Raw genomic sequence first — 48,360 nt, 5'->3', positions numbered from 1 at the left:
AAACTCTCCAATAAAGTTAGTTTGTCTAGCATCTAAAATAAAAATTGACGTTTCACGTTGTTTGTTTCGTTCAGTTTTCAAAGAACTACTTTGTCGCTCAGAAGCGACTTTATCAATATAACATTTCGTTATATTTTCGTCAACAACTTTTTTCAATAAGTTGTTTTTCGTTTGTTTTGTTTGTTACCTTTCGTGGCAACGAATATAAATATACCAGTTTGATTATTAAAATGCAATAGTTTTTCTAATAAAATTTTTAACTTAGTAAAAAAGTATAAAAACAGCACATTTCTTCTATATAAATATAATTTCTCGCACTATCAAGATTTACTATACCCACGCAACTCATGCTCAAATAAAAAAAGCTTTGGAGAAATCTCCAAAGCTTAGTCTTGTTTATGGCGCATAGCAGGGAATAATAATACATCACGAATAGATGGTGCATTTGTTAATAACATAACTAGACGATCAATACCGATTCCTAATCCACCCGTAGGAGGCATACCGTACTCAAGAGCTTCAATATAATCATCATCCATCATGTGAGCTTCGTCATTACCTTGTTCGCGCTCTTTTAATTGCGCTTCAAAACGTTCTTTTTGATCGATTGGATCATTTAACTCAGTGAATGCATTTGCATGTTCACGCGCAACGATAAATAATTCGAAACGATCTGTAAATCTTGGATCTTCATCATTCTTTTTCGCAAGCGGCGAGATTTCTACCGGATGACCGTAAATAAATGTTGGTTGGATTAATTTATCTTCTACTTTTTGTTCGAAGAATTCATTTATAATATGACCAACTTCCATTGTATCTTTAATTTCTACATTATGTTCTTTTGCAAGTTCACGCGCTTCTTCTACACTCATCGGATTCCAGAAATCAGCTCCAGAGTATTGCTTAATCGCATCTACCATATGAAGACGTGTCCATTCTGGTTCTAGATTAATTTCATAATCACCATACTGGATTGTTGTTGTACCCAGTACTTTTTTCGCGATATGAGCAACCATATCTTCTGTTAACTTCATAATATCTTTATAATCAGCGTATGCTTCATATAATTCAATCATCGTAAACTCAGGGTTATGACGAGTTGATACACCCTCATTACGGAATACACGGCCGATCTCATATACTTTTTCTAAACCACCCACAATAAGACGCTTTAAATGTAGCTCAATTGCGATACGCATATATAATTCCATATCTAACGCATTATGGTGTGTAGTGAAAGGACGCGCAGAAGCTCCACCTGCAATTGCATGCATCATAGGTGTTTCCACTTCAAGATAACCGTTGTCATCTAGGTATCTTCTCATCTCACGAATGATTTTACTACGAGTAACGAACGTTTCACGACTTTCCATACTTGTAATTAAGTCTAAGTAACGTTGACGGTAGCGTTGTTCAACATCTTTTAATCCATGGTATTTATCTGGTAATGGACGAAGAGATTTCGTTAATAGCGTAAAGCCTGTTGCTTTTACTGAAAGTTCTCCAACGTTTGTTTTGAACACTTTACCTTCAATACCTACTAAATCACCTAAATCTGCTGTTTTAAATAATTCGTACTCGTCATCTCCAACAGCATCTTTACGAACATAAATTTGAACTTGTCCATGTAAATCTTGAACATGTGCAAATCCAGCTTTCCCTTTTCCGCGTTTTGTCATAATACGACCAGCGATAGAAACAGCGATTTCCTTCTCCTCTAATTCCTCTTTAGAGAACTCTCCATATAGACTCACTAAGTCAGTTGTTGAATTTGTGCGTTCAAATCTTTTACCGAACGGGTCAATTCCTTGTTCACGTAAATTATGTAGCTTTTCACGACGAACAATCAATTGGTCGTTTAATTCTTCGTGGTTCATGTTATCCATGATATTGATATCACTCCAGCTCTATTTAATTTTACAATATATACAGTATAGCATTTTCTACTCAACTAGAAAAACTGCCAGCAACTAACTGGCAGCTCTTCTTTCTTTCACGTAATTATAGGAAGTGTATAGAAGAATGTCAATCTCCTATGTCCATTATTAACCAACGTAAATTGTTTGTTGTTTCGCTTCCACTTCTTCTACAAATGTACCTAACACATTCGCAAGGTCTTCCCGTGTGTTACAAGCATTAATACCATTACGTACACTCGCATTACCACGAACACCTTTTAAATACCAAGCTGCATGTTTTCTCATCTCTCTTACAGCGACACTTTCATTCTTTAAGTTGATAAGACGATCTAGATGCAACATACATACATCAATTTTCTCGCGCACTGTTGGTTCCGGCATTAATTCACCTGTCTCCAAATACTTTACCGTACGATAAATCATCCACGGATCTCCAAGAGCAGCACGACCAATCATAACACCATCTACACCAATTTCATCAAGCATACGCTTTGCATCTTGCGGCGTTGCGACATCACCATTTCCGATAACCGGGATATTTACAGCTTGTTTTACTTGTTTAATAATATCCCAATCCGCTTTTCCTTCATACATTTGCACTCGTGTACGTCCGTGAACCGCCACAGCTTGGCCACCAGCACGCTCAACAGCCCTAGCATTTTCTATTGCGAAAATATGTTCTTCATCCCAACCGATACGCATTTTAACTGTAACCGGCTTTTCAACAGCATCTACAACCGCTGCTACCATTTCATATATTTTATTCGGGTCTAAAAGCCACCTTGCCCCCGCATCACATTTAACGATTTTCGGCACTGGACAACCCATATTAATATCAATTATGTCTGCTGTCGTATATTTATCTACATATTTCGCAGCATCTACAAGAGTTTCTTTCTCTCCACCAAAAATTTGTAAACTTAATGGCTTTTCTCTCTCGTCGATATATAACATATCTAATGTTCTTTTATTATTAAGTAATATTGCCTTATCACTTACCATTTCAGCACAAACTAAGCCGGCACCAAATTCTTTTACTGTTAAACGGAATGCAGAGTTACACACTCCCGCCATCGGTGCTAGTACAACCGGATTTTTCATCTCGATATTTGCAATCTTTAACAATCAATCTACTCCTTCCTGTACAATCACTTTGGCATTAATTCCTCTATCGAAACATTTAATGCCTTAGCAACTTCTACTACAAAATCTTGAGAAGGCGATCTATTCCCTCTCTCAACCTCACCTAAAACAGATACAGATACCCCTAGTGCTTTAGCAAAACCTTCTTGTGTGTAACCTTTTAGCTTTCGAAAAGCACGAATGCGTCTTCCCCATTTTTCTGCTTCCATACCGTTACTCCCTCTCGCCTTTTCATTTCTTCTACTTGTGAACATGAAATGTTTTGTTTTATGTCTTGATTAATTTCTAACAACGGAACGATAACAAAAGCTCTTTCAAACATCCGCGGATGCGGAACAATAAGATTCTCTGCTTCAATATTCTCTTGATTATAAAGTAAAATGTCAAGGTCGATAGTCCTCGGCCCCCACCTAATTTCCCTTTTTCTTCCTAGGTCATTTTCTACTTTTTGTGTTACTTTCAATAATTCTTGTGGTGATAAATTGGTAGAAATTTTTATAACTAAATTTAAAAAGCAACTTTGGTCAGTATAGCCAACTGGCTCAGTTTCATATACAGATGAAATATCATCAACCTGAATATAAGGATTTTTATTTAAAAACTGAATCGCTTCGGTTAGATACGTATAACGCTCTCCAATATTTGACCCTAATGCAATGTAAGCTATATTGTTCATGGACGTTCTCTCGTAATTTCTACTGCTACAGCACGATAATGACCCGGTATCGGTGGATCCGGCTTAATTACCTTAATTGTACAGCGCGAAATACTTTCATATTGTTTTAATATATCTGCAGCAATATTTTCAGCGATACTCTCCACAAGCTTATACTTTCTATCCTCAACAACTTTTCTACATAATTCGAAAAGCTCTCCATAATTGACCGAATGCTCTAAGTCATCACTTTCCCCTGCACGCTTTAAATCCAACTCCACCGTTAAGTCAACTTTAAATCTCTGACCTAATTTATTCTCCTCTGGGAACACGCCATGATAACCATAAAACTCCATATCATGGATATAAATTTTATCCAATTACCTTACCTCCTTACCAATCATCGCATCCATCATTTTAACCATACGCGCCATTTCTTTCACATCATGGACACGAACAAACTCACAGCCCTTTTCAATACCAAGACAAACAGTAGCTCCCGTTCCCTCAAGGCGTTCCTCTACTGGCAAATCTAATACGTGCCCAATAAAGGACTTTCTCGAAGTACCTAAGAGAACCGGATAACCTAGCACATTTAACTGTTCTAAATTACGCATCGCCTCTAAGTTCTGCTCAGGTGTTTTAGCAAAACCGATACCTGGATCTAAAATAATATTCTCATCTCGCACACCAGCATTTTTAGCAATTTTAATACTGTCATACAAATCAGCAATCATATCCGCCATTAAATTACGATAATTCATGTTATCGCGGTTATGCATTAAAATGATAGGTACATCGTAATGAGCTGCGACTTCAGCAATTTTCGGCTCCGCCTTCGCTCCCCAAATATCATTAATAATATGAGCACCAGCCTCAATTGCTTGCTTTGCAACTTCAGCTTTATATGTATCGATAGATATAGGCAACTTTACTTCTTTTGAAACTGCTTGAATCATCGGGACAACTCGCTTTATTTCTTCTTCTACTGATACTTTAGCAAAACCTGGGCGAGTAGATTCGCCACCAATATCAATAATATGAGCACCTTCACCTTGCATTTTTTTTGCGTGACGTACCGCAGCATCTACCTCGTTGTAACTCCCACCATCAGAAAACGAATCTGGTGTTACATTTAAAATCCCCATAATTAATGTCTTTTCATTTAAATTCAATGTATATTCGCCGCAGCGTAAATCATAATCCCACTTCAAACTACACATCTCCTCTTCGTAATTCATTTCTGCTCCATAATTTCTCTCTTTGCATTCCATAAAGGTACATTAAACTTTTTGTAACCACTCCTACTTTACCCGGGAAATCCTGCGCTTCTATACGATAAAGCGGAACAATTTCTTGAATGGAGTTTGTTACGAAGACTTCATCCGCTGAAAGTAGCTCATCTTTTGTAAAGAAACCTTCCTTTACTTCTATATTTAATTCTTCAGCACTCTTTATAATAAACGCACGAGTGATACCATTTAAAATCCCTGTCTCTAACGAAGGTGTATATAAAACATCACCTTTCACAAAAAATAGATTGGAAACAATACCCTCTGCAACATAACCTGCTTCAGTAAGAAAAATACCTTCCTTACTCACAACATTTCCAATTTCACGCTTCCCTAAAATATTATTTAAATAATGATGAGACTTCAGGCGAAATGTTCCTTCCGGTGTATTTCGCACTTGTTTTAGAATAACACCTTCTTTTTCCACTACATCTCCTGGAGCTGTTAAAGGTTTTATAAAAACAATAACCGAAGGCTCTTCATACATTTCCGTTTGTAATCCTATTTCATCTATACCCGCTGATACATTAAAACGTACATATGCATGCTCCAATTCATTCTTAGCGAGTAAATTTTTTAAAATAAGCATCACGTCATTTTTTGTCATTGTCCATTTAATTTGCAATGTATCCAGCGCTTCTATTAAACGGTCATAATGATCATCCAATAAGAAAGGATGACCATTATAAATACGAAACGTTTCAAAAACTCCAAGACCATATAAATAACCATGATCATAAGGAGAAATTTTCGCTTCACTTGCTTCTACATACTGACCATTTACGTAAATTAACATAATGTTGCACTTGGACTGTATTTACGAATGAAATTCTGTAACAACTCTTTCCCATGAGAAGTCATAATAGATTCCGGATGGAATTGCACACCCTCTATCGGCAATGTCTTATGACGAAGTGCCATAATTTCTCCTTCCTCTGTCCAAGATGTTACCTCTAAGCAATCGGGTAACGTCTCTTTCTTAACAATAAGGGAATGATAGCGCGTCGCAGTAAACGGATTAGGAATATCCGAAAAAATCGTCTTTCCATCATGATGCATAAGCGACGTTTTCCCATGCATTAATCGTTCTGCACGGACAACCTCTCCACCAAACACTTGTGCAATGGATTGATGCCCAAGACAAACTCCAAAAATCGGAATCTTTCCAGCAAAGTATTTAATAACTTCCATACTAATCCCCGCTTCATTAGGACTACATGGACCTGGAGAAATCATTAGAAAATCTGGTTTCATATTCTCAATATCTGAAATGGTCACTTCATCGTTACGTTTAACAACGAGCTCTTGTCCAAGTTCTCCAAGAAACTGCACTAAATTAAATGTAAAAGAATCATAATTATCAATCATTAATATCATTTCTCTCACCTAACCGTTTCTTCGCTACGTTCTTTTGCACGCCATAAAGCAATCGCCTTTTTTAACGACTCTTTATATTCATTTTCTGGATTTGAATCAATTACAATTCCCGCCCCTGCTTGCACATGAGCTTTTCCATCTTTAGCAAGAAGTGTTCTAATTACAATATTCAATTCTGTATCTCCAGAATAACCAATCCAACCGATTGAACCTGTATAAATCCCTCTCCGAACAGGTTCTAATTCCTCAATAATTTCCATCGTACGTATTTTCGGGGCACCAGTAATTGTTCCCCCAGGGAATACAGCCTTCACTAAATCAAAAGCATCTTTATCTTCTTCCACCTCACCACGTACATTAGAAACAATATGCATAACATGTGAGTATTTCTCAATCACCATAAATTCATCTACTTCTACAGTGCCATATTTACAAACACGTCCTAAATCATTTCTTTCTAAATCCACAAGCATTACATGCTCTGCTCTTTCTTTTTCGTTCTCAATTAATTCTCTTGCTAATTCTTCATCCTCTTGCTCATCCGCGCCTCTAGATCTCGTTCCAGCAATTGGTCTTGTACTTACTTCAGTTCCTTGTTTCTTAATTAACAACTCTGGCGATCCACTAACAATTTGAAAATCCCCAAGCTCCAGGTAACCCATATATGGAGATGGATTAATTTCACGAAGACTTGTATAAATTTCTAGTGGGTGTGTCTGTAACGTTCTTTCTTGTCTCGTCGACAAGTTTACTTGGAACACATCACCCGCCCCAATATATTCTTGAATACATTCAACTGCCTTCATAAAGCTGGCTTCAGTAAAAGCAACTGCTTCACTTTTCTTTTCAGGACTTTCAAAGGGAACAGTCACTTCAGGCGCTTCTGTCATCCAAAGACTCTTCCACTCATTTAGCCGTTCTTTTGCCTCTTCATATTTATCTACATAATGCGTAATAACCCATAACACTTTTTCTTTTTGATCATAGACAAATACGTCATCAAATAATAAAAAGAAGATGTCAGGTATATTAATATCATCTTCCGCAAGAGAAGGTAGCTTTTCAATATAACGGATACAGTCATAACTGAAATAGCCAATTGCACCACCTTGAAAAGGCGGATACTCTGGGTTATAGTCCGTCTTCCATTGTTCCATATATTCTTGCATTAAATCTAACGGATTCCCTCGTTTTATTGTTTCCTTACCACTTTCACTTATATGTAACGTTTCATCCTTCCCTCGGATTACCGCTACTGGGTTCAGCCCTACAATGTTATAACGACCGCCACGGCCGCTTTCTAACAAAATATGTTGCGATTTACCCTGAGAAAGAAATTTATATTGCTTAAAGAAATCTAACTGATATGGAATAGAAAGCGCTAAAGATTTTCTTCGTTGCATATCAACACCCCGTCTTCTTTTATCCCACCCTCTTAGATTAACCAGCTCAAACTACATAAGTTATTTATATAGAGATTGATTATACTCGAAGGCTAGTGAAAATAATTTAATTATACTACCTCTTATTTTACATGAAGTTTTCTAGTCATTCACTCTTTTCCTATTTCCAATCCCAAAAGAAAAAGCACCCTTTTTCAAGGATGCTTTTTCAATCGCGTTTAATTATGATTCAAATTGATAAAGTGGTGTACTTAAATAACGTTCACCGTTACTCGGGATAATAACAAGTACCTTTTTCCCTTTACCTAACTTTTTCGCAACTTCTGTTGCCGCATAAATAACTGCACCTGAAGAGATACCAACTAAAATACCTTCCTCTTTAGCCACTCTTCTCGCATATTCAAATGCTTGCTCTGTTTTCACTTGAATAATTTCATCATATACTTCTACATCCAACGTCTCCGGAATAAATCCCGCCCCAATTCCTTGGATTTTATGTGGACCTGGTTTCCCACCAGATAATACTGGTGAATCTGCAGGTTCTACTGCATAAATTTTAATATCTTTATACGCTTCCTTCAGTACTTCACCCGCACCAGTAATCGTTCCACCTGTACCAATACCTGCAATAAACGCATCTAATTGGTCGCCCATTTGTTCAATAATTTCTGGACCTGTTGTTAAACGGTGAATTTCTGGATTCGATTGGTTTTTGAACTGTTGTGGTATAAAGTAGCCATGCTCTTTTGCTAATTCAGTCGCTTTACGAATTGCTCCACCCATTCCTTCAGGCCCTGGAGTCAATACTAATTCCGCACCGTAAGCACGTAATAAATTACGACGCTCAATACTCATTGTTTCTGGCATTACTAAGATTGCATTATATCCTTTAGCAGCCGCTACCATCGCTAAACCAATTCCTGTGTTACCACTTGTCGGCTCAATGATTGTATCGCCTTCTTTTAATAATCCATTTTTTTCAGCATCTTCAATCATAGCTAATGCGATACGATCTTTAACGCTACTCCCCGGATTCATAAATTCTAATTTTAAGTATATATCTGCGCTGTCTGATTCTACGATGCGGTTCAACTTGACGATCGGCGTTTTCCCGATTAATTCTGAAACTGATTGTGCCACTCGCATTCCTGTCACTCCTAACACCGAGTATTTTTATTGGTTTTATCTATATTTAGATTTTGTCAGAAAATTCCCTGTTTGTCAATTCATTTGGAGAATTGCTCCTCTTAATTCCCTTATTACAAATTCTCGATTAAATTTGTAATATCTTCTTTAGAGAACTTGTATCGTTCATTACAGAAATGACAGTGCACTTCTGTCTCTTCCTCTTCTTCACGAACTTGCTCTAACTCTGTTTTACCTAAACTAATTAATACACTCTCAATACGCTCGCGTGAGCATGTGCAATTAAATTGAACATCCATCGTTTCTAATACTTTTACTTTATCTTCTCCAAGAACTGCATATAGTAGCTCTTCCGGAGAAAGGCCTTGTTCAATCAACGTTGATACAGGGGGAATTTTTTGTAAACGGTCTTCAATAAATGAAATCGTTTCATCTTGCGCACCCGGCATAATTTGAAGGATAAATCCACCTGCCGCTAATATGCTATCATCTCCATTTACAAGAACACCAACACCTACAGAAGAAGGCGTTTGTTCAGAAACTGCAAAATAATACGTAAAGTCTTCTCCTAATTCTCCTGAAACGATTGGAGATTGACCAATAAACGGCTCACGCATTCCAATATCTTTAATTACAGTTACAAACCCCTCTGTACCTACCGCTTGATATACACGTAACTTCCCTTGTTCTGTTCCTTCAAAATCAACATGCGGATTCGTTACATAACCACGTACATCTCCATTTGCATGAGCATCTACTAAGATAGGACCAATCGGACCGTTACCTTCTACCTTAATCGTTAACTTTTGCTCACCTTTTAACATTGCGCCCATCATTGTACCCGCAGTTAAAGAACGCCCTAGTGCCGCTGAAGCTGTTCTCCATGTATCATGACGTCTTTGCGCCTCACTTACTGTATTTGTTGTACGTACACTATACGCACGCACTTCTCCATCAAACGCTAACGCTTTTACTAAATAATCTTTCATACGTATTTATTCACCTTTCTCATGCTGTAAATTTGCATTACGTTCATATAACATGTACAAACCTTTTAACGTTAAAAATGGATCTACAATATCAATTACATTCGATTCTTCGGAAATTAATTTTGCTAATCCACCTGTTGCAATAACTTTAGGTTCTTGTCTAGCTTCTTCTTTCATACGCTTAACAATACCTTCCACTTGTCCAACATAACCATAAAGAATACCCGATTGCATCGCACTTACTGTATTTTTCCCAACTACACTGCTTGGTTTTGTAATTTCGATACGAGGAAGTTTTGCTGCTCTGCTATATAAAGCCTCTGCTGAAATCATAATTCCTGGCGTAATAACTCCACCCATATAATGCTTTTCTTCGTTAATATAACAATATGTAGTAGCCGTACCAAAATCAACAATAATAAGCGGACTTCCATATAAGTGGATTCCTGCTACTGCATTTACAATTCGGTCTGCGCCTACTTCACGCGGATTTTCATATTTAATATTTAGCCCTGTTTTTATCCCAGGCCCTACTACAAGCGGTTTAATTTTAAAATATTTTTCACACATGCGCTCTAAAGCAAACATAATTGGTGGTACGACTGAAGACACAATAATACCTTTCACATCTTCAAACGAAAGACCTTCATGCTCAAGCAATTGCTTTACAAGCATTCCATATTCATCTTCTGTCTTATGACGATCTGTTTCCATGCGCCAATGCTGACGAAGTTCCCCCTCTTCAAACACACCTAGTACAGCATTTGTGTTCCCTACATCCAATACAAAAATCATATTCTCACCACTTATCTTATTTAATCTATATTTGTGCAGTATGTATAAAACTTATAAAAACATCATATCACACATACTTATATAATCAGCTTTCCTATCCTCATCATTTTACAAAAAGATCGCTCTCTATTTCAATTTTTAATACTAGTTTTACTTAAATTACTTTATCCACTAAGTTCTCAATAGTAATTAATAAAGGTTTTAACAAACAAAAAAGGAGTGACGATAGTCACTCCTTCGTTTCTTACTTATCTTCTTTATCTTCATCGTCTTTCTTCATGTTGATGTTTACTTTCACATCATCTGAAGATGTTGGACGTTCTGGCAATCTGCCGTAATCACATAAATGATTGATTTGCTCAGCATCTAACGTTTCTACTTCAAGTAACGTTTTTGCAATAAGATCTAGCTTATCACGATTTTCAGTAAGAATGTCTTTTGCACGAGCATAACATTCTTTCATAATCGTTTGCATTTCTACATCGATATCGTGTGCAATTGCATCACTGTAGTTTTGCTCTGAATGGAAGTCTCTTCCTAAGAACACTTGACCACCTTGCGAACTACCAAATTGCATTGGTCCAAGCTTATCACTCATACCGAATTCTGTAACCATACGTCTCGCAATGCCCGTCGCACGTTGGAAGTCGTTGTGAGCACCTGTACTCACTTCACCAAATACAATCTCCTCAGCTACTCGACCACCAAGTAAACCAGTGATTTTATCAAGTAACTCTGGCTTTGTCATGAAGTAACGATCTTCTTTCGGAAGCATTACTGCATATCCACCAGCTTGACCACGAGGGACAATTGTTACTTTATGAACGACATCAGCTTCATCAAGAACAACACCAATTACAGTATGACCCGCTTCATGGAAAGCAACGATATTACGTTCTTTTTCAGAGATAACACGACTTTTCTTAGCCGGACCTGCAATAACGCGATCCGTTGCTTCATCAATGTCACTCATATCAATTTTCTTCTTATCTTGACGCGCAGCTACTAAAGCAGCTTCGTTTAATAAGTTTTCAAGATCAGCACCAGAGAATCCTGACGTACGAGTTGCAATTGCTCTTAAGTTGATATTCTCATCAAGCGGTTTATTACGAGCATGCACCTTCAGTACAGCTTCACGGCCATTTACATCTGGACGATCTACTGTAATTTGACGGTCAAAACGACCTGGACGTAATAATGCTGGATCAAGAATATCAGGACGGTTTGTCGCAGCGATGATAATAATACCTTCGTTTGCACCGAATCCATCCATTTCAACAAGTAATTGGTTCAACGTTTGCTCACGCTCATCATGGCCACCACCAAGACCTGCGCCACGTTGACGCCCTACTGCATCAATTTCATCAATGAAAATGATACAAGGAGCATTTTTCTTTGCATTTTCAAATAAATCACGTACACGTGATGCACCGACACCGACAAACATCTCTACGAAGTCAGAACCACTGATAGAGAAGAATGGAACGCCAGCCTCACCTGCAACAGCACGTGCTAATAAAGTTTTACCTGTACCTGGAGGTCCAACTAATAGGACACCCTTTGGAATACGAGCACCAACTTCAGAGAACTTACGAGGGTCTTTCAAGAATTCAACTACCTCAACAAGTTCTTGTTTCTCTTCATCCGCACCAGCAACATCTCTGAAACGAACTTTTTTCTTTTCATCATTATATAACTTCGCCTTACTTTTCCCGAAGTTCATAACACGGCTACCGCCGCCTTGAGCTTGGTTTAATAAGAAGAAGAATAAAATGAAGATGATGACAAATGGAATGATTGAAGTAAAGAATGTTACCCAAGCACTTGTTTCTTCTGCTGGTTGATACTTAACTTCGGCACCTTTCGCTTTATCATTAATTTTCTTTTGTAATTCCTCAGTATTTGGTGCATAAGTAACAAATTGTTCTCCTTGGCTAGAGTTATTAAATTGTCCTTTTACCTCAAATACACCATTTTTCGGTTGAAGTTGCACATTACGCACTTCACCGCTTTCTAGTTTAGTAATGAATTTGTCGTAGCTAACTGATGTCGTTTTTTGTGTCGAACCATTAAAATAGCTCACGATTCCAATTACTACTAAGAATATCAGTAAATAAAAGATGGTATTACGGAAGATACGATTCATTCCTAACCTCCTCTCACGGCATAAACACTATAGTAAATCGTAACATAGAAAAACTTTCCTATACAATTGTGAAGCCTATATTTAATTAATTTGAGTAAACGCTTGGTTTTAATACGCCTACATAAGGAAGATTACGGTACTGCTCTTTATAATCTAATCCATATCCTACTACAAATTCATGTGGAACAGTAAATCCAACATAATCCGCTTTCAGATCAACCTTACGGCCTGTTGGCTTATCTAATAATGTAACAATTTTTACAGACTTCGCTTTACGATATTTGAATAAGTCTACTAAGTAGCTTAGTGTAAGACCACTATCAATAATATCTTCGACGATTAAAATATCGCGACCTTCTACAGAAGTATCAAGATCTTTTAAAATTTTCACTTCGCCTGTTGAAACTGTAGAGTGACCGTAACTAGATACAGCCATAAAATCCATTTCAAGATATGTATCTGTTCTCTTTAATAAATCTGCCATGAATGGCATTGCGCCTTTTAATACACCAATTGCAAGAGGTACTGTGTTTTTATAATCCTCTGCAACAATTGCACCTAGTTCGCGCACCTTTTCTTGTATTTGCTCTTCAGAAATTAATACTTTTTCGATATCTTGATTCATCATTTCATTATCCTCCCGGAAGACTCCTTGCTTTTGTAGTGAATAATCATATATTTATCCTTCTTTGCCATCTCTTTCGAAATTGCAAATGCAGATCGCTTCAACAAGGGTACCCAAATAATGGTCCCACTTGCATCACAAACGACCGGCCATTCTTCTCTTTTTTCTTTCGGTACTTTTGCTTCGATAAAAATAGCTTTTATCTTTTTCGTGCCATTCATACCTTGTATTGACATGCGATCTCCATTTTCCCTAGAACGAATACGAAGTGGATATGATATATCATTATACTTAGCAACAAATACTGTTTCATTCATGTTACTTGGTATATCTTCGCTCACCTCTGTTACAAATTCATCCCCGTTCAATAGCGTAATGGTCCCGGGTACTGATAAATCTTGTAAAAAAGGAGAAACAATTTCTTGTTTAAATCTAAAGCTACACTCCTCGTATGTACGAACAATTTTCAAATCACCTGGAAAATCAAGTGAACCTGAAGGTTGTGTCCGCTTAAAAAACTCAATCACCTTGTCAATATGTATGGAAGAAAGAGAAGATGGAATCTTATATTCATAAAGATAGTTTAATATTAGTTGAATCCCTCTTCTTTGTAAAGGCATAGACATGGATTCAAAGGCAGGAATTGATAAGCTAATTTGTTTATCACTTTTTTTTGTAATTACTTTATTCATTTTTTCAAAAGCTAATTCCTGCAAATAAGCCTCATCCTCTTGCATCTGCACGCTAAATTTTTGGAATTTCTCATGCACTTGTGGATTTTCTTCTTTCAAATGAGGAAGGACATATTTACGTAATCGATTCCTTGTATATACTTCCTTTTTATTACTCGGATCTATACGTGGCATTAAATTTAGCTTATTACAGTAATCAACAATTTCTTCCTTCGTTACCCCAAGTAACGGCCTAATTAAATACCCATTATGAAAAGGACGCTTCACTGCAATTCCTGCATATCCTTTCGGAGTACTCCCTCTTACAAGACGCATTAAAATTGTCTCGACTTGATCATCTCCATGATGTCCAAGAGCAACATATCTTGCATCATATTTCTTCATTATTCTTTCCAAAAATGCATATCTGCATTCTCTAGCAGCAACCTGTGCATTCATTCCGTATTGCTGTTGATATTGTGATACATTAATCCTTATCGTTTCACAAATAATTCCCAGTTCTTCACAAAGGCCCTGCACAAACCGTAAATCCTCATGAGATTCATCACCTCTAAACATATGATCCACATGAGCTACTACAATTTCCAACTGTTTTTCCGCTCTTTTTTCTAATAAATAATATAAAAGCGCTAACGAGTCAGGACCACCAGAAACTCCCACAACAATTGTTGAATCATTCTTTAATACATCATGCTGCTTTACAAAGTCATCTACTTTTTCAACAAATGTATCTTTCAACTTCGTAATCACCTTTCATTAAACAAGAACAGCAACGTTAGTTGCCTTGTCTACAATGGTACAACTTTTACAAACATTGTGCAAAAAAAAGATATACAAAAATTACATTTTTATCTTACATCCTCCGTGTATATTCACAAAATTAATAACATTACCTTTTTCCACAAAAAAACCTAGGTATTCACCTAGGTTTTTAAAATCAAATTATAGATAAACATTCCACTTACATTTTACTGCGCCTGCATTCCTACAATCGGAATCGTAGCCCACTTCGGCATATTTTTCTTCACTTTTGCCACTACAATAGTCATATCATCATTTATATAACCATCACAAGAGCGAATCACTTCTTCCATAATGATATCAGCAATTTCTTGCGGGTCTTCGGTTTGCAATTCTTTAATTTTTCGTTTCATCCACAATTCATGATTCTCCACATGCTGTGCTCCTTCAAAAATCCCATCGCTCATCATAATAAGAATATCGCCCGTTTTTAATTGTTCACCCACCACATCAACTTCAACATCTTCAATGATTCCCATCGGCAAATTACTTGCTTCAATTTTCAAAATATTATTTGCGCGTTTAACAAAACTCGGCGTCGATCCAATCTTTAAAAACCTTGCACTCGCATCCCGCAAATCTACCATAGCTAAATCTAACGTCGTAAACATCTCTTCTGTCGTTCTCAAAGAAAGAATTGAATTGATAGACTTAATTGCTATTTCTTCATCAATGCCCGATTGGAGTATTTTTTGTAATAATTTCACCGTTTCCTTACTTTCCATATGAGCCCTTTGCCCATTCCCCATACCATCACTAATTGCAAGTGCATATTTACCAACACTTAAATCCATCATCGCATAAGAGTCACCCGAAACAAATCCACCGCCTTTTGCAGCTGTAGCCAATCCTGTATCAAGAGAATACGTCTTCGCCGAACCAAATGATATTAAACTATGGCCATTTGGATAAGAAGACTTTTCTTCATGTTTAACGACAATATTTTCTTTAAGGATATCCGAAAGCATCGGTGCAACTAACTTTTCACATTCACCATGTTCATTAGATGCAACTGGAATTAACATTTCAATATCAATGCTTCCTCTATCTAAACAATAAATATCAACATGCTCTACTTCGACACCAAAATCACGGAATGCTTGCATAATCTGTTCTTCCTGCACTTGATGATTTTCACGCTCTCGTTGTATCTCCTTAGCAAAATCCTCCATAACCTTTGATACACCTAATAATTGCTCCGCTACTATTCTACGATTTTCCTTCATTTGTTTTCGTAATTTTTGTCCCTCATAGAAGTGATCTAATTCACCCGCTACTAAATCCGTCACTTTTTTCCCTCTCACACAATGCTTGTCCCACTCACGAACTAATTTACGATTATGTTGCAGGGTTCCTTCTTCCGTTTCATTCATTATTTGTTTCATATAATCGTACGTTTTATCAAAATTCACTACCCAGCATTGATCCTTTTTAAAGCATGTTTGACATGTTTTCGCAGTAATTGTACTCAAAAACAAATCTGCTTCTGTCTCTTTATCTTCTTCCTCTACATACCCATATACAGAAAAGCTATTAGATAAAGCCGCAAATACATTTGCAAATTGGTTGATTTTATTTGCTGTAACATCACGCATCCTTCTTAAATACTGTTGTTGATCTTGCGAATGCTCTTGTGTACCTGGCATAAATTTAGCAATACGATCCAAAACAAGCTTCGGTGTTAATAAGAAGATAACAATCGCTACACCTGACTCAATTAAAGTTGTTACAATATTTGTCTGTTTGTCCACATATAATGTAATTAAGCTTGTCCCAATTAATAAACCTAAACTAACACCTAAACGCTTCCCTTCTTTTAACAATCCACCAAGCAATCCAGAGAAAGCAAGAAGGCTAAGCTGAGACAAACTAGACACATTTGCTAAACTTAATATTAGTCCTGTTACAACCCCTACTGTGGATCCTGTGGCAGCACCCGCAATAAATGCAAATACTAGCACTAAATACCTTGTAAAAATATGTTGAATAGAAGCATCATATACAAACCAATCTGTTGTACCCGTTAAAACAGATGCTAGTAATATAATCAAACAAACAATTTCTTCCGTCTCTAATGCCTGTTGTTTTCCTTTCCTTTCCACTAAAAGCGGGACGCTTTGTAAAAATATCATAGTTAATACGAAACTAAGCCCAGCCTCAATGGTACTAACGAGTAAATCGTACATGGTGACAGTTTGTTGCGCAAAATATACAACAACTAAGTGTGCGGTTAATGCGGAGATAAATACTTGAAATGGAACAAGTCCAACAGTTTTACGTGTAAATCGACTAAAGAAGATATTATAAATGAAGAAGGTAAAGATAGATGCAAAGGTAAAAAACAAATTATCTATCGATACCGAAAGAGCTCCTCCCATTAGAGCTAAAAATGCTAGCGGCATCTTATCCCGCTTCATAACATAAACAGCAGCAAAAAATGGGAGTGCAAACGGTAAAATATTTGTTAATATATATGCTCGTCCCAAAAGAAAACCAATAACAACAATAATAAATCCCCATCTAAAGAAAACTTGCTCAAATTTCATTCGCAACTTACTCGTCCACTTTATTCCTCCAAGCTGACTCTCATTCATTGCCAATGCACTTGTATTCATAGTATTCCTTCCTGCTTTAGGCATATTTTTAACACCACCTGCATAGTTTAATTACTGTCATTATAAAAGATGATTGTTGGTTTTTTTGTCAAAACAACAGTTTTCACTTTTATAATCGTTCGACTTTTTATTCGAAATAACTCTACAGATATACACGGTATGTAAGTTATTTTTAAGATTTTAATTAAATATTCGGAAAATATAGGGTGATTTTGTAGAAGTGTTGTATATCTTAATTTATTTAACAAAAAAAGATCATGCAAATTTGCATGATCTTTTTAGATGACCCGTACGGGATTCGAACCCGTGTTACCGCCGTGAAAGGGCGGTGTCTTAACCACTTGACCAACGGGCCGTTAAATTAAATATAGCGGCGGAGGGGATCGAACCCCCGACCTCACGGGTATGAACCGTACGCTCTAGCCAGCTGAGCTACACCGCCATGTCGTCTTATTTAACGGACAATTAGTATCTTACATCAGATACTAATTAAAGTCAACACATCTCAAAAACTTTTTTAAAAATATTTTTAACATATAAAAAAGCACCCTGAGCCATCACTCTGGGTACCTCTCTATATGTTAAAAACTAAACGTCCTTATTATCCGCGACGCGCGCCACGGCCACCACGTTTAGACTCTGTGTTACGCTTTAAAGAAGTTAAACGATCTTCGCTATCTTTTAAGAAGCGTGCCATCTTTTGCTCAAATGTTTCTTTCGGAGCTCGGTCGTTACCGCCACCGCGATTATCTCTGTTGAAAGAGCGATTATTACGTTGTGGACGTCCAGAACGTTGTTGATCACCACCGCGTTGGTATTCACCGCGTGGACGATCTCCTTCTGTTTTTTCACGTTCTTTCGCTTTTTTGATAGATAAACCAATCTTTCCATCTTTTTCAACATTAATAACTTTTACTTCTACTTGGTCGCCCACTTTTAAGTGATCGTTAATATCTTTTACATAGTTATCAGCAACTTCACTAATATGAACAAGACCCGTTAAGCCCTCTGGCAGCTCCACAAAAGCCCCAAAATTTGTAATACCTGTTACTTTACCCTGTAACTTGCTGCCTACCTCGATTGACATAAAAAAAATGCTCCTCCTTAGTGGTTAAAAAGTCAAATTTTACTTTATTATATATAATCCTAAAATATAGTGTCAATAAGACATACTCTACTTAGAAACAGGAAAAATTATCTCCCCTTTACCAGAGAAGAAATAATCCCTTCTAGCAATCTTTAATACGTACTCTTCATCATTTAACTTTTGAACTTCGTCTTTTAGACTTTTTTCTTTATTCGTTAATGAATCCAGTTCTTTTTTCATGTCCTTAACTTTTGCTTCTTTTGCTTTAATGGAACTGTTTTGTTGATAAAACGTTACACTAATACTCGCAATAATTGTAAAAGTAAAGACAAGAAAAACCGCTAAACGGCGATAAAGTCGCTTCCTGTTCTCATCCGTTTGTATTATATGCTCTTTAACAGGATTTGGACTCTGTTTTTCGATTGTTCTTTGTCTCAGTCCCCTCATTTCCGAGGTCCCCCTAACTTCTTTTTTATATGCTCCCATAGTTGGAAGATATGTCCCTTCAATTTTGCTATATATTGCAGGAACCCTATATGTTTCACTATAAAAAGTTTAACACGATTAGGGAGAAGTTTCCATATGAGCGAAGCAATAAATCGAACAGGCCAGAAAAAAACTTTCCATATGAAAAGTAATATCCAAATCACCATTTTCCATAACACATGTCCAATTGAAAGCAGTATACGAAATAAGAATAATATAAATGCAATAAATAGCTGCGCTATAATAATAACAGGTTTTATCATGAGTAGCTGTATAATTCGAACAAAAAAATATGTTGTTTGTATAAAAATATAGATGAGAAAATTTAACAGCTTCATGTATAGTGCCTTCAGTAAGCTTTGATATGCCGCAAAACCACATAATAATGCCAAAAACACATATATACGTAGCTCAGCTTCATTTACGAGAAGCAATACATAAAAGACGGATAATGCTTGGACAATCCAAAATAATATATCATGTATAAATACAAGCCAACGTTTACGTTCTTGGCGCTTTAAAAAACGTTGATATGTATCTAAAGACGCTCCAATCCAAGCACCCATTCCAATCATTGAAAGCATTGTATACAACTGAATTGTTAAGCTCATTTAAACAACTTACTAAAGAAACCTTTAGTTTTTTCCCCTTGATTTTCATCAATATACAGCATCTCATTAACTTTCCCTTTAATCGACACAATACCTTTTTCCACATCTAAATTTTTCATTTGTAAATTTTGACCACGAATTGTTAAAAAACCCATTACGGTCTCTAGTAAAAACTCTTCGCTATCAAAACTCTCTACCTGCTTCACACCGGTAATATCAATTATACGCCTGCCACGCATAATAATGTCATGCTCTACAGAAACATTTTGTTGATTAGAAGACGTAGGTGAGTAACCATTATTCACGTAAATCCCCCCATAGGTTTTTACTAGCTAATAGTAATGTATGAGGGGATAAATGATTTTAGAACAAGCCTTCTTCCGCTTTTACTTTTTCTTCACGAACTAAGCTATACATATTTGCTGCATCTTCTTTTTTAGTTGTTTCTTTTAATTCATTTATTTTCACAGTCACTATTTTTTGACCAAAACGAATTGTTAATTCATCAGCTACTTTCACATCAGAACTCGCTTTTGCCACTTGACCATTAATAGATATTCTTCCTTGATCAGCTACTTCTTTCGCTAATGTTCTTCTTTTAATTAAACGTGATACTTTTAAAAACTTATCTAGACGCATATCAAATCCCCCTATTAACACTCTGTTTGTTTCGCTTCTTCCCATAAAACATCTAACTGTTCTAATGATAAATCTTTCATCTCTTTATTCATTTCAGCTACTTTTGCCTCCATGTATAAAAAACGACCAGTAAATTTCTCATTAGTTGAACGTAACGCCTCTTCTGGATCTATTTTGTAATGACGAGCTATATTAACAAATGCAAATAGTAAATCACCAAACTCACCTAGCATCTTTTTCTCATCCATATTTGTAACCTCTTGTTGGAACTCTTGCCATTCTTCCAAAGCTTTTTCTATCATCGGTTGCACATCAACCCAATCAAATCCAACCTTACCAGCTTTCTTCTGGATTTCATAGGCGCGTAGTAACTGCGGCAAACTTTTGGGAACGCCATTTAAAACAGATTCTTTCACGAATCCTTTTTCTTGTTTTTTAATTTCTTCCCAATTTGCAATCACTTCATCAGCGTTGTTTACATCCGTATTTCCAAACACATGCGGATGGCGACGAACCATTTTCTCAGATAGAGTTCGAATGATATCATCTATAGAGAACCAACCTTCATCTTCTCCGATTTGAGCATGAAGCATAACTTGTAATAATATATCACCTAATTCTTCTACTAAGTGATCATCATCCTCTTCATCGATTGCTTCCAACACTTCATAAGCTTCCTCAATTAAATATTTCTTTAATGATTGATGTGTTTGCTTTTTATCCCACGGACAACCATTTGGACCACGAAGTTCCGCAATAATTTCTCTAAGAACATCAAACTGTTGATACAAGGACGCACGCGCCTGAACTGGCGGCACGTACACACTCGTTAAATTATTCAATTCCGTTTCATGATCTAACATGTACAACGGTACCTTCTTTACTTGTTCAAATGAAGTTCCTGCAGCTGTTACGATATACACTTCATAATCATCTGGTAACATCTCCATTAATGTTAATTTCACATCAGATGCAACGAATGCATCATATACTTGGCAAAAGATTAAATGTTGACGCAGTTCTAATTGCCCTCTTTCAAATGATGTAGCATCAAGTAATTGGAATCCTTCAATCGGATCAATCTTTAGACTTGCAAACATAGGATCAAGGAAACTTTGTCCACCCTCAATTCGCACTTCAACATTTGAAACCTCTCCTTTTTCCAACAGTAGCTGAACTGTTCTTTCTGCTACAAGTGGATGCCCGGGAACAGCATAGATAATTTCTGTACCTTCAGCTTGTTCTAGCAATTTATTCGCAATTGTTTCATATACAATTTCAAACGTATCATGTGCTTCATATACAGCATCAAAAGACGTATATTGTACGCCTTCTTTCTCCAATTCTTCTATAACTGGATGTTCTTTCGTTCTAACAAACAGATGGTCTGCTTCTTTTATTTTTCGATATACACCCATCGTTAGCTGATCTAATTCACCAGCTCCTAAACCTAAAACAGTAATGATTCCACTCACAACCAGTCACCTCTATCCACTCTTCTTCAATGAACCTTCTTTTTTCTCTTGTTTCATAACGGTTCCTAATTCTTTTTTTGTAAATACACGTAATTTCAAAATAAAAAACATATATGTCAATCCGCCAATGGCTACACCTAACAACGCTTCAAGTGTCGCGCTTCCTCTATGTTCCGTATCAATTACTAATCCAGACATCTGTAACACACGTGTGAACATCATTAATACAAATCCCATACAGATACCACTAATTACTATCCCTAACATATTTCGCTTATTGATAAGTGACCCTGATACAGCTCTCGTAAGCAACAAAGTATTTAGTCCAGAGATTATAATTAACGCACATAAAGTCGCAAAGGCTGCACCTTTCACACCAAAATAAGGCATGAATATATAATTTAACGCTAACTTTAAGCAACCTCCAAATACAACAAATAATGCTGGCTTAAACGTTTGCCCCAATCCTTGTAAAATAGAAGCTGTCGTAATTGACAATGAACTAAATAAAATAGATAACGATAAAATAGATAAAACATCTGATCCATCACTGTTTTCAAACAACATAATATTCGTAGGTTGAATAATACAAGTTAGTCCAATAGCTGCTGCAAGTCCAATAACACATGTTATTTTCACTGCTAACTTTACCTTTTCTTGAATAAAGGAAAGATCTCCTCTTTCCTTCGCCGCTGTAATAATCGGAATAAGTGACAACGAGAAAGAAGTCGTCACAACAGTACCTAATTGCATTAGCGGAATACTTCTATCATAAACACCCTTTAATACCTTTGCATTTTCAGCCTGTTCTCCCGCACCAATAAGTAAGCTGTAAAAGGACACTGAATCAGCCATCTGTATAAAAATAAGCACTAAATTACTAACACAAATCGCTAACCCCTGCCAAAAAAGGATTTTAACTATCTTCCTTTTACCCTTAATTCTCGCTGCACTTTTGAAGAATATAGAACGAAAATCTTGACGCATATACAATATAAGTACAATAATCCCAATAAGTCCACCCGCAATTGAGCCTAACATAGCCCCTGCACCAACTGTATATAAATCAAATCCGTGAGCAATTAGGAATAGCGATAAAAATACAATAATAGAAACTCGAATTGTTTGTTCTATTACTTGCGAAACAGCCGTTGGCATCATATTGTTGAATCCTTGAAAATACCCTCTTGCTACAGACAAAAATGGCATCAATAAGAATAAAAATGAAATAACACGTAGTAATTTATCTAAGTGTATATCGCCCATAGCTACCGCAATTGTTTCGGCCCCAAAAAACAATGTAAAGAAGCCTATAAAACCAATTCCTAATAAGAACCAAAAAGATACACAAATAATTTCTTCTGCTTCTTTTTGTTTTCCCCGCTCTAGTCGTTCTGCAACCATTTTCGAAATGATAACAGGAAATCCATAAGTAGCTAAAATTAAACAAAATCCATAAAACGGGTAAATTTGTTGGTAAATATAAAACCCAATATCCCCCGCTATATTTTGATATGGAATACGGTAAAAAGCGCTTAATACTTTTGTAACGAAACTTGCAATCGTTAATATAATAGCCCCACGCCAAAAGGCTTGATACTTCTTCGCTTCCATACAAGAAAACTCCTTTTTCTATTCTCACCTCTCGTATTATATCATAAAGAAAAGAACAAACTCCCTTCCCAACACGGGTAATAATGAGTTCCTACACGTTAAAAATATTCAACGAAAAAAGGTAGCAAAGTGCTACCTTCATTCAATATACATATATCTCCAAATAATTGATTTCTCAAAAAGAAAGATCATAATTAGGAAAGATTGCTACTTCTAAAATCAATATACCCTTACTGTTCCATTTGTTTCGCTAAGAAACTGGCAGCAGTATTAACCGCTTTATGCTCGATCTCGCTTATAATAGCTTCTTTTGAAAAAATAATGACGGCTCCAATCGGATCTCCGTTTGCAACAATCGGTCCAACTGTATAAGAATGAACCTTTTCTGTTACACCATCAATAATGGAAATATCACTTTCATCCGTCATAATAACAGACTTTCGTTCTTCCATCGTTTTTTCAATTAAATCGCCAACACTTTTATTTAAGTATTCTTTTTTCGATACGCCTGATACTGCGATGATAGAATCTCGATCACACACAAGCACATTATGTCCTAAGCTGTCATATAAAGCATCAGCATATTCTTTTGCAAAATCACCTAGCTCACTAATTGGAGAATACTTCTTTAAAATTACCTCTCCATCGCGATCAACAAATATTTCTAGTGGGTCTCCTTCTCGAATACGTAAAGTTCTACGAATTTCCTTCGGGATTACGACCCTGCCTAAATCATCAATTCGACGTACGATTCCAGTTGCTTTCATTCTAATGCTGCCTCACTTTCTACTGATGATCAAAGTGGTGAATTTACCTGTTCATGTAAAAATCACCAACTGTTAGATATAGTATTTTACACATTAGTTCTTCTATGCACGTCGAATTGTATTTTTTTATCTTATTTTAGGCATTTATTACTTCTTTTTTTACATCTGGCAAGCCTTTTAATAAATTTTCAGCAATCGTTAACCACTTCGATGTCTCTAAGCCATTTGTTTTCATAACAATTTTCAATTGTGATCCTTCCATTCCTAAACCGATCATACGTCCAAAACTATTTCCGAGCATGAATAATTTTCCACCATCAATATTTTGACTTGCTTGTTCAGAAAACAGGAATGTTACTTCAAATTTATTCTGCTTAATTAATTCAATTTTTTCTTTCATTGCCAACACTTTAATATTTGCAATTTGTAATAAATAACCAACTTCTTGTGGATAATCGCCAAATCTATCGATCATTTCTTCCTGCAATTCTTCAATATCCTCAATTGCAGAAACACCTCTAAATTGTTTATACATCATAATTTTTTGCTTACTATCTGAAATATAAGCATCTGGTAAGTATGCATCTACCTCTAAGTCAATTTCAACATTAACTATATTTTCAGCCCCATCTGTTCCTCTACGCTGTTCAATTGCATCTTTTAACATTTGAGAATATAGATCAAATCCGACAGAATCAATAAATCCATGCTGTTCTGCCCCTAACAAATTACCTGCTCCACGAATAGATAAATCTCTCATCGCAATTTTGAAACCAGATCCAAGTTCCGTGAACTCTTTAATTGCTTGTAGACGCTTCTCTGCAACCTCTGACAGCACTTTGTCACGTTTATATGCAAAGTATGCATATGCAACACGATTAGAACGTCCAACACGCCCACGAAGCTGATACAACTGTGATAATCCCATACGATCTGCATCAAATACAATTAACGTATTTACATTCGGGATATCTACACCCGTCTCAATAATTGTTGTACTTACAAGAACATCATGCTGTCCTTCTAAAAATGATAGCATAACAGACTCTAATTCGCTTTCGTTCATTTTCCCATGTGCGTACGTTACGCGGGCATCTGGAACTAACATCGAAATTTCATCTGCTTTTCTTTCAATATCCTCTACACGATTATATAGGAAGTAAACTTGACCACCTCTTGCAAGCTCTCGCTCTATCGCCTCTCGCATTAACGCTGGATTATACTCGACTACATACGTTTGGACTGGGAAACGATTTTCTGGTGGTGTCTCAATAACAGATAAGTCGCGCACACCAAGCATAGACATATGAAGCGTCCGCGGAATCGGAGTTGCCGTTAATGTTAATACGTCAACATTCGCCTTCAATTGTTTAATTTTTTCTTTATGTGTCACACCAAATCTTTGTTCTTCATCAATAATAAGAAGCCCTAAATCTTTATACGTAACATCTTTAGATAAAATACGATGTGTTCCGATTACAATATCTACTGTTCCATCCTTTAAGCCCTTAATTGTTTCATTTTGTTGTTTTCTCGTACGGAATCTACTTAATAAGCCTATATTGATCGGATAATCTTGAAAACGCTCTCGAATTGTTTCATAGTGTTGCTGCGCAAGAATCGTTGTCGGTACTAAAATTGCAACTTGTTTTTCATCCATAATTGCTTTAAATGCCGCACGAATAGCCACTTCAGTCTTTCCATACCCTACGTCACCACAAAGGAGCCTATCCATCGGGCGTCCGCGTTCCATATCTTTTTTAATCTCGTCAATAGAACGTAACTGATCCTCTGTCTCTTGATACGGGAAAGATGATTCGAACTCTTGTTGTTCTGCCGTATCTGGCGTATATGCATAGCCTTTTGAAGCTTCGCGCTCAGCATATAGTTTAATTAGGTCATCCGCAATGTCTTGTACAGATTTTTCAACTTTCGTTTTAACCTTTTTCCAATCATTCCCACCTAATTTGTAAACTTTCGGATCCTTACCTTCAGATCCTACATATTTTTGAACTTGATCAATTTGTTCAATTGGAACGTATAGCTTATCATTACCTTGATATTTAATATTTAAATAATCTTTATGAACACCATTAATCTCTAATGTCTCAATACCTAAAAATTTACCTATACCATGATTTACATGAACTACATAATCTCCAACTTTTAATTCCGAATAACTTTTAATACGTTCAGCATTCGATAACTTTTGTTTACGTTGTGATTTTTTAACTTTCTTATGAAAAAGCTCCTTTTCAGTAATGACAACAAGCTTTTGCATCGGCATTTCAAATCCTGCATGTAAATCACCTACAGCAATTTGTAATCTTCCAGGCAATAAAATATCTGTACCTTCTACAATATCTGCCTCAATATCATAATCACTTAAAATATGTTGTAATTTTTTCACACGTTCATCATCTGTTCCGAGTACAACAGTCGTAAAATGCCCTTCATTCCATCTATCAATTTCTGTTTTTAACAAATTCATCTGTCCATGGAAATCTTGCATTGTTTTACATGTTACATTAACAATATTTTGCGGATGTGTGTGTGCGATATGACGCAAGAATAACGTTAAATATACAAAACTTCTTTTTTTATGATGAAGAAACCCCTCGAATGGGTGAGAGAAAGATAAATCTTGAATAATTGTTCCTTCACCAAGAAGTGATATATACCATTCCGCCTCTTCTGTTTCAAGATGTGATGCTGTTTCTTGAATACGGGAAATCTCATCTAAAATTACAACACCATCTTCTGGTAAATAATCTATCAGACTAGCAGGTTCTTTATAGAAAATAGATAAGTATTTAAACATCTGTTCTATACTTTGCCCGTTTTTCAACATCTCAATTTCATGACTTACCGTCTCAAGCACTTTAGTCTTTAGTTTATCATCAGAAAGTTTTTGCATCGTCTTAGTCAAGCCTTCTTCAAGATGCTGAATTCCTGATTTTAATTCTTCCTGTGAAAATAAAAACTCTGTTGCCGGACCAAACCTAACGCTTTCTTTTTTACCTTGAGAACGCTGTTCATCCACATCAAATAATCGAATAGAATCGACTTCTGTATCAAAGAATTCAATACGAAATGGTAGTTCTTCAGTTAAAGGATATATATCTAATATTCCCCCACGCAAACTGAACTCCCCTGGAGCTTCTACCATCGACTTACGTTCATAGCCAATATGATGTAAAGTATGCAAGAGCGCATCTAAATCAATCTCTTGCCCTAGATTGATTTCAACTTGCTTTTGCTTCCACAATTCTTTTATTGGTAAAAATCTACGCAATCCTGCCACTGGCGCTACAATGATTCCATTCTCTCCCGCAGCCAAGCGATTTAACACTTCTATACGTTGCGCCTTCAATTCTGGACTTGCAACTCCAATTTCCGATGCTATCAGTTCATTCACTGGATATAACCACACATCTTTTTCACCAAGTAACGCCACTAAATCTTCATGTACTTTTTGTGCTTGGTATAAGTTATGTGTCACGATTAATTGTGATTTTTTTGTTTTTTTATATAAAGCCGCCATTAATAATGAACGAGAAGACGTTGCCATCCCTGATATAAGTTGTTCTTTTAACCCATTAATAACCGATTGTATCTCTTCATTTTTATAAAATTGCTCTAATAAACCTATCATTTTTAAAACTCCTCTCAACATAAAGAGCAAGTCATTCTATTTTATGCAAATATTTTGGAAAAGGAAAACAGAAAAATGCTTTGGACATGCCAAAGCGACAACATTTTATTGCAGAAATTTTTCATACTCATAATACTCAGGATAAGATGCGAGCGTTTCTTGACACGATTCACAAATCGTTTTTATATATATATTTCCATTCTCATGAAAATGAATCATTTCTACTACTTCTTGCTCCGTTAGTTGAAATAAAACGTCGCTATATACTTTTTCTGCGTTAATGGAGCCTACATTACCTCCGCAGTGTCTGCAATAATAATACCCTTCCATACTAGCCTCCTAAAAATTCAATTACTACTAGTATGGGTAAAACAAAAGAGAAATATTCCCAATCTTATTTTTAACTATTGAAAGTATTCATGATTTGAAGAAAAGGCTTATTTAGCCACTCTTCACATGCATCCGCTGCTTTTTCAATAGAATGGTTAACATCCGGAATCTCTTCAGATGTAAAGCGTCCTAATACATAATCGACTACCTTCATTCCATTTTTCGGGCGATCAATTCCCATACGGATACGTTGAAATTCTTGTGTTCCTAGGTGCGAAATCGTTGACTTTACACCATTATGTCCACCAGCACTACCTTTCATGCGAAGACGCAATTTACCTACAGGAATGTCTAAATCGTCGTACATAACAACGAAGTCCTCAACATCAATTTTATAATAATCCATGAGTGGACGAATACTTTCCCCAGATAAATTCATGTATGTTAGCGGCTTTAATAAGATTACCTTTTCTCCATTAACAAACCCTGCACCAAATACACCTTTAAATTTTTGTTCATTCAAAGAAATGTTCCAACGCTTCGCAAGTTCATCAATGGCCATAAATCCAATATTATGCCTTGTTAATTCATATTCTCTACCTGGGTTCCCAAGTCCTACTATCAATTTCATTCTTGTACCACTACTTTCTTTTTTCGATACGAAAAGACGTAACCAATTTTGGTTACGTCTCATTCTATCCAATTAATTGAATAATACACTCACAGATTCTTCTTCGTATACACGAATGATTGCTTCTCCGATTAATGGAGCAACTGAAAGTTCATGTACTTTGTCGATTTTCTTCTCTTCCGGTAATACGATAGAGTTCGTTACAACTAACTCTTTAATATTTGAATTTTGAATACGCTCAATTGCTGGACCAGATAATACTGGGTGTGTACAGCAAGCATATACTTCAGAAGCACCGTTCTCAACAAGAGCGTTTGCTGCTAATGTAATTGTACCAGCTGTATCAATGATGTCATCAATTAAAATCGCTGTTTTGCCTTCAATATTACCGATAATGTTCATTACCTCTGAAACGTTCGGGCGAGGACGACGCTTATCAATAATAGCGATTGGCGCTTTTAGACGATCTGCCATTTTTCTCGCACGAGTTACACCACCATGATCAGGAGACACGATTACGATATCTTTAAGACCTTTTGTTTCAAAGTAATCAGAAAGAATCGGTACACCCATTAAGTGGTCGATTGGGATATCAAAGAACCCTTGAATTTGTGGAGCATGTAAATCTAGAGTGATTACACGAGTTGCACCTGCTGTTTCAAGCAAGTTTGCTACAAGTTTCGATGTAATTGGTTCACGAGAACGCGCTTTACGGTCTTGACGCGCATAACCATAGTAAGGAATAACAATATTAATTGTTTTCGCAGATGCACGTTTTAATGCATCGATCATAATAAGTAATTCCATGATATGTTCGTTTACTGGGAAGCTTGTAGATTGAATAATGAATACATCGCAACCACGGATACTTTCTTCAATGTTAATTTGAACTTCTCCATCACTAAAACGATCAACAGAACATTTTCCTAGTCCTACTCCAATATGCTTTGCAATCTGCTCAGCAAGTTCCTTATTAGAGTTTAAAGAGAATACTTTCAAATTAGAATTTAGATATTGAGTCGACATCTAGATTAACCCTCCACATTATTATGATTTTTTCTTATTCAGCAATTGATCAACATAGTCTTCTTTGTTAACTTGACGTGCACGTGCTACCGATAATGCTTTTGATGGAACATTCTCTGTAATTGTAGAGCCTGCCGCCACATAAGCACCATCTTCAACTGTTACTGGAGCAACAAGGTTTGAATTACATCCAATAAATACCCCATTACCAATCACAGTTTTGAATTTATTCTTACCGTCATAGTTCACCGTAATTGAACCACAACCAAGATTCACGTCTTCTCCAACTTGTGCATCCCCGATATAACTCAAGTGTGAAGCTTTACTTCTATTACCAAAGACAGTTTTTTTGATTTCCACGAAGTTTCCAACGCGTACTTCGTCTCCAATAACTGAATCTGGGCGAATATGTGCAAATGGACCAACCGATACTTCTGTACCAAGCTTACTATCATGTACAGTAGATTGTCGAATTGTCGTACGATCTCCAATTTCACTATCGCGAATTACTGTATGCGGTCCAATTTCACAATCAGAACCAATTACAGTGTTCCCCTCAATAATTGTTCCTGGATGAAGAACTGTATCGCTACCGATAATTGCATCAGCAGAAATATAAGTGTTACTTGGATCAATAATTGTAACACCATTTACCATGTTCTTTCGATTGATACGGTTTTTCATAATAATTTCCGCTTGCGATAGAGCGACTCTGTCGTTAACACCTAACGTTTCATCGAACTGCTCTGTTTGATAAGCTGATACGATATGACCTTCATTTTTTAAAATCTCAATAACATCTGGAAGGTAATATTCACCTTGCACGTTATCATTTGAAACTTTAGAAAGTGAAGCAAATAAAGCCTTATTATCAAAACAATACGTACCTGTATTGATTTCTTTAATAGCTAATTCTTTCTCATTTGCATCTTTATGCTCAACAATCTTTTCAACATGACCATTCTCATTACGAACAATACGGCCATATCCAGCAGGCTCTTCTATGTATGCTGTTAGCACCGTCGCCATTGCTCCTGCTTCTTTATGTTGCTGAAGTAATGCTTCCATTGTTTCAGCAGTTATTAGAGGCGTATCACCACAAATAACTAAAGTTGTTCCTTCTTCATTTGCAAGTACATTTGCAGCTTGATCTACAGCATGTGCTGTACCAAGTTGTTCTGCTTGTAATGCAAACTCACTTACGTTCCCTAGCTGTTCTTGTACCATTTCAGCACCATGTCCAACAACCGTTACAAGTTTCTGCAATCCTAATTGAGATACTTGATCGACTACGTGTTGTACCATAGGTTTTCCACATACAGGATGCAGCACTTTGTATAGCTTTGACTTCATACGTGTGCCTTTACCTGCAGCTAGAATCACTGCAAATCTGTTTGACATATAGACCCTCCATCGCAACCTATTTATCCATTAAAGATATTATCCTAAATCATCATATATTTCAAGAAACACATTTTAACTATTAAATTTTACCATAATTCTTATAAGATGTTTTACTCTTTAGTATCTTTTTTAAGAAATAAGCTATACTATTTAAAATGATTTTGAAAAAATTAGTAGTTTCTTCTTTTTATGTTAATAAATTATGAAGTTTCCAAATATAAAGCAAAAAAACAAACCCCTGTAAATGCTTACAGGAGTTTGCTACAAAATTATAAGGCTTTTTGTCAAAAGCCCTTTTCATTCGAATTTTACGAAGCACCTGCTTCTTCAAACTCAACCTCTTCTAACTCGCCTAAACGATGATACTCTGTTAAAACCGCATCTTGAATTTTAGAGCGTGTACCAGAATTAATTGGATGTGCAATGTCACGGAACTCTCCATCTGGAGTACGTTTACTTGGCATTGCTACAAATAATCCATTATTACCATCAATTACACGAATATCATGAACAACAAATTCATGGTCTAGAGTAATAGAGGCAATTGCTCTCATGCGGCCTTCTGTGTTTACGCGGCGTAATCTTACGTCAGTCACTTCCATCTTGTGTTCACCACCCTTTTCTAAATAAGCGATATATTTGTATAAATTCCACAAATTTTCTATTTTCCCTTTAATTTTTTAAAAATTTTTAAGATAAAAATTTTTAAAGTAGTTGAATATAGAGATTAGTGGAGGTTATCGCTTACAAAAGGTTACTTAACTAGGGCGATTACTTCAATTTCAACGGAAACATCTTTCGGTAATTTTGCTACTTGCACACAAGATCGAGCTGGTTTATGAGTAGTGAAATAAGAGCTATACACTTCATTCACAGCATTAAAATCATCCATGTCCTTTAAAAATACTGTTGTTTTTACGACTGTATCAAATGAAGCACCTGCTTCCTCTAATACCGCTTGTAAATTTTGAAATACTTGTTCTGTTTGTACTGTTACATCTCCTGTTACAAGCTCCCCATTTGCCATCAATGGAATTTGTCCTGAGCTATAGAACATGTTATTTACAATAATCCCCTGTGAATAAGGTCCAATTGCTTGTGGTGCCTTGCTTGTTTGAACAACTTTCATACTTTTCACCCTTTTATTATTTATTTTACTCTTTAAAAATAGTGTACGAAAGGCAGTTTGTCCATCTATTTTATAATCTATAAATAAAATAAAAAAAGATAGAGCTATCTGCTCTATCTTTTATTCCGCCTCTACAAGCCCTTCATCAAATGGCGCAAGAGAATAATTCCCTTTTTCCACTTGAATCGTTTTTTCTTTCACATCAACTTCCGATAGACGAATTAATGATACAAAATTATTAATTAGTCGTTCTTCAATATCTGTGGATTCTACTAATACACCAATACCAACAACATTAGCCTTGAACTCTTCTAACATACTCATCATACCTTGAATTGTTCCGCCAGCTTTCATGAAGTCATCAATGATTAAAACATTCGACCCTTCTGGAAGACTGCGTTTCGCTAACGTCATTGTTTGAATTCGTTTAGAAGAACCCGACACATAGTTAATACTAACAGTCGGACCTTCTGTTACCTTATTATCTTTCCTTGCAATTACAACTGGTACATCTAAGTAATTTGCCACTGCATAAGCAAGTGGAATCCCCTTCGTTGCCACCGTCATAACTGCATCAATTGGTTGCCTAGCAAAAACAGAAGCAAACAAACGACCTGCGCCATTAATATGGCGAGGATTACTCAATAAATCTGTCATGTATAAGTAACCGCCAGGCAAAATACGATCTCGGTTTTCAAATAAGCCACAAAGCTCATCAATAATTAGATCTGCCTCTTCTTCACTTATATACGGTATATATTTCACTCCTCCTGCTGCTCCTGGTATCGTTTGCAATGTGCCGACCCCTTGTTGTTCAAACGTTTGCTTAATAATAACTAAATCTTCACTAATGGAAGACTTAGCGGATTGATACCTTTCAGCAAAAAAAGTGAGAGATACTAGCTGACGAGGGTTTTGTAGCAAGTAATAAGTCATATCGACTAATCTTGTACTTCTTCTAATTTTCATACTCTCACCTCAAATCACGAATATTCTAAACAAATCATAACGTATTATACGTCTTTATTCAAGCGTTTCTCGCTCTCCTAATAAACGTACCGCATAGACTTGTTCACAAAATCCTTTTAATCCGTTATAAATGCGATGCATTCGTGAATCATGGTGTACAAGTCCAAATACAGTTGGACCACTTCCACTCATTAATACAGCATCCGCTCCAAATCGCTTCATCTGTGATTTAATACGGGCAACTTCAGGATGCATTCCAAATGTTACATCTTCTAAAACGTTACCAACAGTATCACAAATTCCTTTATAATCACCAGAATTTATGACATCAACCATTTTATCTACATTTGGATGTGTAACTCGATTTAACTTTAAATTTCCATACACATCAGCAGTAGATACACCTATATGTGGTTTCGCTAAAATAACCCAACAAGAAGGCGGAGTCTTTATATGCTCAATTTTCTCTCCTCTTCCAGTGGCAATTGCTGTGCCTCCGTATACACAGAACGATACATCCGATCCAATTTCTGCGCCAAGCTCTGCTAACTCATCAATTGTAAGCCCTAAATTCCATAATTTATTAAGACCACGTAATGTCGCTGCTGCATCACTACTTCCACCTGCTAATCCAGCTGCTACTGGAATCGTTTTTTCAATAGTAATAGATACACCTTTTTTTACATTAAACTTCTCTTTTAATAATTTCGCTGCCTGATAAGCTAAATTTCGTTGGTCGTCTGGGACATACCGATTATGGGATAAAATTTCAATACGGTCTTCTGCTAATTCCGTTAGTTCTAGACGATCTGCTAAATCAATGGTTGTCATAATCATTTTCACTTCATGATATCCGTCTTGTCTTTTTCCCAGTACATCTAACGACAGATTAATCTTTGCTGGTGCTTTCACTAGTAGCTTCAATCTATTCACCCACTCTATGTACTCAATCTTTTATCGTTTATTTTACCATAAATTTATAGTAAGACGATGACACTTCCCTAATTATAACGAAAAGCATTCAGAATGAAACTACTTATGTAAAATGATGGCACCTTTTAGAGTACAAAAAGCCGAGGAATGTCTCCTCGGCTACCGTAGCATAGAAAGTATCTTACAACTACTGGTTTCGTTTCATTAATTGCTGTTCTGCAATTTCTATAGCACGTTTCACCATGTTACCAGCATCTTTCGCACGAATTCCGCCCCATCCTTCTTTCTGAACAACATCATAAAAGCCAAGCTCTTTTGCTAGCTCTTCTTTAAATTGGTTTGACATGACACCTCTTCGTCTACTCAATGCAGAGTCCCTCCTTATTTTGCTACGGTATAGTTAGTATGCAAAATAATATAGCTTTTCATTTATGGGAATATATGTAATGATATACAGATTATAAAATGACCTCATTATGAGGGTCTCCATAAAATGTTAACTCTACTGTCTCTGTTAAAACATCTGCATAACTATAAGATACACGTTGCAACGCATCTTCTTGTTGATCCAATTGTACAACAAAAACGGAGCGGTATGTTTCTGCTAGTACACCTGATTGCTCCACAGTTTTTCTTCTTCCACTATTTGCTTTTAACATAAGTCGCTGTCCAAGATGGTGATCTAATTCGCTTTTAATTTCATCTAAATGTTTTGACATATACTTCGCTACACCTCGCTGTAATTTAGATTGAACACTTAAAGCACGATATATCTATCCTAATTATTAACCGCGATTCACAGCTAATATCATCCTGCGTTTGAATAGATAGAAGAAATACTATATTGTAAAAGTATCATTACGTAGTCTTTACGTTCTTACCTCTTTTTATCCAAATTCATTTAAATCCTTCCATACAAAAAGCAAGATACATATGTATCCTGCTTACTCTTCGTAATGTTGAAAAGGTAATCCCGTTCGTAAAATCCCTCTCGTTTCAATTCCACCTAGTCCCTTTTCACCAGTAATTGTATTACGTACGACATCCCATACATTGACTCTCTCCATAAATGAAGTAAAACTAATTTTACCAACTACATATACAGGATCTAGTGCATGAATATTAATTCTAGATGGTGAACTAGCGAAATTGGCCCCTGCACGAATTAGTGCCTCAAAATGTGATTGACATGCCCCAGCAAAAATAACAAGTTGATCCAATGATGGATATTTTTTTCGCACTTCACGAACAGCCTGTACAAAATGCCTTGAATGCCTATATGCCGCTAAATCTCCCTTCACTCCTTTTGATTTTGTATATGCATCATGCCCTGTAATAACGAGAATGTCTGGGCGAAAGTGATCTATTAAGTCTACTACTTTTTCATGCATCTCCGTTTCTTTACAATGAATACCTTGAACAGGAACGTCAATTTTATTATATAAATCTAAGCACTTGCGCAAATATAAAGGGTCTCCATCTATATGCAATACACGTCCCGGCATTTGAAAATAATTTACCTCACTTGTGTATCCACCAGTTGAAGTATGTTCATGCCTTTGTTTCATCAGTACATAATCTTGTTGAAACAAACGATACGTGCGCTCCATTGTTTCTTTCTCACGCTTCACCCTTTTTTTATGTTCTCTTTGATCTATACTAATTAAATCTTCCAGTGGCGCATCCGCCACCAGTCTAATTTCCTCTCCAAACAATATAGCTATCTCGCCTTTTATTTCTATAATACGAAAAAGAATATCCCTCTTATGAGAATATCGTTCCACTAACTCTCCAACATGTAAAACCATTCTCCTACCTCCAAACTCATTAGGCCATCTTACCTGTTTTTAAAGTATGAATTTAGAGAGAGAAAGGTGACAAAAGGGACAGTTCAACTTGAACTGTCCCTTTCATATTCTTATGATAATTTATGAAGAACTAATGCATTACTTAATGTTGCAAACTCTTCAATAGATAGCGTTTCGCCTCTTCGCTTTGGATCAATTCCTACTTCTGTTAAAATTCGATCCAATAACTCCTTATCTTTCGGGAAACCATTTAAATTATTTGATAAATTATTCATTAAAGTTTTACGGCGCTGTGCGAAACTTGCTCGTACTACTTCAAAGAAGAACGTTTCATCTGTCACCTCTACAACCGGTTTAGGACGCTTTAGAAGGCGGATAATTGCAGAATCAACGTTTGGCTGTGGTACAAACACTGTACGCGGTACAGTCATAACTGTTTCAACCTCTGTATAGTACTGAATGGCAATCGATAAAGAACCATACTCTTTCGTTCCAGGTTTAGCAGCTAAACGATCTCCAACTTCTTTTTGCATCATAACAACAAATCCACGAACTGGTAACTTTTCTTCAAGCAATTTAAATAAAATTGGCGTTGTAATATAGTATGGTAAGTTAGCTACTACCATTACATCTTGCCCTTCTTCAAATTGCTCATTAAATACTTCATGTACATCTGCTTTTAGTACGTCTTTATTAATAACTGTAACATTACCATATGGCGCTAACGTCTCATCTAAAATTGGTAATAGTCTTTGATCAATTTCAAAAGCCACTACTTTTTTAGCACGCTTCGCTAATTGCTCTGTTAATGCACCAATACCTGGTCCAATTTCAATTGCACCACTTTCTGAACCAATTTCTGCATGATCGACAATACGATTTAATACATTTGTATCAATTAAAAAGTTTTGTCCTAAACTTTTTTTGAATGAAAATCCATATTTTTCAACAATGTCTTTTGTACGATTTGGCGTTGCGATATCCTTCATTTTTTTTCCTCCTGTATTACTTGCTTATAAGCTTCTGCAAATGATTCCTTTGAAACTTGAAACATCTGTAATCGTTTATGTAACTGTTTTGCATTTGTATAACCAATCTTTAATAGCTTACCCATTCTTTCTCTGCGGCTCTTTGCCATTTCTCCGCCCACTAAGCCTGCATCGACTAAATCACTCCAACTAATTTCACTTGTGTAAGCTTCCATTTCTTCATGTATATTCTCTAGAGCACGGCGAATCGACTCATTAGAAGCATGTTCAATCCCAACCCCCTTTTTCCTTTTAGCAAGCGCTTCTTCCTTCGGTAAAAAAGCATGCTTACAGCCAGGAACCTTGTCAGAAATAATTTTTCGAATACGCTCTCCAGGATAATCCGGATCTGTGAAAATAATAACGCCCCTTTTTTGCTGCGCTAATTTAACTTGCTCAATAACATGATCACCGATTGCTGAACCGTTCGTTTCAATTGTATCCGCATCAACAGCACGCTTAATCGCAACTGTATCATCTTTACCTTCTACAACGATAATCTCTTTTATTTTCATGCTTGCCTCCACACTCATTTCGTCTCTACTTAGTAAAACAAAAAAATGACGACTTTTCCATTATTATTTTCCCCATTCTTATATTTTAAAAAATAGAATAGAAAAATCTTTGTTCCCTGTTCTTATTGTAACACTTCATCATTCACATTTATTTTCTTGATTACTTCTACTAGTTTTTCTCAAAATAAAAAAGAACAGGTTTCCCCCGTTCTTTTTATTCAACACCAAATAAAACTTTTGCATTTTTAGTTGTCATTTCTGCTACTTCCTCATAAGAAATTCCTTTTAAATTCGCAATTTCTTCTGCTACGAGTTTTACATAACTCGGTTCATTTCGTTTCCCGCGAAATGGATGCGGCGTTAAATAGGGACAATCCGTCTCTATTAACAATTTCTCTAATGGAATCTCCGTAGCAACTTCTTTCGGTTTCTTAGCGTTTTTAAATGTAACTGGTCCACCTAACGAAATTAAAAAGTTCATATCAACACATCGCTCTGCTACTTCTACGCTACCGCTAAAGCAATGCATAATGCCCCCTACTTCAGCTGCATTCTCTTCTTCTAGAATATCAACAATATCTTGAGTTGCATCGCGGTTATGTATAATAATCGGCAAATTTACTTTTTTCGCTAATGCAATTTGTTTACGAAATACTTCTTTCTGTATTTCTTTTGGAGACTTATCCCAGTGATAATCTAAGCCCATTTCTCCAAGTGCAACGACTTTAGGATGAGAAGCAAGTTCTTCTAACCAAGCTAAATGTTCTTCTGTCATGTCGATTGCATCAACTGGATGCCAGCCAACCGCAGCGTAAATAAAATCATAGGCTTCAGCTAATTCCATCGCCTTTTTTATCGTTACTTCATCAAAACCAACAACAACTGTATAAGTAACTCCCGCTTCTTTCATTCGGGAAATAACCTCTTGCAAATCTTCTTCGAATTGCTCTGCATTCAAATGTGAATGTGTATCAAACAACATACTACATAACTCCTTTTATATTGAAATCAAGTTTATTCTACAAAAATAAGTTCTTTAATAACTTAACGATAACAATACTACAATCTTAATGCAAAAATAGAGAGTGTAAAAAGAAAAAAGACGCTTCACACATGTTACACGTGAAACATCTCTTTTCTTGTCTTAATTACTTGATCTTCGTACCATTTGGTAGATTTTGGTCGATTGATGCTAATGACAATACGCCATTCTCTTCGCCCGCTAAAATCATACCTTGCGATAATTCACCGCGTAATTTTACAGGTTTTAAGTTTGTTACACAAATAACCTTTTTACCTTTTAAGTCTTCCGGCGAATAGAATTTTGCAATTCCAGAAACAACTTGACGCTTTTCTGTGCCTAAGTCTAGTTGAATTTTTAACAACTTGTCTGCTTTTTTCACAGGTTCAGCAGATAGTACTTCAGCTACGCGTAATTCTACTTTAAAGAAATCATCAATTGTAATTTCTTCTGCCTTCGGTTCTTCTTCTTTTTTCTCTTCTACTTTAGGAGCAGAGCTTTTCATTTGTTCTTTAATGTACTCTACTTCCACTTCCATTTCTAAACGAGGGAAAATTGGGTTTCCTTTTTCTACTTTTGTTCCAGCTGGAATGCAGCCAATTGTAGATAGACTTTCCCAAGATTTATGAGCTTCATCAGTAAGGCCAAGCTGAGCAAACATCTTGCTTGGTGCTACTGTTAAGAATGGCATAAGCATAATACCTGTTTGACGAAGTACTTCTGCTAAATGAGCCATTACAGAGGCTAACTTTTCACGATCATTCTCATCTTTTGCTAATACCCATGGTTGTGTTTCATCAATATATTTATTCGTACGACTAACTAGTTGCCAAATAGATCCTAACGCTACAGAGAACTCCATATTCTCCATTGCTTCTTCTACTTTTTTCAAAGTATCTTGTGCAAACGCTACTAACGTTTCATCAAATTCCGTCACATTTTCTTTAAATGCAGGGATTTCTCCGTTAAAATACTTATCAATCATAGCTACTGTACGATTTAATAAATTACCTAAGTCATTTGCTAAGTCGAAATTAATACGCTCCACAAATCCTTCTGGTGTGAATACGCCATCAGATCCAAATGGAACTTCACGAAGTAGGTAATAACGTAATGCATCTAATCCGTAACGATCGATTAATGTAACTGGATCTACTACGTTTCCTTTTGACTTACTCATCTTTCCATCCTTCATTAAAATCCAGCCATGAGCAAAGACTTTCTTCGGAAGAGGTAAATCTAATGCCATTAAAATTATCGGCCAATAAATTGTATGGAAACGAACAATTTCTTTCCCAACTAAATGCACATCTGCAGGCCAGAATTTTTTATATTTCTCTTCATTTGCTGTTCCATAACCTAACGCCGTAATATAGTTAGATAATGCGTCAACCCATACGTAAATAACGTGTTTTGGGTTACCAGGAACACGAACTCCCCAGTCAAATGAGGTACGAGAAACCGCTAAATCTTCTAATCCTGGTTTAATAAAATTATTAATCATTTCATTTTTACGAGACTCCGGCTGAATGAAATGTGGATTATCTTCATAGAACTTTAATAGTCTGTCGACATATTTACCCATTCTAAAGAAATAAGATTCTTCACGAACAAGTTCTACATCATGACCACTATCTGGGCTTTTTCCTCCAACTACTTTGTCGCCTTCCATAATTGGATCTACTAATTGATGCTCTGTATAGAACGTCTCATCTTGTACAGAATACCAACCTTCATATTCATCAAGATAAATGTCACCTTGATCTACTAATTGCTTAAAGATTTTTTCGACAACATCTTTATGACGATCTTCAGTTGTACGAATAAAATCATCATAAGAAATATCCATCTTCTCCCAAAGCTCTTTGATTCCTGCAACAATGTTATCAACATATGCCTGTGGCGTAATATTTAACTCTTCTGCTTTCTTTTGGATCTTCTGTCCATGCTCATCAGTTCCTGTTAAATAATGCACATTATAACCTTGCATACGCTTATATCGTGCCATCGCATCTCCTGCTACTGTCGTATAAGCATGTCCAATGTGTAATTTTCCACTTGGATAATAAATTGGGGTAGTAATATAAAAGGACTTATTTTCCTCTGTCATTGTTTTGGACCTCCCGAATAACCTCATATGTATTTATAAACAGTATATCAAAAACTCATATATAAAGTGAAACTTTAATCAGTAGGGTTTTGTTCCTCCCCACTAATTATTAGCCCACGTTAATTGGGCTTTTACGAGCAGCCCAAATCTAACTTATCTTCTTTACGCCAACCTAATTTTAAATTTAGGTCTTAATGCTCGATATCTTTATCATCTATTGCTCATATTTCAAAAAAATATACAATATCTACTTTAAATTTATTATTTTTTCAGAAAATAATGTAAATAATTGTGGAATTTCCTCTCAATCTATTATATATAAGAAATAAGAAATCTATAAATCTTTTTAAAAAATATAGAATTTAAGAATTGACGGAAATGTAAATGATTGGTATCATATGTCCATAGGGTATTTTGTCGAAAAATGACGAATCTAAAAATAGACTCGAAACTTATAAACTATTTATTTAGGAGGAAAAAAATTATGAAATCTACTGGTATTGTTCGTAAAGTTGATGAATTAGGTCGTGTAGTAATTCCAATCGAATTACGCCGTACTTTAGGTATTGCAGAAAAGGACGCTCTTGAAATCTATGTTGATGACGAAAAAATCATCTTAAAGAAATATAAACCAAACATGACTTGCCAAGTAACTGGTGAAGTATCTGACGGTAACCTTTCTTTAGCTGAAGGTAAAATCATCTTAAGCAAAGAAGGCGCTGAGCAAATCTTAAACGAACTTCAAGATTATATCGAAACAGCAAAATAAGCTTCTCAATTATGAGAAGCTTATTTTTTATCGACATGATAGATTTGATATACATCTCTTTTCGACAAATCTCGATCTTTAGCGACTGTTTTAATCGCTTCTTTTGAATTCATACTTTTTTCATTTATATAATATTCAATATGATCATATACCGAAAGAGATTCCCACCATTGTTCTTCTGGAGCAGGTTCTTCTGTTGAACCAGCTACTAAAATACAAAACTCACCACGTACTTCATTTTGCTTCGTCCACTCAATTGCTTCTTCGATTGTTCCTCGAATAAATTCCTCAAATTTTTTCGTTAACTCTCGACATAATACAATCTCTCTATTTCCCAACACTTCCTGCATCGAAATTAAAGTATCATCTAAACGATGAGGTGCTTCATAAAACATCATTGTAGTTTGTACATAACGAAGCTTTTCTAACTCCATCTTCCGTTCCTTTTTGTTTCTCTGCAAGAAACCATAGAAATAAAACTGCTTTGTTTCAAGACCAGATGCAATTAATGCTGTAAGGGCTGCATTTGCTCCAGGAAGCGGAATTACATGATATTGCTCAGCTACTGCCTCAACGACAATATCGTAACCTGGATCAGAAATACATGGCATACCAGCGTCACTAACAAGTGCTACATTCTTTCCATCCTCTAATTTCTCTAATAGTTTCTTCCCACTTACTTCTTTATTGTGCTCATGATAACTCGTGACAGGTGTTTCAATTTCAAAATAATTACAAAGTTTTTTCGTTTGTCTCGTATCTTCAGCAGCAATTAAATCCACTTCTTTTAAAATTCGGATTGCACGAAATGTCATATCTTCTAGATTTCCAATAGGAGTTGGTACTAAATATAAAACTCCCTTTTCATTTTGTTGAAAGCTTTTTTGTTGCCACATAGCGTTCTCCTTTTTGCATATATGCCTCTTTTTGTTTTCTCGTTAATTTCTTAAAGTAATACTCCGCTTGCATAGCTGTACGCTTATCATCATGGGTCTCTACATATTTTAAAACGACAGGAAGCCTGACACGTGTATACTTAGCCCCTTTGCCGCTATTATGAGTCTGAATTCTCTTTTCTATATGGTTTGTATATCCAGCATAATAACTTCCATCAGAGCACTCTACCACATAAAAAAAGTGCTTATTCTTCTCCATATAAAATTGAACGTAGCTCCTTTGTATATTCGTTATTGTTCTCATATACAACGAGAGGCGGTAAGATTTTCAAATCTGCATTTCCATCCTTAATTCCTTCAATTAACAATGTATTTGCTTCTTTTCCAACCTTAGGATAAACAAATTGCACACGCTTTGGTTCAATTTTATATTTACGCATTAATGTGACAATGTCTAGTAATCGCCCTGGACGATGTACAAACGCTACTTTCCCACCTTGTTTTACTAACTGACTACTTGCAGATACAACATCTTCTAATGTACACATAATTTCATGACGAGCTATCGCTAAATGTTCATTCATATTTTTCTCTGAAGTTTGAGGTGTTTGAAAATATGGTGGATTACATGTAACAACATCATATTGATGACGCCCAAGTTTCTCTGGCATATCTTTCAAATCTCCATGTATGAGGTGAATTCTTTCTTCCAACCCATTGTATTGAACACTTCTTACTCCCATATCATATAAGCGTTCTTGAATTTCCACACCAGTAATATTTCCTTTTGTTCTTGTACTTAATAGAAGGGGAACAACCGCGTTACCTGTACACAAATCAAGTAAATTCCCCTTTTGAATTGGTACCCATACAAAATCTGCAAGTAAAACGGCATCTAAAGAAAAATTAAATACCGATGGGCTTTGTATAATCTTCATGTCTTGTGCTAATAAGTAATCTAAACGTTCATCTTCATATAAATTCATATACTGCTCCTTTTCTTACCCTTAACCTACCCTATTTCATGTATAAAAAATTACCTTTCCAATTATAATTGGAAAGGTAATTTCACTTTTTATTTAAGAATGACAGACAGAACAAACAATCTCCCTCTTTACGTACACTTCCATAATGTAGATTGCAAATATGAAAACCTTCTTGATACAGTCTCGCTAAATTGTCATAGCCTTCACCAATATCTGTTTTCGGCTTCACTTCTTTACGTTTTTGAGTTTTTTGTTTTTCTTTATTCTGCACTTCTTCAAAACGGTGTCGCAAATTGTTATTTTCCATTTTTATATGCTGGTTTTCTTCCAACAACTCTGCAAGATGCTGTTTTAACTCTCCCAACTGTTTATATAAATGTCCAATTTGCTCTTCCATACTAGAAACCGATTCAAAAATATCTTTTTTCTCCACAAGCACCCACCTCATTAATCTGTGGTTTGACTCGAAACGACCCCTTTATTTACTAACTCATCTAACGTATATTCTACTATCCGTTCCTTGTCTACTAGTTCCACTTGAATTAATCTTTCTAAAATATTTAATCCGATAACGCGGCCAGTACCATGCGGGGTTTGTATACGTTGATCTAAATCAGGAAGTTGTTCCTTTGCTGCCTCATATTCATCATTCTCATATTTTAAGCAACACATTAAGCGACCACATAAACCAGAGATTTTTGCAGGATTTAATGATAAATTTTGATCCTTTGCCATTTTAATGGATACAGGTTCAAAATCCCCTAAAAAAGTAGAACAACAAAGCATACGACCACATGGACCAATACCACCTAGCATCTTCGCTTCATCACGAACACCAATTTGTCTTAGTTCAATTCTTGTTCTAAAAATTGCGGCTAAGTCCTTCACTAGTTCGCGGAAATCGATCCGACCATCCGCAGTAAAATAGAAAATAATCTTATTACGATCGAATGTATACTCTACATCTACAAGTTTCATATCAAGATTATGCTCTACTACCTTTTGTTGACAGACTTGATATGCTTCTTTTGCAGCATGTTTGTTCTCTTCAACAATGGTACGATCATTTTCATTTGCAATACGAATAACCTTTTTTAGCGGTAATACAACGTCGTTTTCATCAACTTGTTTTTTGGTAATAACTACTTTTCCGTATTCAATACCTCTTACCGTTTCTACAATGACAAACTCATTTTCAGAGATATCGAACTGATTTGGATCAAAGTAATATACCTTTCCGGCCTTCTTAAAGCGAACACCTACTACATCATACAAAACGGTCATCCCTCCTGCAACCGCAACACTAACTGTTCGAACACAAGCTGCGCATTTACATTAGCGTTGATTCTATTTTTTGCCTCTAATATATTAAAGAGAGCTGATACAATGCGCTTCTGAGCATAGGAAAACGATTCAAACATCTCTTTCTGATCATGAAAAACAAGACGATCTTCTTCTCCAAGTTGAACATATAATAAATCCTTATAAATAAGGAGTAACATATCTAAACCTTGCTGTAATTGTTCTTTCTCTCCAAAGTGTTTTCCCCATTTTTCTTGTACAAAAAAAATAGAGGTTTTATCTTTTTCGAGCGCTTCACATAATTTTATCACTAAAGCTCGTGCTTGTGCAAACCATTCATCACTACATAAAGCTAAAGCTTCATCAAAACTATTTGTAAGTTGAGCAGCAAGTGTCGATAAAGATGCTGTAATCCCTTCATCCTGTAATCTTCTAATTAAAGATTCCGTAGGTAACGGTCTAAACGTAACAACTTGGCAACGAGATAAAATCGTATTTAAAATTTGATGACTTTGTTCAGTAAGTAAAATAGCAGTTGTATCACTACTTGGTTCTTCTAAAAATTTCAAAAGTGTATTTGCCGCATTTGCTGTCATACGATCTGCGTGCTCAATAATATATAATTTTTTATTTGCCTCTAATCCTGTTTTTGAAAACTCTTCTTGTAAATCATGAATTTGCTGCTTTTTAATAGATAATCCGTCTGGTTTTACAATATGTAAGTTAGGGTGGTTACCTGAATCAATTCGCTTACAGTTTGTACATACATGGCAGGGCTCTACCCCATTCCGCTCAGAACAGAGGAAACTCTTTGCCATTTGAATTGCTGTCGCAAACTTTCCTGTCCCTTTCCCTCCCTCTAACAAGTAAGCGTGGGATATACGCTCTTTTGCAATGCTATTCATCAACATTTTTACACCGATGGGTTGTATAGCAGAAAGCTGCTCCCACGTCTTCGTCATAATGCATACCTCACTTATTTCATTCTTTCCTTCTATTATAACAATTTATCTTCTATAATCTGAACAACTTCTTCTATAAGTTTTTCCATCGGCTGATCAGCATTTACCAATACAATACGATCCGAGAAACGTTCTACAACTTGTAAATACCCTTCGCGTATACGTTTATGGAAAGAGATATCTTCCATATCTAGTCGATTTACTTCACGTCCTGCATCTTTTTCAATCCGAGCCAAACCAACCTCAGGCTCAATGTCTAGATAAATTGTTAAACTAGGCATACAGTCCTCTGTTGCGAAACGATTTATTTCAAATACCTTATCCATACCCAATCCTCTTGCATAGCCTTGGTATGCTAAAGAGCTATCTATAAAACGATCACATAACACGAGGTAGTTCTCATTAAGTGCTGGCATAACTTTTTCTACTAAATGTTGTCTGCGCGCAGCAGCATAAAGAAGCGCTTCTGTACGTGCTTCCATCATCGTATATTCTTGTTTATGTAAAATCGTCCTAATGTCCTCAGAAATTGCAATACCACCTGGTTCCCTTGTCGCCATTACCTTTTGTGCTTTTTTTCCAAAATATGGCAATAAGCTTTTAATTAACGTTGTTTTACCTGAACCTTCTGGGCCCTCAATTGTTACAAATAATCCCTTCATCCTAAAACCTACTTTCTATATCATACACTTTCATATATTTCGTATTCCCTTGAAAACGAGCTCCTGCTCTCTCTAAATACATAATTTGCTCTTTATGCCCTGAAGTAATTCTCTCTCCATACATAATCAATGGAATTCCAGGTGGATACGGAATCACCATTTCCGCCGCTATCATTCCAACAGCCTCTTCTATAGATACTATCTTTGTTTTATATCCTTCTAGTTGTTTATACGTATACGGTAAAAGAGAGAACTCACCTTTATAAGTATAACGAATAGATTCTCTCTTGTCTTTCACCTCATAATGTTGCAATGCTACTCGGATCATCTCTATAACCTTCATATACCCCTCATTTGCTTGTAGTGGTAAAATAAATAGGACATTGTACGGATCAGCCATCTCTGTATATATACCGACCTTTTCAAATACAGACTGTAATTCGTACCCTGATAACTGACAACGAGTTTGTACGGTGACCTTTAACTCATCTTGCAACGGATATTCTAAAATGGCGATTTGAGGAATAGAACGTAGTTGTTCCTTAAATCTTCGTAAAAACTCAACAATTTCACTGTGACCTTCTTCTTTTATACGTGCCATTGTAAGGCGTGCTATATCCAAGGAAGCCATAATTGGATACGATGGACTACTAGATTGTAGCATACTTAAATAAGTAGTAACCTTCTCTTCATCTACTAAGTTCCTATTTATATGTAAATAGGAACCCATTGTCATTGCGGGTAATGTTTTATGTGCAGAATGAACTACAATATCTGCACCATATGTTAATGCTGACTTCGGGAATGGTTCTCCCAAACACAGATGTGCCCCATGTGCCTCATCTACCAAAACAGGTATTTTATGTGCATGTGCAAAAGCGATGCTTGCCTCTAGATCCATCCCCATACCATAATAATTAGGATGCGTTAAAATGAGTGCTTTCGCATTTGGATACTTTCCAATTGCTTTCTTAATAATTTCGTTACGAACTCCCACTGGTACATTATAAGCTTCGTCAATCCATGGATCTAAAAAAATGGGATTTGCTCCCGCAAGTTTTAAAGCATTAATAATTGATTTATGACAATTTCTTTGTACAAGAACAATATCATGTTCCCCGCAACAAGACAAAATCATTGCTAAGTTCCCGACTGTTGAACCATTAATTAAAAAATAGCTCCTCTTTGTATTATAAACTTCAGCCAATAATTGTTGTGCCTCATCTATACATTCAAACGGACTATGCAAATCATCTAGTCCTGCTAACTCAGTTACATCAATAGATAGAATATCTTTAAACTCTCTTATTGCCTCCTGAGGGAAGTTTAAACCATTCTTATGACCTGGAACATGAAAGGATAACGGCCCTCTTTCTTTAAACTCTATTAACGCCTCATATAAAGGCATACGATTTTGATTCATCTACATCTCTTCCTTATTATTCATTCTCTATCTATTATACAGAACAAAAAAAATAATAGGCATATGCCTATTTAAAAATATGATACTTCTAGTTTTCGAAGCTGCTTTAAATAATGTATATATTTCGGATCATCTGTCTCTGTATTCACCATATCCTTTTCACATTCATAGCATATTAAATTATTATAAACATATATACCTTCTTTTCTTTTCGTCTCACAAACAATACAAACTTCACTTTGTAATTTCATAACCTTCCCTCCCTATTTAAGTGAACCTATTTTATACTTCTAATCCTTAACAATTCACAGAAAAATATACACCCATCTTTTATATAATATGATTAACTCTTGGGCAACGTGTTTGTATTACTCTTACTTCTTTCCTATTCTTTTTAACAATACAAAAAAACACAAGTCAAATGACTTGTGTTTTTAGTTGCTTGGCGACGTCCTACTCTCACAGGGACAAGGTCCCAACTACCATCGGCGCTAGAGAGCTTAACTTCCGTGTTCGGTATGGGA

At 36.0% G+C, this 48,360-nt stretch carries 50 protein-coding genes, 2 tRNA genes and 1 rRNA gene; 1 reads left to right on the top strand and 52 read right to left on the bottom strand.

The genetic code is table 11. The features are described 5' to 3' along the window. Positions 1-386: 386 nt before the first annotated feature. The 42 genes from lysS to metG form a co-directional block, all read right to left on the bottom strand. Positions 387-1,886, bottom strand: coding sequence for a lysine--tRNA ligase (lysS, locus tag MR169_RS20710; protein ID WP_000369668.1), 1,500 nt, complete (start codon positions 1,884-1,886; stop codon positions 387-389). A gap of 159 nt (positions 1,887-2,045) precedes the next feature. After that, positions 2,046-3,044 carry a tRNA dihydrouridine synthase DusB gene (gene dusB, locus MR169_RS20705; protein WP_000912248.1) on the bottom strand — a complete coding sequence of 333 codons (999 nt, stop codon included), beginning with the start codon at positions 3,042-3,044 and terminating at the stop codon, positions 2,046-2,048. A gap of 23 nt (positions 3,045-3,067) precedes the next feature. Next, complete coding sequence (locus MR169_RS20700; RefSeq protein WP_000387024.1) at positions 3,068-3,271, bottom strand: helix-turn-helix domain-containing protein; 204 nt, start codon at positions 3,269-3,271, stop codon at positions 3,068-3,070. Next, positions 3,223-3,738, bottom strand: a complete 516-nt coding sequence (gene folK, locus MR169_RS20695; protein WP_001059447.1) for a 2-amino-4-hydroxy-6-hydroxymethyldihydropteridine diphosphokinase — start codon at positions 3,736-3,738, stop codon at positions 3,223-3,225. Before folK ends, MR169_RS20700 begins: the two co-directional genes overlap by 49 nt. After that, positions 3,735-4,097: a dihydroneopterin aldolase gene (gene folB, locus MR169_RS20690; RefSeq protein ID WP_000358062.1), complete on the bottom strand. Its 363-nt coding sequence runs from the start codon at positions 4,095-4,097 to the stop codon at positions 3,735-3,737. The genes folK and folB overlap by 4 nt, the downstream gene beginning before the upstream one ends. Next, positions 4,098-4,958: a dihydropteroate synthase gene (gene folP, locus MR169_RS20685; RefSeq protein WP_242319956.1), complete on the bottom strand. Its 861-nt coding sequence runs from the start codon at positions 4,956-4,958 to the stop codon at positions 4,098-4,100. Next, positions 4,933-5,805, bottom strand: coding sequence for an aminodeoxychorismate lyase (gene pabC, locus MR169_RS20680; RefSeq protein ID WP_000909876.1), 873 nt, complete (start codon positions 5,803-5,805; stop codon positions 4,933-4,935). The genes folP and pabC overlap by 26 nt, the downstream gene beginning before the upstream one ends. Then, positions 5,799-6,386 (bottom strand): aminodeoxychorismate/anthranilate synthase component II, encoded by a 588-nt coding sequence (pabA, locus tag MR169_RS20675; protein ID WP_000602297.1) that lies wholly within the window; start codon positions 6,384-6,386, stop codon positions 5,799-5,801. Before pabA ends, pabC begins: the two co-directional genes overlap by 7 nt. Before the next feature lie 5 nt (positions 6,387-6,391). Further along, on the bottom strand, positions 6,392-7,789 hold the full coding sequence (pabB, locus tag MR169_RS20670) for an aminodeoxychorismate synthase component I (protein ID WP_098617279.1): 1,398 nt from the start codon (positions 7,787-7,789) through the stop codon (positions 6,392-6,394). Between the two features lie 222 nt (positions 7,790-8,011). Then, positions 8,012-8,935 carry a cysteine synthase A gene (cysK, locus tag MR169_RS20665; RefSeq protein ID WP_001261718.1) on the bottom strand — a complete coding sequence of 308 codons (924 nt, stop codon included), beginning with the start codon at positions 8,933-8,935 and terminating at the stop codon, positions 8,012-8,014. A gap of 113 nt (positions 8,936-9,048) precedes the next feature. Next, complete coding sequence (hslO, locus tag MR169_RS20660) at positions 9,049-9,924, bottom strand: redox-regulated molecular chaperone HslO (RefSeq protein WP_000656372.1); 876 nt, start codon at positions 9,922-9,924, stop codon at positions 9,049-9,051. 6 nt (positions 9,925-9,930) lie between these two features. After that, the gene (locus tag MR169_RS20655; RefSeq protein WP_000578368.1) at positions 9,931-10,719 is read right to left on the bottom strand and encodes a type III pantothenate kinase; all 789 of its coding nucleotides are present in this window, start codon (positions 10,717-10,719) and stop codon (positions 9,931-9,933) included. A 244-nt stretch (positions 10,720-10,963) separates the two neighbouring features. Further along, on the bottom strand, positions 10,964-12,865 hold the full coding sequence (gene ftsH / locus MR169_RS20650; protein ID WP_242319955.1) for an ATP-dependent zinc metalloprotease FtsH: 1,902 nt from the start codon (positions 12,863-12,865) through the stop codon (positions 10,964-10,966). An 85-nt stretch (positions 12,866-12,950) separates the two neighbouring features. After that, the gene (gene hpt / locus MR169_RS20645) at positions 12,951-13,493 is read right to left on the bottom strand and encodes a hypoxanthine phosphoribosyltransferase (protein ID WP_000981844.1); all 543 of its coding nucleotides are present in this window, start codon (positions 13,491-13,493) and stop codon (positions 12,951-12,953) included. Further along, the gene (gene tilS, locus MR169_RS20640; protein ID WP_000655458.1) at positions 13,490-14,920 is read right to left on the bottom strand and encodes a tRNA lysidine(34) synthetase TilS; all 1,431 of its coding nucleotides are present in this window, start codon (positions 14,918-14,920) and stop codon (positions 13,490-13,492) included. Before tilS ends, hpt begins: the two co-directional genes overlap by 4 nt. 230 nt (positions 14,921-15,150) lie before the next feature. Then, positions 15,151-17,622, bottom strand: a complete 2,472-nt coding sequence (spoIIE, locus tag MR169_RS20635; protein WP_001123552.1) for a stage II sporulation protein E — start codon at positions 17,620-17,622, stop codon at positions 15,151-15,153. Between the two features lie 259 nt (positions 17,623-17,881). Then, positions 17,882-17,953, bottom strand: a tRNA-Glu gene (locus MR169_RS20630). 13 nt (positions 17,954-17,966) lie between these two features. Further along, a tRNA-Met gene (locus MR169_RS20625) sits at positions 17,967-18,040 on the bottom strand. Between the two features lie 159 nt (positions 18,041-18,199). Beyond that, positions 18,200-18,685 (bottom strand): S1 domain-containing RNA-binding protein, encoded by a 486-nt coding sequence (locus tag MR169_RS20620; RefSeq protein ID WP_000021451.1) that lies wholly within the window; start codon positions 18,683-18,685, stop codon positions 18,200-18,202. Between the two features lie 87 nt (positions 18,686-18,772). After that, the gene (gene divIC, locus MR169_RS20615) at positions 18,773-19,132 is read right to left on the bottom strand and encodes a cell division protein DivIC (protein ID WP_242319954.1); all 360 of its coding nucleotides are present in this window, start codon (positions 19,130-19,132) and stop codon (positions 18,773-18,775) included. Further along, positions 19,129-19,782: a spore cortex biosynthesis protein YabQ gene (yabQ, locus tag MR169_RS20610; protein WP_242319953.1), complete on the bottom strand. Its 654-nt coding sequence runs from the start codon at positions 19,780-19,782 to the stop codon at positions 19,129-19,131. Before yabQ ends, divIC begins: the two co-directional genes overlap by 4 nt. Further along, a complete protein-coding gene (gene yabP / locus MR169_RS20605; protein WP_001059104.1) occupies positions 19,779-20,087 on the bottom strand; it encodes a sporulation protein YabP in 309 nt (102 codons plus the stop codon). Before yabP ends, yabQ begins: the two co-directional genes overlap by 4 nt. A gap of 58 nt (positions 20,088-20,145) precedes the next feature. Then, positions 20,146-20,421, bottom strand: a complete 276-nt coding sequence (locus MR169_RS20600; RefSeq protein ID WP_001234876.1) for an RNA-binding S4 domain-containing protein — start codon at positions 20,419-20,421, stop codon at positions 20,146-20,148. 14 nt (positions 20,422-20,435) lie between these two features. Further along, positions 20,436-21,896 carry a bifunctional methyltransferase/pyrophosphohydrolase YabN gene (gene yabN / locus MR169_RS20595; protein ID WP_242319952.1) on the bottom strand — a complete coding sequence of 487 codons (1,461 nt, stop codon included), beginning with the start codon at positions 21,894-21,896 and terminating at the stop codon, positions 20,436-20,438. 12 nt (positions 21,897-21,908) lie between these two features. Further along, a complete protein-coding gene (locus tag MR169_RS20590) occupies positions 21,909-23,510 on the bottom strand; it encodes a putative polysaccharide biosynthesis protein (RefSeq protein WP_242319951.1) in 1,602 nt (533 codons plus the stop codon). 230 nt (positions 23,511-23,740) lie between these two features. After that, positions 23,741-24,277 (bottom strand): stage V sporulation protein T, encoded by a 537-nt coding sequence (gene spoVT / locus MR169_RS20585; RefSeq protein WP_000648302.1) that lies wholly within the window; start codon positions 24,275-24,277, stop codon positions 23,741-23,743. Positions 24,278-24,413: 136 nt separating this feature from the next. Further along, complete coding sequence (gene mfd, locus MR169_RS20580) at positions 24,414-27,932, bottom strand: transcription-repair coupling factor (RefSeq protein WP_242319950.1); 3,519 nt, start codon at positions 27,930-27,932, stop codon at positions 24,414-24,416. Between the two features lie 105 nt (positions 27,933-28,037). Continuing rightward, on the bottom strand, positions 28,038-28,262 hold the full coding sequence (locus tag MR169_RS20575) for an anti-sigma-F factor Fin family protein (protein ID WP_000399438.1): 225 nt from the start codon (positions 28,260-28,262) through the stop codon (positions 28,038-28,040). Between the two features lie 70 nt (positions 28,263-28,332). Further along, positions 28,333-28,893, bottom strand: a complete 561-nt coding sequence (pth, locus tag MR169_RS20570) for an aminoacyl-tRNA hydrolase (protein WP_000767702.1) — start codon at positions 28,891-28,893, stop codon at positions 28,333-28,335. Positions 28,894-28,965: 72 nt separating this feature from the next. Continuing rightward, positions 28,966-29,919 carry a ribose-phosphate diphosphokinase gene (locus MR169_RS20565; RefSeq protein WP_000107420.1) on the bottom strand — a complete coding sequence of 318 codons (954 nt, stop codon included), beginning with the start codon at positions 29,917-29,919 and terminating at the stop codon, positions 28,966-28,968. Between the two features lie 21 nt (positions 29,920-29,940). Further along, complete coding sequence (glmU, locus tag MR169_RS20560) at positions 29,941-31,320, bottom strand: bifunctional UDP-N-acetylglucosamine diphosphorylase/glucosamine-1-phosphate N-acetyltransferase GlmU (RefSeq protein WP_000071033.1); 1,380 nt, start codon at positions 31,318-31,320, stop codon at positions 29,941-29,943. A gap of 311 nt (positions 31,321-31,631) precedes the next feature. Beyond that, a complete protein-coding gene (gene spoVG / locus MR169_RS20555; protein WP_000454041.1) occupies positions 31,632-31,925 on the bottom strand; it encodes a septation regulator SpoVG in 294 nt (97 codons plus the stop codon). 152 nt (positions 31,926-32,077) lie between these two features. Further along, positions 32,078-32,452 carry a RidA family protein gene (locus MR169_RS20550; protein ID WP_000869812.1) on the bottom strand — a complete coding sequence of 125 codons (375 nt, stop codon included), beginning with the start codon at positions 32,450-32,452 and terminating at the stop codon, positions 32,078-32,080. A gap of 120 nt (positions 32,453-32,572) precedes the next feature. Then, positions 32,573-33,421 carry a pur operon repressor gene (gene purR / locus MR169_RS20545; RefSeq protein WP_000702468.1) on the bottom strand — a complete coding sequence of 283 codons (849 nt, stop codon included), beginning with the start codon at positions 33,419-33,421 and terminating at the stop codon, positions 32,573-32,575. Positions 33,422-33,475: 54 nt separating this feature from the next. Further along, positions 33,476-34,345: a 4-(cytidine 5'-diphospho)-2-C-methyl-D-erythritol kinase gene (gene ispE / locus MR169_RS20540; protein WP_000772104.1), complete on the bottom strand. Its 870-nt coding sequence runs from the start codon at positions 34,343-34,345 to the stop codon at positions 33,476-33,478. A 196-nt stretch (positions 34,346-34,541) separates the two neighbouring features. Next, positions 34,542-34,721, bottom strand: a complete 180-nt coding sequence (sspF, locus tag MR169_RS20535; protein WP_002094215.1) for an acid-soluble spore protein SspF — start codon at positions 34,719-34,721, stop codon at positions 34,542-34,544. Between the two features lie 91 nt (positions 34,722-34,812). Further along, on the bottom strand, positions 34,813-35,073 hold the full coding sequence (veg, locus tag MR169_RS20530) for a biofilm formation stimulator Veg (RefSeq protein ID WP_242319949.1): 261 nt from the start codon (positions 35,071-35,073) through the stop codon (positions 34,813-34,815). Between the two features lie 225 nt (positions 35,074-35,298). Further along, positions 35,299-36,162: a sporulation peptidase YabG gene (yabG, locus tag MR169_RS20525; protein WP_242319948.1), complete on the bottom strand. Its 864-nt coding sequence runs from the start codon at positions 36,160-36,162 to the stop codon at positions 35,299-35,301. Positions 36,163-36,272: 110 nt separating this feature from the next. Continuing rightward, entirely contained in the window at positions 36,273-37,151 is an 879-nt protein-coding gene (rsmA, locus tag MR169_RS20520; protein ID WP_000651548.1) for a 16S rRNA (adenine(1518)-N(6)/adenine(1519)-N(6))-dimethyltransferase RsmA, read from the bottom strand. Beyond that, a complete protein-coding gene (gene rnmV, locus MR169_RS20515; protein WP_000692835.1) occupies positions 37,148-37,705 on the bottom strand; it encodes a ribonuclease M5 in 558 nt (185 codons plus the stop codon). Before rnmV ends, rsmA begins: the two co-directional genes overlap by 4 nt. A gap of 214 nt (positions 37,706-37,919) precedes the next feature. Then, complete coding sequence (locus tag MR169_RS20510; RefSeq protein WP_000895846.1) at positions 37,920-38,687, bottom strand: TatD family hydrolase; 768 nt, start codon at positions 38,685-38,687, stop codon at positions 37,920-37,922. 166 nt (positions 38,688-38,853) lie between these two features. Continuing rightward, entirely contained in the window at positions 38,854-40,836 is a 1,983-nt protein-coding gene (gene metG / locus MR169_RS20505; RefSeq protein ID WP_000134135.1) for a methionine--tRNA ligase, read from the bottom strand. A gap of 484 nt (positions 40,837-41,320) precedes the next feature. On the opposite strand from metG, the gene MR169_RS20500 reads away from it, so the two are divergent. Continuing rightward, positions 41,321-41,605, top strand: a complete 285-nt coding sequence (locus MR169_RS20500) for an AbrB/MazE/SpoVT family DNA-binding domain-containing protein (protein WP_000843036.1) — start codon at positions 41,321-41,323, stop codon at positions 41,603-41,605. A 20-nt stretch (positions 41,606-41,625) separates the two neighbouring features. On the opposite strand, the gene rsmI is transcribed toward MR169_RS20500, so the two are convergent. The 10 genes from rsmI to rrf form a co-directional block, all read right to left on the bottom strand. After that, complete coding sequence (gene rsmI / locus MR169_RS20495) at positions 41,626-42,501, bottom strand: 16S rRNA (cytidine(1402)-2'-O)-methyltransferase (protein WP_000267821.1); 876 nt, start codon at positions 42,499-42,501, stop codon at positions 41,626-41,628. Continuing rightward, positions 42,470-42,760 carry a GIY-YIG nuclease family protein gene (locus MR169_RS20490; protein WP_061663944.1) on the bottom strand — a complete coding sequence of 97 codons (291 nt, stop codon included), beginning with the start codon at positions 42,758-42,760 and terminating at the stop codon, positions 42,470-42,472. The genes rsmI and MR169_RS20490 overlap by 32 nt, the downstream gene beginning before the upstream one ends. Further along, positions 42,747-43,487, bottom strand: coding sequence for a tRNA1(Val) (adenine(37)-N6)-methyltransferase (locus tag MR169_RS20485; RefSeq protein ID WP_016118985.1), 741 nt, complete (start codon positions 43,485-43,487; stop codon positions 42,747-42,749). The genes MR169_RS20490 and MR169_RS20485 overlap by 14 nt, the downstream gene beginning before the upstream one ends. 82 nt (positions 43,488-43,569) lie before the next feature. Next, complete coding sequence (gene yabA, locus MR169_RS20480) at positions 43,570-43,920, bottom strand: DNA replication initiation control protein YabA (RefSeq protein WP_000412063.1); 351 nt, start codon at positions 43,918-43,920, stop codon at positions 43,570-43,572. A gap of 14 nt (positions 43,921-43,934) precedes the next feature. After that, positions 43,935-44,762 (bottom strand): PSP1 domain-containing protein, encoded by an 828-nt coding sequence (locus tag MR169_RS20475; protein WP_000272429.1) that lies wholly within the window; start codon positions 44,760-44,762, stop codon positions 43,935-43,937. 5 nt (positions 44,763-44,767) lie between these two features. Then, a complete protein-coding gene (gene holB / locus MR169_RS20470; protein WP_000169563.1) occupies positions 44,768-45,751 on the bottom strand; it encodes a DNA polymerase III subunit delta' in 984 nt (327 codons plus the stop codon). 35 nt (positions 45,752-45,786) lie between these two features. Next, entirely contained in the window at positions 45,787-46,413 is a 627-nt protein-coding gene (gene tmk, locus MR169_RS20465) for a dTMP kinase (protein WP_242319947.1), read from the bottom strand. 1 nt (position 46,414) lies between these two features. Then, positions 46,415-47,836, bottom strand: coding sequence for an aminotransferase class I/II-fold pyridoxal phosphate-dependent enzyme (locus tag MR169_RS20460; protein WP_242319946.1), 1,422 nt, complete (start codon positions 47,834-47,836; stop codon positions 46,415-46,417). A gap of 71 nt (positions 47,837-47,907) precedes the next feature. Next, positions 47,908-48,087 (bottom strand): sigma factor G inhibitor Gin, encoded by a 180-nt coding sequence (locus MR169_RS20455; RefSeq protein WP_000776279.1) that lies wholly within the window; start codon positions 48,085-48,087, stop codon positions 47,908-47,910. 189 nt (positions 48,088-48,276) lie between these two features. Further along, positions 48,277-48,360 (bottom strand): 5S ribosomal RNA (gene rrf / locus MR169_RS28515); the annotation flags it as partial.

It is taken from the genome of Bacillus cereus group sp. BfR-BA-01349 (assembly GCF_022663795.1).
Lineage (GTDB): Bacteria > Bacillota > Bacilli > Bacillales > Bacillaceae_G > Bacillus_A > Bacillus_A cereus.
This window is presented reverse-complemented; position numbering and strand designations above follow the sequence as displayed.

Excerpts from the sequence above, each read along its gene's own strand:
- MR169_RS20510 (WP_000895846.1), bottom strand. The coding sequence starts at position 38,687 with ATGTTGTTTGATACACATTCACATTTGAATGCAGAGCAATTCGAAGAA.
- pabB (WP_098617279.1), bottom strand. The coding sequence starts at position 7,789 with ATGCAACGAAGAAAATCTTTAGCGCTTTCTATTCCATATCAGTTAGAT.
- hslO (WP_000656372.1), bottom strand. The coding sequence starts at position 9,924 with ATGAAAGATTATTTAGTAAAAGCGTTAGCGTTTGATGGAGAAGTGCGT.
- MR169_RS20600 (WP_001234876.1), bottom strand. The coding sequence starts at position 20,421 with ATGCGTCTAGATAAGTTTTTAAAAGTATCACGTTTAATTAAAAGAAGA.
- spoVT (WP_000648302.1), bottom strand. The coding sequence starts at position 24,277 with ATGAAAGCAACTGGAATCGTACGTCGAATTGATGATTTAGGCAGGGTC.
- rsmI (WP_000267821.1), bottom strand. The coding sequence starts at position 42,501 with ATGTGGCAACAAAAAAGCTTTCAACAAAATGAAAAGGGAGTTTTATAT.
- mfd (WP_242319950.1), bottom strand. The coding sequence starts at position 27,932 with ATGATAGGTTTATTAGAGCAATTTTATAAAAATGAAGAGATACAATCG.
- yabG (WP_242319948.1), bottom strand. The coding sequence starts at position 36,162 with ATGGTTTTACATGTTGGAGAGTTAGTGGAACGATATTCTCATAAGAGG.
- folK (WP_001059447.1), bottom strand. The coding sequence starts at position 3,738 with ATGAACAATATAGCTTACATTGCATTAGGGTCAAATATTGGAGAGCGT.
- ftsH (WP_242319955.1), bottom strand. The coding sequence starts at position 12,865 with ATGAATCGTATCTTCCGTAATACCATCTTTTATTTACTGATATTCTTA.
- MR169_RS20590 (WP_242319951.1), bottom strand. The coding sequence starts at position 23,510 with ATGGAAGCGAAGAAGTATCAAGCCTTTTGGCGTGGGGCTATTATATTA.
- spoVG (WP_000454041.1), bottom strand. The coding sequence starts at position 31,925 with ATGGAAGTGACTGACGTAAGATTACGCCGCGTAAACACAGAAGGCCGC.
- pth (WP_000767702.1), bottom strand. The coding sequence starts at position 28,893 with ATGAAATTGATAGTAGGACTTGGGAACCCAGGTAGAGAATATGAATTA.
- MR169_RS20620 (WP_000021451.1), bottom strand. The coding sequence starts at position 18,685 with ATGTCAATCGAGGTAGGCAGCAAGTTACAGGGTAAAGTAACAGGTATT.
- divIC (WP_242319954.1), bottom strand. The coding sequence starts at position 19,132 with ATGAGGGGACTGAGACAAAGAACAATCGAAAAACAGAGTCCAAATCCT.
- MR169_RS20460 (WP_242319946.1), bottom strand. The coding sequence starts at position 47,836 with ATGAATCAAAATCGTATGCCTTTATATGAGGCGTTAATAGAGTTTAAA.
- MR169_RS20455 (WP_000776279.1), bottom strand. The coding sequence starts at position 48,087 with ATGAAATTACAAAGTGAAGTTTGTATTGTTTGTGAGACGAAAAGAAAA.
- MR169_RS20700 (WP_000387024.1), bottom strand. The coding sequence starts at position 3,271 with ATGGAAGCAGAAAAATGGGGAAGACGCATTCGTGCTTTTCGAAAGCTA.
- pabA (WP_000602297.1), bottom strand. The coding sequence starts at position 6,386 with ATGATATTAATGATTGATAATTATGATTCTTTTACATTTAATTTAGTG.
- MR169_RS20655 (WP_000578368.1), bottom strand. The coding sequence starts at position 10,719 with ATGATTTTTGTATTGGATGTAGGGAACACAAATGCTGTACTAGGTGTG.
- MR169_RS20485 (WP_016118985.1), bottom strand. The coding sequence starts at position 43,487 with ATGAATTTATATGAAGATGAACGTTTAGATTACTTATTAGCACAAGAC.
- MR169_RS20565 (WP_000107420.1), bottom strand. The coding sequence starts at position 29,919 with ATGTCGACTCAATATCTAAATTCTAATTTGAAAGTATTCTCTTTAAAC.
- yabQ (WP_242319953.1), bottom strand. The coding sequence starts at position 19,782 with ATGAGCTTAACAATTCAGTTGTATACAATGCTTTCAATGATTGGAATG.
- metG (WP_000134135.1), bottom strand. The coding sequence starts at position 40,836 with ATGACAGAGGAAAATAAGTCCTTTTATATTACTACCCCAATTTATTAT.
- MR169_RS20575 (WP_000399438.1), bottom strand. The coding sequence starts at position 28,262 with ATGGAAGGGTATTATTATTGCAGACACTGCGGAGGTAATGTAGGCTCC.
- cysK (WP_001261718.1), bottom strand. The coding sequence starts at position 8,935 with ATGCGAGTGGCACAATCAGTTTCAGAATTAATCGGGAAAACGCCGATC.
- hpt (WP_000981844.1), bottom strand. The coding sequence starts at position 13,493 with ATGATGAATCAAGATATCGAAAAAGTATTAATTTCTGAAGAGCAAATA.
- glmU (WP_000071033.1), bottom strand. The coding sequence starts at position 31,320 with ATGTCAAACAGATTTGCAGTGATTCTAGCTGCAGGTAAAGGCACACGT.
- MR169_RS20490 (WP_061663944.1), bottom strand. The coding sequence starts at position 42,760 with ATGGAGAAGAATAAGCACTTTTTTTATGTGGTAGAGTGCTCTGATGGA.
- folP (WP_242319956.1), bottom strand. The coding sequence starts at position 4,958 with ATGAATTACGAAGAGGAGATGTGTAGTTTGAAGTGGGATTATGATTTA.
- tmk (WP_242319947.1), bottom strand. The coding sequence starts at position 46,413 with ATGAAGGGATTATTTGTAACAATTGAGGGCCCAGAAGGTTCAGGTAAA.
- purR (WP_000702468.1), bottom strand. The coding sequence starts at position 33,421 with ATGAAAATTAGAAGAAGTACAAGATTAGTCGATATGACTTATTACTTG.
- holB (WP_000169563.1), bottom strand. The coding sequence starts at position 45,751 with ATGACGAAGACGTGGGAGCAGCTTTCTGCTATACAACCCATCGGTGTA.
- lysS (WP_000369668.1), bottom strand. The coding sequence starts at position 1,886 with ATGGATAACATGAACCACGAAGAATTAAACGACCAATTGATTGTTCGT.
- pabC (WP_000909876.1), bottom strand. The coding sequence starts at position 5,805 with ATGTTAATTTACGTAAATGGTCAGTATGTAGAAGCAAGTGAAGCGAAA.
- spoIIE (WP_001123552.1), bottom strand. The coding sequence starts at position 17,622 with ATGCCTAAAGCAGGAAGGAATACTATGAATACAAGTGCATTGGCAATG.
- rsmA (WP_000651548.1), bottom strand. The coding sequence starts at position 37,151 with ATGAAGGATATCGCAACGCCAAATCGTACAAAAGACATTGTTGAAAAA.
- veg (WP_242319949.1), bottom strand. The coding sequence starts at position 35,073 with ATGTCAAAACATTTAGATGAAATTAAAAGCGAATTAGATCACCATCTT.
- MR169_RS20500 (WP_000843036.1), top strand. The coding sequence starts at position 41,321 with ATGAAATCTACTGGTATTGTTCGTAAAGTTGATGAATTAGGTCGTGTA.
- MR169_RS20550 (WP_000869812.1), bottom strand. The coding sequence starts at position 32,452 with ATGAAAGTTGTTCAAACAAGCAAGGCACCACAAGCAATTGGACCTTAT.
- rnmV (WP_000692835.1), bottom strand. The coding sequence starts at position 37,705 with ATGAAAATAAAAGAGATTATCGTTGTAGAAGGTAAAGATGATACAGTT.